Raw genomic sequence first — 57,671 nt, 5'->3', positions numbered from 1 at the left:
GTGTCGGTTTACATACCGGCAAGAAAGTCACCCTGACCTTACGCCCTGCGCCGGCCAACACCGGGGTCATCTATCGTCGCACCGACTTGAATCCACCGGTAGATTTCCCGGCCGATGCCAAATCTGTGCGTGATACCATGCTCTGTACGTGTCTGGTCAACGAGCATGATGTACGGATTTCAACTGTTGAGCACCTGAACGCAGCGCTCGCGGGCTTAGGCATCGATAACATTGTTATCGAAGTTAACGCGCCGGAAATCCCAATCATGGACGGCAGTGCCGCTCCGTTTGTTTACCTGCTGCTTGATGCTGGTATCGACGAGCTGAACTGCGCCAAGAAATTTGTTCGCATCAAAGAGACTGTTCGCGTCGAAGATGGCGATAAGTGGGCTGAATTTAAGCCGTACAATGGTTTTTCGCTGGACTTCACCATCGATTTCAACCATCCGGCAATCGATTCCAGCAATCAACGCTATGCGATGAACTTCTCTGCTGATGCGTTTATGCGCCAGATCAGCCGTGCGCGTACGTTTGGTTTCATGCGTGATATCGAATATCTGCAGTCCCGTGGCCTGTGCCTGGGCGGCAGCTTCGATTGTGCCATCGTTGTTGACGATTATCGCGTACTGAACGAAGACGGCCTGCGTTTTGAAGACGAGTTTGTGCGTCACAAAATGCTCGACGCGATCGGTGATTTGTTCATGTGTGGTCACAACATTATCGGCGCATTTACCGCTTATAAATCCGGTCATGCACTGAATAACAAACTGTTGCAGGCTGTCCTGGCGAAACAGGAAGCCTGGGAATATGTGACCTTCCAGGACGACGCAGAACTGCCGTTGGCCTTCAAAGCGCCTTCAGCCGTACTGGCATAACGACATCTATACTGTCGTATAAAATTCGACTGGCAAATCTGGCACTCTCTCCGGCCAGGTGACCCAGTCGTTTTTTTTTGAGTTTTTACAGCGTCGTAAGAAATCGGTGCGAACGCTGTTTTCTTAAGCACTTTTACGTGTTACTTATCTTGAATACTGCTGTGGACTTCTGGCTTTAATGATAAGATTTGTGCGCTAAAAACGTTGAATACGATCGGGATGGCAATAACGTGAGTGGAATACTGACGCGCTGGCGACAGTTAGGTAGACGCTACTTCTGGCCGCATCTCTTATTAGGGATGGTCGCGGCGAGTTTAGGTTTGCCTGCGCTCAGCAACACCGCCGAGCCAAACGCGCCCGCAAAAGCGACAACGCGCAATCACGAGCCTTCCGCCAAAGTTAACTTTAGTCAGTTGGCCTTGCTGGAAGCAAACACGCGCCGCCCGAACTCTAACTATTCCGTTGATTACTGGCATCAACATGCTATTCGCACGGTAATTCGCCATCTCTCCCTTGCAATGGCGCCGCAAACGCTGCCCGTTGCCGAGGAATCTTTACCGCTTCAGGCGCAACATCTTGCTTTACTGGATACGCTCAGCGCGCTGCTGACCCAGGAAGGCACGCGGTCTGAAAATGGTTATCGCATTGATTATGCGCATTTTACCCCTCAAGCAAACTTCAGCACGCCCGTCTGGATAAGCCAGGCGCAGGGCATCCGTGCTGGCCCTCAACGCCTCAGCTAACAACGAAAAACCTTTACTTCATTTTATTTACTCCGCAATGCGGGGTGTTTGAGATTTTATTATGCTAATCAAATTATTAACTAAAGTTTTCGGTAGTCGTAACGATCGTACCCTGCGCCGGATGCGCAAAGTCGTCAACATTATCAATGCCATGGAACCGGAGATTGAAAAACTCTCCGACGAAGAACTGAAAGGAAAAACGGCAGAGTTCCGCGCGCGTCTGGAAAAAGGCGAAGTGCTGGAAAACTTGATTCCGGAAGCCTTCGCTGTCGTGCGTGAAGCCAGTAAGCGTGTTTTTGGCATGCGCCACTTCGACGTACAGCTGCTCGGCGGTATGGTTCTTAATGAACGTTGCATCGCGGAAATGCGTACAGGTGAAGGTAAAACCCTGACCGCAACGCTGCCTGCTTACCTGAACGCATTAACCGGTAAAGGCGTGCACGTTGTTACCGTCAACGATTATCTGGCGCAACGTGATGCCGAAAACAACCGTCCGCTGTTTGAATTCCTTGGCCTGACCGTCGGTATCAACCTGCCGGGCATGCCAGCACCGGCGAAGCGTGAAGCTTACGCGGCTGACATTACTTACGGTACTAACAACGAATACGGCTTTGACTACCTGCGCGACAACATGGCGTTCAGCCCTGAAGAACGTGTACAGCGTAAACTGCACTATGCGCTGGTGGACGAAGTGGACTCCATCCTGATCGATGAAGCGCGTACACCGCTGATCATTTCCGGCCCGGCGGAAGACAGTTCGGAAATGTATAAGCGCGTAAACAAAATCATTCCGTACCTGATCCGTCAGGAAAAAGAAGACTCCGAAACCTTCCAGGGTGAAGGCCACTTCTCGGTGGATGAAAAATCTCGCCAGGTGAACCTGACCGAACGTGGTCTGGTGCTTATTGAAGAGCTGCTGGTGAAAGAAGGCATTATGGATGAAGGTGAGTCGCTGTACTCTCCGGCCAATATTATGCTGATGCACCACGTAACGGCGGCGCTGCGTGCTCACGCGCTGTTTACTCGCGATGTCGATTACATCGTTAAAGATGGTGAAGTTATCATCGTTGACGAACATACCGGTCGTACCATGCAGGGCCGTCGCTGGTCTGATGGTCTGCACCAGGCTGTGGAAGCGAAAGAAGGTGTACAGATCCAGAACGAAAACCAGACACTGGCTTCGATCACCTTCCAGAACTACTTCCGTCTGTATGAAAAACTGGCGGGGATGACCGGTACGGCTGATACCGAAGCCTTCGAATTCAGTTCCATCTACAAGCTGGATACTGTAGTCGTTCCGACCAACCGCCCGATGATTCGTAAAGATCTGCCGGATCTGGTCTACATGACCGAAGCGGAAAAAATTCAGGCGATCATTGAAGATATCAAAGAACGTACTGCGAAAGGCCAGCCAGTGCTGGTGGGTACTATTTCAATCGAGAAATCGGAACTGGTATCAAACGAGCTGACCAAAGCCGGTATCAAACATAACGTTCTGAACGCTAAATTCCACGCCAACGAAGCGGCAATCGTTGCTCAGGCGGGCTATCCGGCTGCGGTGACCATCGCGACCAACATGGCGGGTCGTGGTACTGACATCGTGCTTGGTGGTAGCTGGCAGGCAGAAGTTGCCGCGCTGGAAAACCCGACCGCAGAGCAAATTGAAAAAATTAAAGCCGACTGGCAGGTGCGTCACGACGCGGTACTGGAAGCAGGTGGCTTGCATATCATCGGTACTGAGCGTCACGAATCTCGTCGTATCGATAACCAGCTGCGTGGCCGTTCTGGTCGTCAGGGTGATGCCGGTTCTTCCCGTTTCTACCTGTCGATGGAAGATGCGCTGATGCGTATTTTTGCCTCTGACCGCGTATCAGGCATGATGCGTAAACTGGGTATGAAACCCGGCGAAGCCATTGAGCATCCGTGGGTAACTAAAGCAATTGCCAATGCTCAGCGTAAAGTTGAAAGCCGTAACTTCGACATTCGTAAACAGCTGCTGGAATACGATGACGTAGCTAACGATCAGCGTCGTGCCATTTACTCCCAGCGTAACGAACTGCTGGATGTCAGCGATGTGAGCGAAACCATCAACAGCATTCGTGAAGATGTGTTCAAAGCAACCATCGATGCCTACATTCCGCCACAGTCACTGGAAGAAATGTGGGACATTCCAGGTTTGCAAGAACGTCTGAAAAACGACTTCGACCTTGATTTGCCGATTGCCGAGTGGCTGGACAAAGAGCCAGAATTGCATGAAGAGACGCTGCGTGAGCGTATCCTGGAGCAGTCCATCGAAGTGTATCACCGTAAAGAAGAAGTGGTTGGCGCTGAGATGATGCGTCACTTCGAGAAAGGGGTGATGCTGCAAACGCTGGACTCCCTGTGGAAAGAGCACCTGGCAGCGATGGACTATCTGCGTCAGGGTATCCACCTGCGTGGCTATGCACAGAAAGATCCGAAGCAGGAATACAAACGTGAATCGTTCTCTATGTTTGCGGCGATGCTGGAATCGTTGAAATATGAAGTCATCAGCACGTTAAGCAAAGTACAAGTACGCATGCCGGAAGAAGTTGAAGAGCTGGAGCAGCAGCGTCGTATGGAAGCTGAGCGTTTAGCGCAAATGCAGCAGCTTAGCCATCAGGATGACGACTCTGCAGCTGCGGCTGCGCTGGCAGCGCAAACCGGCGATCGTAAAGTTGGACGTAACGATCCTTGCCCATGCGGTTCTGGTAAAAAATACAAGCAGTGCCATGGTCGCCTGCAATAAAAGCTAAGTGTTGAAATAAAAGGCGCAGGATTCTGCGCCTTTTTTATAGGCTTAAGACAATGAAAAAACTGCAAATCGCGGTAGGTATTATTCGCAACGAAAACAACGAAATCTTTATAACCCGTCGCGCCGCAGATGCGCACATGGCAAATAAGCTGGAGTTTCCGGGCGGTAAAATAGAAACGGGAGAAACGGCAGAACAAGCGATGGTACGGGAGCTTCAGGAAGAAGTCGGGGTTACCCCGCAATGTTTTTCGCTGTTTGAAAAGCTGGAATATCAGTTCTCTGACAGGCATATCACACTGTGGTTCTGGTTGGTCGAAAGCTGGGAAGGGGAACCGTGGGGGAAAGAGGGACAGCCCGGTGAGTGGATGGCGCTGGCCAGCCTCAATGCAGAAGATTTTCCGCCAGCCAATGAACCGGTAATTTCGAAGCTTAAGTGTCTGGAGGTCGGATAAGGCGTTTATGCCGCATCCGACATTTGCACAAGATGCCTGATGCGATGCTGGCGCGTCTTATCAGGCCTGCGAGGTTTATTAACTCGTTGATAAATTAGATTTTGTAGGTCGGATAAGGCGTTTGCGCCGCATCCGACATTTACACACGATGCCTGATGCGACGCTGGCGCGTCTTATCAGGCCTACGTGGTTTGTTAACTCGTTGATAAATCAGGTTTGTAGGTCGGATAAGGCGTTTACGCCGCATCCGACATTTGCACAAGATGCCTGATGCGACGCTGGCGCGTCTTATCAGGCCTACGTGGTTTATTAACTCGTTGATAAATTAGGTTTTGTAGGTCGGATAAGATGTTTGCGCCGCATCCGACATTTGCACAAGATGCCTGATGCGGCACTGACTGTGTCTTATCAGGCTTACGTGCGGCATCAGACAAATGTCACTGCTTTGGCTCTTCGCTCCAGTCATCGCTCTCAGAAAGATCGCCACTGCTGGGGATTCGTTTTTCTTCAGCAGCCCATTCTCCGAGGTCGATCAACTGGCAGCGTTTGGAACAAAATGGCCGAAATGGGCTGACTTCACCCCACACCACCGTTTTCCCGCAGGTGGGACAATTCACCGTAATAGTTTCTGACATTTTTACTCCTTAGCAACAAGCCAGTTCGAAATCCAGACGTTCCGGTACTTGTCCATTTTCACTGTCCAGCGGCATAAAGCGAATGGCAAAACGGCTCTTATGACCGGATATTTGCGGATAAAGCTGTGAATCGAGTGCCAGATTCAGCCGTAACAAATCGGCGTCTTCGCCGTTATCCTGATAAAAACCGTTCAGACTGGTCAGTTTGCGGAACGGTGCCGACTGACGAATCAAATCCAACACCATTGTAAGTGCCTGTGTCAGCGGGCTCAGGCTGGCAATCCAGGTTTCTACCTGACTGTCGCGCTGCGACTGGGGTAAATGCAACCAGATATGCAACGTAGGTAAATCAAAGCTGCAACAACCACCGGGAATGCTCAGACGCTGGCGCACCAGGGCAATCATCCTGTCTTCACGCAGAAATTGCCCGATACGCGGCGCGGAAATCAGCACGCTACCTGCGGCCTTCAACTGCTGAATTAATGCTTCAATACGGGTCTGGTCCACGCCAGGCACACCAATCCAGGTCTGGAGTTTACGCTGTTGACGTTCCAGCTCTTTCAGTAGTTCGGTACGAACTTCTCCACGCTCGAACACATCCAGCAATTCACTAACATTACGGAAGAAATGCAGAGCACCAGCGTAGTCAGCAATAGGCAAATTTACGGTGAGTTGTTGAATTAAAAACTCAATGCGCAGCCATGTACGCATTTTTTCATTTAGTGGATGTTCAAAAAGGACCTGGGTCTGCATTAAGTTTTTTCCTGTGAGACAAACTGCGACGCGAGCTGCAAATAGTGTGCGTGCAGGTGGGCAACATCTGATGCAATAGCATCCGGTGTGCCGTTATTATCAATGACGTCATCTGCCACCGCAAGACGGGCTTCGCGCGTAGCCTGGGCAGCAAGAATTTGTTCGACATGCTCGCGAGTAACATCATCGCGCTGCATGGTGCGCTTAAGCTGCGTTTCTGGGCTGACATCCACCACCAGCACTCGATTCGCTTTTTTATACAGTGAGTTTTCTACCAGCAATGGCACAACCCATAACACATAAGGTGAAGTTGCTTGCTGGATCTGGCGTTGCGTCTCCTGCTGAATCAGAGGATGCAGCAGGGCATTAAGCCAGTTTTTCTCTTCCGGATAGGCAAAGATCCGCTCGCGCAAGGCGCGACGTTGCAATGTTCCATCAGCAGCAATCATATCCGCGCCAAAGTGTTCAGCAATGGCACGCAGTGCAGGTGTACCTGGTTCAACCACCTGACGCGCGATAATATCGGCATCAATGACATTAATTCCGAGGTCAGCAAATGCATTTGCAACGGTACTCTTGCCACTGCCAATGCCGCCTGTTAAGGCAACTGTATACCTCATAATCTATATTCCTGGGAATTCATCATGATTATCAAAATGTTAATAAAGAGCGCGCGAAAGCGAAATTGATGAAACGTTCGCCCACTATTTACCAGGTAAATTTATGGGATTGTAGCGTAAAAAAAGACAATTTCGCAGTCTTGCGCCATATCGATTAGTGCGTATGATAGCGTCACTGGAGTTGCGCTCTTACCCTTATAGCCATTAACCCCAGGAATCTGCACATGCGTATCGAAGAAGATCTGAAGTTAGGTTTTAAAGACGTCCTCATCCGCCCTAAACGCTCTACTCTTAAAAGCCGTTCCGATGTTGAACTGGAACGTCAATTCACCTTCAAACATTCAGGTCAAAGCTGGTCCGGCGTGCCGATTATCGCCGCAAATATGGACACCGTAGGCACTTTTAGTATGGCTACGGCACTGGCTTCTTTCGATATTTTGACCGCTGTACATAAACATTACTCTGTTGAAGAGTGGCAAGCGTTTATCAACAATTCTTCTGCTGATGTGCTGAAACATGTGATGGTTTCTACCGGTACGTCGGATGCCGATTTCGAAAAAACTAAACAAATTCTCGACCTGAACCCGGCATTAAACTTTGTTTGTATTGACGTGGCGAATGGTTATTCCGAACACTTCGTGCAGTTTGTTGCGAAGGCGCGTGAAGCGTGGCCGACCAAAACTATTTGTGCAGGCAATGTGGTAACTGGCGAAATGTGTGAGGAGCTTATCCTCTCCGGTGCCGATATCGTTAAAGTTGGCATTGGTCCTGGCTCTGTTTGTACAACTCGCGTGAAAACGGGCGTCGGTTATCCGCAGCTTTCTGCGGTGATCGAATGCGCCGATGCCGCGCACGGTCTGGGCGGGATGATCGTCAGCGATGGCGGCTGTACCACACCGGGCGATGTCGCGAAAGCTTTTGGTGGCGGTGCCGATTTCGTAATGCTTGGCGGAATGCTGGCGGGTCACGAAGAGAGCGGCGGCCGTATTGTTGAAGAGAACGGCGAGAAATTTATGCTGTTCTACGGTATGAGCTCCGAGTCTGCGATGAAACGTCACGTTGGCGGCGTTGCGGAATATCGCGCTGCAGAAGGTAAAACCGTTAAGCTTCCTCTGCGCGGTCCGGTTGAAAATACCGCGCGTGATATTTTAGGCGGTCTGCGTTCAGCCTGCACTTACGTTGGGGCTTCACGCCTGAAAGAGCTGACCAAACGCACCACGTTTATCCGCGTACTGGAACAAGAAAACCGCATCTTCAATAATCTGTAATCTCCCAATGCTGGCGTGGAGCAACACGCCAGCATTATCCCACCCCACTCATCGCATCGCCCAGATGGAAAATTGGCAGATACATTGCCACCACCAACGTACCGATAATTCCTCCAGTAATGACCAGCAACGCCGGTTCCAGTAAGGCGGCAAGGTTATCTGCCAGCGCCAGCGTGTTATCCCGATGATGATGGGCAAGATTCTCCAGCATGATATCCAGCGACCCGGATGTCTCTCCTGTCCTCACTAACTGCAAACAGAGTGGGCTAAACTCCCCCGCATTTTTTAGCGCCAGCCAGATGGGGTGACCGTTACTGATATCATGCTGAATTTGTGTCAGAAGTTGCGCCCAGTACGGGCAGCGCATCGTCTCCCTGACGCTCTCCACTCCCTGCAAAAAAGTAATCCCTGCACTTTGTGTCAGCGCCAGAATCGTAAAGATCTGCGTGAGTTTTTGTCCCCGCATCAGGGCTCCCATTATCGGGATGCGTAATAACCATTTCTGCCGCGCAATAAGCCAGGTAGGGTGACGCATCAGCAGTTTGTTGGCTATCGCCAGCAGAAAGCCGAGCACTATCAGCAGCCAGCCCCATTTGCCACTAAAGTCTGCCAGCGTCATGATCCCCTGCGTTAGCGCCGGTAGTGGGGTGTTGAAGGTCTTATAGATAGCGGCAAACTCCGGCAGAACAAAATGCAGCATTGCCACAACCACCATGATTGCCATCGCTAAAATGATGATGGGATAACGTAACGCTGATTTCACTTTGTCGGCCAACTGGCGCTGGGCTTTTTGCTGACGCGCCAGTTCAAAGCAGCATTCATCCAGCTTACCGGTCACTTCCCCCGTACGGATCATCGACTGGTAAAGCGGCGGAAAAACCTCTGACCAGGGCGATAAGGCACTGGAAAAGGCCACGCCCTGTTCGAGATCGTGCGCCAGCGATTGCAACAATGCCTGCCATTGCTTACTTGGATGCTGTTCCGCCAGCAGTGCCAGCCCTTCAGAAAGCGTTAACCCGGCTTTAAGTAGCGTCGCCAGTTGATGAATGACTTCCGCGCTTTTATCTCCGCGCCACTGTGCAGAACTGATATTGATTCGCTTCAGGTGCAGTGGGGTAACCCTTTGCTGCTGTAGAGCCAAAAGTAGCAAAGCACGGCTCTCAGACCATTGCATCCCATCTTGCGCATTGCCGTCGCCGGTTATGCCATGCCATCGCCAGAGTTGCTTATTCGCCATGCGGCATCCCCAACACGCGGATTAACTCTTCAAAGGTGGTTAAGCCCTGTTCCACGGCCAGGCAGCCGTTTTCAAAAAGTGTGCGCATACCCGTCCGCCTGGCGTGCGTTTCCAGCGATTCAACTTCAGTATTAGAGGAAATAAGCTGGCGTATGGCTGGTGTAATGGGCAGGACTTCAAACAAGGCGGTACGACCATAAAAACCGTGGTAGCAATGTTCACAACCCGGTGCCTGCCAGCGGGACAGCGGAGATGACCATACATTGTCCGGAAGGCGGATCGGTTCCCCTTGCCGCTGGCGGCAATGCGGACAAAGTTTACGTACCAGGCGCTGGGCTATTACCAGAGTGAGGGCCGACGAGAGCATCCAGCGAGCAACGCCCATTTGCTGTAAACGCACCAGCGTTTCGCAGGTGGAGTTGGTGTGTAGCGTGGACAATACCAGATGACCCGTTTGCGCGGCTTTAATGGCAATTTCTGCCGTTTCGCCATCGCGGATCTCTCCGATCATGATGACGTCAGGATCCTGGCGCAATAACGCACGCAAAACGCCCTGAAAGGTGAGTCCGGCACGCGGATGGATTTGTGTCTGGTTTAGCCCAGCGATGGGGATCTCAACCGGATCTTCCACGCTGCAAATATTAATATCGGCGGTATTCAGCGTTTGCAGTGCGCTATACAGCGTGACTGTTTTGCCGCTGCCGGTAGGGCCAGTTACCAGCACCAGTCCCTGTGGTTGCTGCAAGGCGTGGGTAAAGTCCGTCAGTTGTGATGGTTGCATTCCCAGCGTGTTAACGTCCAGCGCCTGGTCCACCTGCTGTAACAACCGTAATACCACTTTTTCACCGCTGCGACATGGCAAGGTAGCAATACGAAATGAGACGGCGTTCCCTGCCAGTTCGACAGCGAATTGCCCGTCCTGCGGCAGGCGATGTTCCGCAATATCCAGGCTTCCCAGCACTTTTAACCTGGCGGTTAAAGCGACTCCGGCATCCAGTGAAACATCAGGTAAAGGATGCAGAACGCCGTCGATACGCAAGCGGATGTGATAGCTATTGTCCGCTGGTTCGATATGAATATCTGATGCGCGTTGTTCCAGTGCAGATTGCAACGTATGAGCCAGCAATTCTGCTTTAGGCTGATGTTTCTCCTGAACGGCGACGGGCAATGTCTGTTGTTTGCGACTGGCATGACCTTCCATCTGTTGGCGCGTCCAGCAGGTGATCTCAATACGTTTGGTGGTAGCGAAATGCAATGCGTCCAGCAACTCATGTGAGGGGGCATCGACCACCGCAACATGAACCACTTCTTCGCTGGCATCCAGTAAGACCCCCTGGTAACGCAAACACAGGGCGGTGAGCTGTGAAATATTCATCGCCGCTCCTTAGTTGGCGTCATCAAAGCGGAAGACATCTTCGCAGGCTTGCTGCAATGCGCTGTCACTTTGAATATTGCAGTTGCGCGTCCAGCCGGTGACACCGTTAGCGTTATCCCAACCGGGTGTCATAACGATGCTTAGCCCATTGAGACTCTCTTGCCCGGTCAGTGACACCACGCCCTTTGCCACACTCATGGCTGAAACATAGCGGGTGGTGGTAGGCGAGGGGATGCCATTGCTGCCGCCGTCGCAGGTGTCCAGTCCGCCATGTTCCAGCGCGCACAATTCTACGGCGGTACGGTAAGGCACAAAGGTTTGTAGCATGTCGGTAAGTGCGGCTTTGCGCAGGTAGTTTTGATAAGCGGGAATACCAATGGCGCTTAAAATGGCAATGATGCCAATAACCACCATCAGTTCGATAAGTGTAAAACCGCGTTGCTTGTCCATCTGTTTCGCTCCTTGATTTGGTTGGCGCTACTTTGGCAAACGCCATCAGCACAGGCGAGGGGCAAAAAACGAAACGGGAAGGCGGCTTCCGAGGTTTTTTATTACGTTGCAGCGAAAGACAAGATATTTGCGAGGCGCTACGAAGAAAGTTGGGGAAGGGGAGATTATCCGCCCGCGATGGAGCGGATAAATCTGTCAGCAATTAGCGAAAACGCATTGAAAGGTCGAGTGCCTGTACGTGTTTAGTTAGCGCACCGACGGAGATAAAGTCCACGCCCGTTTCAGCAAACTCGCGCAGCGTTTTGTCGGTGACGTTGCCAGACACTTCCAGCAGCGCCTTGCCGTTGGTGCGTTTAACGGCTTTGCGCATCTGTTCTGTGTCGAAGTTATCCAGCATGATGATATCGGCACCTGCTTTCAGTGCTTCATCAAGTTCTTCCAGATTCTCGACTTCAACTTCTACTGGCGCATCCGGGTGCAGCCAGGACGCTTTTTCGACCGCCTGGCGCACTGAGCCGGAGGCAATAATATGGTTTTCTTTGATCAGGAAGGCGTCAGAAAGCCCCAGACGATGGTTAGCCCCGCCGCCGCAAAGTACCGCGTATTTCAGGGCAGAACGCAGGCCGGGTAAGGTTTTTCGCGTATCCAGCAACTGCGTATCGGTGCCTTCCAGCAACTCAACATAGTGGCGAACCTTACTGGCTACGCCAGAAAGAGTTTGTACAAAATTAAGCGCAGTACGTTCGCCGGTTAACAGCACGCGAGATGGGCCTTCGAGTTCGAAAAGGAGTTGATTGGCGTTAATGACATCACCGTCATCCACATGCCAGGTAATGGTGACATCGTCGCCTGCCAGTTGAATAAACACTTCTTCAACCCAGCGTTTACCACAAAATACGCCCTCTTCGCGGGTGATCACCGTGGCATGAGAGCGTGAATTTTCCGGTAAAAGTTTTGCCGTAATGTCGTTGTTGGCATCGACTGTTCCGCCTAAATCTTCTCGCAGCGCCTGGGCCACCGCGCCGGGGATATCGAGATTAATGCGTTCCAGCAGCTCGTCACGTCGGGTGTCAGGGTTATAGCGGCGAGGCGGCATGTTAAAACTCCAGATAGCTAACGAATCATAAGGTAGAAACATGCTACTCTGAACCGGGTATTAGCACCACATATAAGGAGATCCTGCATGTTGTTAGAACAGGGGTGGCTGGTCGGCGCGCGCCGCGTTCCCTCACCACATTACGATTGTCGCCCGGATGACGAAACTCCCACCTTGCTGGTGGTGCACAATATTAGCCTGCCGCCAGGCGAGTTTGGCGGTCCGTGGATTGATGCATTATTCACCGGAACTATTGATCCGCAGGCACATCCCTTCTTTGCAGAGATTGCCCATTTGCGCGTCTCCGCTCACTGTTTGATTCGCCGTGATGGTGAAATTGTCCAGTATGTTCCTTTCGATAAACGCGCCTGGCATGCGGGTGTTTCCATGTATCAGGGGCGCGAACGCTGTAATGATTTCTCCATTGGGATTGAGCTGGAAGGCACTGATACGCTGGCGTATACCGATGCGCAGTATCAACAGCTTGCGGCGGTTACGCGGGCATTGATTCATCGCTATCCAGCCATTGCCAGTAATATGACGGGCCATTGTGATATTGCGCCGGAGCGTAAAACCGATCCCGGCCCTGCCTTTGATTGGGCACGGTTTCGCGCCCTGGTCAGCAAGGAGACAACATGACGCTGTTTACAACCTTACTGGTGTTAATTTTCGAGCGCCTGTTTAAGTTGGGCGAGCACTGGCAGCTTGATCACCGCCTCGAGGCGTTTTTCCGTCGGGTGAAACATTTCTCGCTGGGGCGCACATTAGGAATGACCATTATCGCGATGGGGGCGACCTTTTTACTGTTGCGCGCGTTGCATGGGCTATTGTTCAACGTCCCGACGCTGGTGGTGTGGCTGTTGATTGGTTTGTTGTGTATTGGCGCAGGAAAAGTTCGTCTCCATTATCATGCTTATCTGACCGCAGCTTCTCGTAACGACAGCCATGCCCGTTCCACGATGGCTGGCGATTTAACCATGATTCATGGCGTCCCCGCAGGCTGCGATGAGCGTGAGTTTTTGCGTGAACTGCAAAATGCCCTGCTGTGGATTAACTTTCGTTTTTACCTTGCGCCACTGTTCTGGCTAATTGTAGGCGGTATCTGGGGACCCGTTACCCTGATGGGCTATGCATTCTTGCGTGCATGGCAATACTGGCTGGCGCGCTACCAGACGCCGCATCATCGTTTACAGTCGGGGGTTGATGCCGTGCTTCACGTAGTGGATTGGGTGCCAGTTCGCCTTGCGGGCGTAGTTTATGCCTTGATTGGTCATGGTGAGAAAGCGTTACCAGCCTGGTTTGCTTCACTGACCGATTTCCATACATCGCAATACCAGGTATTAACGCGTCTGGCACAGTTCTCACTAGCGCGTGAACCGCATGTCGATAAGGTTGAGACACCGAAAGCAGCGGTTTCAATGGCGAAGAAAACCTCGTTCGTGGTTGTGGTGGTGATTGCGCTACTGACGATTTACGGGACATTGGTGTAAATATTGCTGCCCTCACCCAGAACGGGTGAGGGCGTAGAGAGATTAATGTGCTTTTACGGCTTTTGCGGTTTTCTCTTTGAACAGATAACCGATACCTAACACAACCAGCCATACCGGGATCAGGTAAACCGAAATCGCCATCCCCGGCGTCATCAGCATTATCACCAGTACCGCCGCCATAAACAGCAGACAGATCCAGTTACCCAGCGGATAGAGCAGGGCAGGGAAACGAGTTGCCACACCTTGTTCCTGCTTAGCGCGACGGAACTTCATATGTGCCAGGCTAATCATCGCCCAGTTAATAACCAGTGCAGAAACCACCAGCGCCATTAACAGTCCGAAAGCGGACTCTGGGGCAAGGTAGTTAATCAGTACGCACAATGCCGTAACCAGCGCAGATACCAGAATGGTATTTACTGGTACGCCGCGTTTATCGACGGAAGCGAGCATTTTCGGTGCGTTACCCTGTTGTGCCAGACCGAACAGCATACGGCTGTTGCAATATACACAGCTGTTGTACACGGAGAGCGCAGCCGTCAGTACCACGATGTTCAGCGCATTTGCCACAAAGGTATCGCCTAACTCGTGGAAGATCAGCACAAACGGGCTGGTGTCAGCGGTAACGCGTGTCCACGGCATCAGTGAGAGCAGAACGGCTAACGAACCAATGTAGAAAATCAGGATGCGGTAGATAACCTGATTAGTTGCTTTCGGGATGCTTTGCTCCGGGTTATCAGCTTCTGCTGCGGTGATCCCCACCAGTTCCAGACCACCGAACGAGAACATGATAATCGCCATCATCATCACCAGCCCGGTGAAGCCGTGCGGCAAGAAGCCACCCTGATCCCACAGGTTACTAACACTTGCCTGCGGGCCGCCGTTGCCGCTGAACAGCAGCCAGCCGCCGAAGATGATCATCGCTACCACCGCGATAACTTTGATAATGGCAAACCAGAACTCCATCTCACCAAACACTTTAACGTTAGTCAGGTTGATGGCGTTAATCACCACAAAGAATACGGCGGCAGAAGCCCAGGTGGGGATTTCCGGATACCAGAACTGAATGTATTTGCCGACAGCCGTAAGTTCTGCCATGGCAACTAAAACGTACAGTACCCAATAGTTCCAGCCAGAAGCGAATCCGGCAAAGCTGCCCCAGTATTTATAAGCAAAGTGGCTAAAGGAGCCTGCGACAGGTTCTTCGACCACCATTTCACCCAGCTGACGCATGATCAGAAAGGCGATAAAACCAGCAATGGCATAACCCAGGATAATCCCTGGCCCTGCGGACTGAATTACGGAGGCGCTACCCAGGAATAGCCCTGTCCCTATCGCGCCACCCAGCGCGATAAGCTGAATATGGCGGTTTTTAAGGCCGCGCTTTAGCTGCTCGCCGTGCTGTTGACCTTCCATCATGAAACCTCGTGCGGTGATTGTTTTTTTGATCTACGCAATGATGCGTGTGTAAGTTTGCAATTCCGTTTGTTGTATTAATTTGTTTACATCAAAGACGTTTGAATTGTTACAAAAAGACTTCCGTCAGATCAAGAATAATGGTATGCGGCGGCGAATGCACCCGCTTTATGCATGGTTGAAGATGAGTTGCTTAAAAAGGAATCGTTTGTAAAGATCAGCCTCAAATCCACTCAATATATAAAATGAATATAAATTCATTATTTTTGAATTAAAAACCGATAAATTGGTAAGTGAATCGGTTCAACTCGGATTTTTATAGTTTAATAATCGTTAAAAAATCCCTTTCTTACGTAAAGTCTACATTTGTGCATAGTTACAACTTTGAAACGTTATATATGTCAAGTTGTTAAAATGTGCACAGTTTCATGATTTCAATCAAAACCTGTATGGACATAAGGTGAATACTTTGTTACTTTAGCGTCACAGACATGAAATTGGTAAGACCAATTGACTTCGGCAAGTGGCTTAAGACAGGAACTCATGGCCTACAGCAAAATCCGCCAACCAAAACTCTCCGATGTGATTGAGCAGCAACTGGAGTTTTTGATCCTCGAAGGCACTCTCCGCCCGGGCGAAAAACTCCCACCGGAACGCGAACTGGCAAAACAGTTCGATGTATCCCGTCCCTCATTGCGTGAGGCGATTCAACGTCTCGAAGCGAAGGGCTTGTTGCTTCGTCGCCAGGGTGGCGGCACGTTTGTTCAGAGCAGCCTCTGGCAAAGCTTCAGCGATCCGCTGGTGGAGCTGCTCTCCGACCATCCTGAATCACAGTATGACTTGCTCGAAACACGACACGCCCTGGAAGGTATCGCCGCTTATTACGCCGCGCTGCGTAGTACCGATGAAGACAAGGAACGCATCCGTGAACTCCACCACGCCATAGAACTGGCGCAGCAGTCTGGCGATCTGGACGCGGAATCAAACGCCGTACTCCAGTATCAGATTGCCGTCACCGAAGCGGCCCACAATGTGGTTTTGCTTCATCTGCTAAGGTGTATGGAGCCGATGTTGGCCCAGAATGTCCGTCAGAACTTCGAATTGCTCTATTCGCGTCGCGAGATGCTGCCGCTGGTGAGTAGTCACCGCACCCGCATATTCGAAGCGATTATGGCCGGTAAGCCGGAAGAAGCGCGCGAAGCATCGCATCGCCATCTGGCCTTTATCGAAGAAATTTTGCTCGACAGAAGCCGTGAAGAGAGTCGCCGTGAGCGTTCTCTGCGCCGTCTGGAGCAACGAAAGAATTAGTGATTTTTCTGGTAAAAATTATCCAGAAGATGTTGTAAATCAAGCGCATATAAAAGCGCGGCAACTAAACGTAGAACCTGTCTTATTGAGCTTTCCGGCGAGAGTTCAATGGGACAGGTTCCAGAAAACTCAACGTTATTAGATAGATAAGGAATAACCCATGTCAGAACGTTTCCCAAATGACGTGGATCCGATCGAAACTCGCGACTGGCTCCAGGCGATCGAATCGGTCATCCGTGAAGAAGGTGTTGAGCGTGCTCAGTATCTGATCGACCAACTGCTTGCTGAAGCCCGCAAAGGCGGTGTCAACGTAGCCGCAGGCACCAGTATCAGCAACTACATCAACACCATCCCCGTTGAAGAACAACCGGAGTATCCGGGTAATCTGGAACTGGAACGCCGTATTCGTTCAGCTATCCGCTGGAACGCCATCATGACGGTTCTGCGTGCGTCGAAAAAAGACCTCGAACTGGGCGGCCACATGGCGTCCTTCCAGTCTTCCGCAACCATTTATGATGTGTGCTTTAACCACTTCTTCCGTGCACGCAACGAGCAGGATGGCGGCGACCTGGTTTACTTCCAGGGCCACATCTCCCCGGGCGTTTACGCACGTGCTTTCCTGGAAGGTCGTCTGACTCAGGAGCAGCTGGATAACTTCCGTCAGGAAGTTCACGGCAATGGCCTCTCTTCCTATCCGCACCCGAAACTGATGCCGGAATTCTGGCAGTTCCCGACCGTATCTATGGGTCTGGGTCCGATTGGTGCTATTTACCAGGCTAAATTCCTGAAATATCTGGAACACCGTGGCCTGAAAGATACCTCTAAACAGACCGTTTACGCGTTCCTCGGCGACGGTGAAATGGACGAACCGGAATCCAAAGGTGCGATCACCATAGCTACCCGTGAAAAACTGGATAACCTGGTCTTCGTTATCAACTGTAACCTGCAGCGTCTTGACGGCCCGGTCACCGGTAACGGCAAGATCATCAACGAACTGGAAGGTATCTTCGAAGGTGCTGGCTGGAACGTGATCAAAGTAATGTGGGGTAGCCGTTGGGATGAACTGCTGCGTAAAGATACCAGCGGTAAACTGATCCAGCTGATGAACGAAACCGTTGACGGCGACTACCAGACCTTCAAATCGAAAGATGGTGCATACGTTCGTGAACACTTCTTCGGTAAATATCCTGAAACCGCAGCACTGGTTGCAGACTGGACTGACGAGCAGATCTGGGCACTGAACCGTGGTGGTCACGATCCGAAGAAAATCTACGCTGCATTCAAGAAAGCGCAGGAAACCAAAGGCAAAGCGACAGTAATCCTTGCTCATACCATTAAAGGTTACGGCATGGGCGACGCGGCTGAAGGTAAAAACATCGCGCACCAGGTTAAGAAAATGAACATGGACGGCGTGCGTCACATCCGCGACCGTTTCAATGTGCCGGTGTCTGATGCAGATATCGAAAAACTGCCGTACATCACCTTCCCGGAAGGTTCTGAAGAGCATACCTATCTGCACGCTCAGCGTCAGAAACTGCACGGTTATCTGCCAAGCCGCCAGCCGAACTTCACCGAGAAGCTGGAGCTGCCGAGCCTGCAAGATTTCGGCGCGCTGCTGGAAGAGCAGAGCAAAGAGATCTCTACCACTATCGCTTTCGTTCGTGCTCTGAACGTGATGCTGAAGAACAAGTCGATCAAAGATCGTCTGGTACCGATCATCGCCGACGAAGCGCGTACTTTCGGTATGGAAGGTCTGTTCCGTCAGATTGGTATTTACAGCCCGAACGGTCAGCAGTACACCCCGCAGGACCGCGAGCAGGTTGCTTACTATAAAGAAGACGAGAAAGGTCAGATTCTGCAGGAAGGGATCAACGAGCTGGGCGCAGGTTGTTCCTGGCTGGCAGCGGCGACCTCTTACAGCACCAACAATCTGCCGATGATCCCGTTCTACATCTATTACTCGATGTTCGGTTTCCAGCGTATCGGCGATCTGTGCTGGGCGGCTGGCGACCAGCAAGCGCGTGGCTTCCTGATCGGCGGTACTTCCGGTCGTACCACCCTGAACGGCGAAGGTCTGCAGCACGAAGATGGTCACAGCCACATTCAGTCGCTGACTATCCCGAACTGTATCTCTTACGATCCGGCTTACGCTTACGAAGTTGCTGTCATCATGCATGACGGTCTGGAGCGTATGTACGGTGAAAAACAAGAGAACGTTTACTACTACATCACTACGCTGAACGAAAACTACCATATGCCGGCAATGCCGGAAGGTGCTGAGGAAGGTATCCGTAAAGGTATCTACAAACTCGAAACCATTGAAGGTAGCAAAGGTAAAGTTCAGTTGCTGGGCTCCGGTTCTATCCTGCGTCACGTCCGTGAAGCGGCGGAGATCCTGGCGAAAGATTACGGCGTAGGTTCTGACGTTTATAGCGTGACCTCCTTCACCGAACTGGCGCGTGATGGTCAGGATTGTGAACGCTGGAACATGCTGCACCCGCTGGAGACTCCGCGCGTTCCGTACATCGCACAGGTGATGAACGACGCTCCGGCAGTGGCATCTACCGACTATATGAAACTGTTCGCTGAGCAGGTCCGTACTTACGTACCGGCTGACGACTACCGCGTACTGGGTACTGATGGCTTCGGTCGTTCCGACAGCCGTGAGAACCTGCGTCACCACTTCGAAGTTGATGCTTCCTACGTGGTTGTAGCGGCGCTGGGCGAACTGGCTAAACGTGGCGAAATCGATAAGAAAGTGGTTGCTGACGCAATTGCCAAATTCAACATCGATGCAGAAAAAGTTAACCCGCGTCTGGCGTAAGAGGTAAAAGAATAATGGCTATCGAAATCAAAGTACCGGACATCGGGGCTGATGAAGTTGAAATCACCGAGATCCTGGTCAAAGTGGGCGACAAAGTTGAAGCCGAACAGTCGCTGATCACCGTAGAAGGCGACAAAGCCTCTATGGAAGTTCCGTCTCCGCAGGCGGGTATCGTTAAAGAGATCAAAGTCTCTGTTGGCGATAAAACCCAGACCGGCGCACTGATTATGATTTTCGATTCCGCCGACGGTGCAGCAGACGCTGCACCTGCTCAGGCAGAAGAGAAGAAAGAAGCAGCTCCGGCAGCAACACCCGCGGCTGCAGCGGCAAAAGACGTAAACGTTCCGGATATCGGCAGCGACGAAGTTGAAGTGACCGAAATCCTGGTGAAAGTGGGCGACAAAGTTGAAGCTGAACAGTCGCTGATCACCGTAGAAGGCGACAAGGCTTCTATGGAAGTTCCGGCTCCGTTTGCAGGCACCGTGAAAGAGATCAAAGTGAACGTGGGTGACAAAGTGTCTACCGGCTCGCTGATTATGGTCTTCGAAGTCGCGGGTGAAGCAGGCGCGGCAGCTCCGGCGGCTAAACAGGAAGCGGCTCCGGCAGCGGCCCCTGCACCTGCAGCTGGCGTGAAAGAAGTTAACGTTCCGGATATCGGCGGTGACGAAGTTGAAGTGACCGAAGTGATGGTGAAAGTGGGCGACAAAGTTGCCGCTGAACAGTCACTGATCACCGTAGAAGGCGATAAAGCTTCTATGGAAGTTCCGGCTCCGTTTGCAGGCGTCGTGAAGGAACTGAAAGTCAACGTTGGCGATAAAGTGAAAACTGGTTCGCTGATTATGATCTTCGAAGTTGAAGGCGCAGCGCCTGCGGCAGCTCCTGCGAAACAGGAAGCGGCAGCGCCGGCTCCGGCAGCAAAAGCTGAAGCCCCGGCAGCAGCACCGGCTGCGAAAGCGGAAGGCAAATCTGAATTTGCTGAAAACGACGCTTACGTTCACGCGACTCCGCTGATCCGCCGTCTGGCACGCGAGTTTGGTGTTAACCTGGCGAAAGTGAAGGGCACTGGCCGTAAAGGTCGTATCCTGCGCGAAGACGTTCAGGCTTACGTGAAAGAAGCTATCAAACGTGCAGAAGCGGCTCCGGCGGCGACTGGCGGCGGTATCCCGGGCATGTTGCCGTGGCCGAAGGTGGACTTCAGCAAGTTTGGTGAAATCGAAGAAGTGGAACTGGGCCGCATTCAGAAAATCTCTGGTGCTAACCTAAGCCGTAACTGGGTGATGATCCCGCACGTTACCCACTTCGACAAAACTGATATCACCGAGCTGGAAGCGTTCCGTAAACAGCAGAACGAAGAAGCGGCGAAACGTAAGCTGGATGTGAAGATAACCCCAGTTGTCTTCATCATGAAAGCCGTTGCTGCGGCGCTTGAGCAGATGCCTCGCTTCAACAGTTCGCTGTCGGAAGACGGTCAGCGTCTGACCCTGAAGAAATACATCAACATCGGTGTGGCGGTGGATACCCCGAACGGTCTGGTTGTTCCGGTATTCAAAGACGTCAACAAGAAAGGCATCATCGAGCTGTCTCGCGAGCTGATGACTATTTCTAAGAAAGCGCGTGACGGTAAGCTGACTGCGGGCGAAATGCAGGGCGGTTGCTTCACCATCTCCAGCATCGGCGGCCTGGGTACTACCCACTTCGCGCCGATTGTGAACGCGCCGGAAGTGGCTATCCTCGGTGTTTCCAAGTCCGCGATGGAGCCGGTGTGGAATGGTAAAGAGTTCGTGCCGCGTCTGATGCTGCCGATTTCTCTTTCCTTCGACCACCGTGTGATCGACGGTGCTGATGGTGCCCGTTTCATTACCATCATTAACAACACGCTGTCTGATATTCGCCGTCTGGTGATGTAAATAAAAGAGCCGGCCCAACGGCCGGCTTTTTTCTGGTAATCTCATGAATGTATTGAGATTATTAGCGAATAGACAAATCGGTTGCCGTTTGTTGTTTAAAAATTGTTAACAATTTTGTAAAATACCGACGGATAGAACGACCCGGTGGATAATGGGCGTCATAAAAAAAAACGTCAGACCCGCCGGAGATAAATATATAGAGGTCATGATGAGTACTGAAATCAAAACTCAGGTCGTGGTACTTGGGGCAGGCCCCGCAGGTTACTCCGCTGCCTTCCGTTGCGCTGATTTAGGTCTGGAAACCGTAATCGTAGAACGTTACAACACCCTTGGTGGTGTTTGCCTGAACGTCGGCTGTATCCCTTCTAAAGCACTGCTGCACGTAGCAAAAGTTATCGAAGAAGCCAAAGCGCTGGCTGAACACGGTATCGTCTTCGGCGAACCGAAAACTGATATCGACAAGATTCGTACCTGGAAAGAGAAAGTGATCAATCAGCTGACCGGTGGTCTGGCTGGTATGGCGAAAGGCCGCAAAGTCAAAGTGGTCAACGGTCTGGGTAAATTCACCGGGGCTAACACCCTGGAAGTTGAAGGTGAGAACGGCAAAACCGTGATCAACTTCGACAACGCGATCATTGCAGCGGGTTCTCGCCCGATTCAACTGCCGTTTATTCCGCATGAAGATCCGCGTATCTGGGACTCCACTGACGCGCTGGAACTGAAAGAAGTACCAGAACGCCTGCTGGTAATGGGTGGCGGTATCATCGGTCTGGAAATGGGTACCGTTTACCACGCGCTGGGTTCACAGATTGACGTGGTTGAAATGTTCGACCAGGTTATCCCGGCAGCTGACAAAGACATCGTTAAAGTCTTCACCAAGCGTATCAGCAAGAAATTCAACCTGATGCTGGAAACCAAAGTTACCGCCGTTGAAGCGAAAGAAGACGGTATTTATGTGACGATGGAAGGCAAAAAAGCACCCGCTGAACCGCAGCGTTACGACGCCGTGCTGGTAGCGATTGGTCGTGTGCCGAACGGTAAAAACCTCGACGCAGGCAAAGCTGGCGTGGAAGTGGACGACCGTGGTTTCATCCGCGTTGACAAACAGCTGCGCACTAACGTGCCGCACATCTTTGCTATCGGCGATATCGTCGGTCAGCCGATGCTGGCACACAAAGGTGTTCACGAAGGTCACGTTGCCGCTGAAGTTATCGCAGGTCAAAAACACTACTTCGATCCGAAAGTTATCCCGTCCATCGCCTATACCGAACCAGAAGTTGCATGGGTAGGTCTGACTGAGAAAGAAGCGAAAGAGAAAGGCATCAGCTACGAAACCGCCACCTTCCCGTGGGCTGCTTCTGGTCGTGCTATCGCTTCCGACTGCGCAGACGGTATGACCAAGCTGATTTTCGACAAAGAATCTCACCGTGTGATCGGTGGTGCGATTGTCGGTACCAACGGCGGCGAGCTGCTGGGCGAAATCGGTCTGGCGATCGAAATGGGTTGTGACGCTGAAGATATCGCGCTGACCATCCACGCGCACCCGACTCTGCACGAGTCTGTGGGCCTGGCAGCAGAAGTGTTCGAAGGTAGCATCACCGACCTGCCGAACCCGAAAGCGAAGAAGAAGTAATTTTCGTTTGCCGGAACATCCGGCAATTAAAAAAGCGGCTAACCACGCCGCTTTTTTTACGTCTGCAATTTACCTTTCCAGTCTCCTTGCTCCACGCTCAGACAACCGTTCGCGTACCGCTGACCGTTGCTCATTATTCAATCGGGCAGTATGGTTATTGTCGTTCAGACGTTGCGGGCGGCTCTCCTGAATTTTCTCCCGCGCAACCTGACGCTGCTCAGGCGAGGCAGACTGGATACGCTGACGTGCTGCATCTCTTTGCTGTTGATTCTGCGGGCTAGTCTGCATTTTCTCACGGGCCGCCTGGCGCTGCTCAGGAGAGGCAGACTGGATACGCTGACGCGCTGCCTCTCTTCGCTGCTGGTTCTGCGGGTTAGTCTGCATTTTCTCGCGAGCCGCCTGGCGCTGTTCAGGCGAGGCAGATTGATAACGCTGACGCGCCGCCTCTCTTCGCTGCTGGTTGTGTGAGTTAGTCTGCATTTTCTCGCGGGCCGCCTGGCGCTGCTCAGGCGAGGCAGACTGATAACGCTGGCGAGCGGCGTCCTTTTGCTGCTGGGTCAGTGGTTGGTGGCGGCTGAACTCGCGGAAGTCGTCATAATTGCCATAGTGTTCCGCATCATTAAACCGCTGTGCCGCAGCCTGACGCTGGGTATATCGCGTAGTGACTGGTGCTGCGTGTGTTCGTTGCTGAAACTGACTTGCTGCCGCCTGGCGCTGGCTGTCGCGCGTTGGGGCAGGTAACTGTGTGGCTCTCATGCCGCCTTTAACATCGGTTTGGTGAAACCGTTTTGCCATATCCTGATCATGATAAGGCACACCATCGCGGTAGTTTGGATTGTGCCGCCATGCCATATTCTTGTCAGTAAGATGCTCACCAGTAATGCGGTTGAAATTGTTGACGTCGATATTGATGTTGTCGCCGTTGTGTTGCCAGCCATTACCGTCACGATGACCGCCATCGTGGTGATTATAATCATCATCGTCATGATGATGATGGTCATGATCGTCGTCATCCCAGTCTATGCTGCTGAATAGTGCGTACGTGGTAGCAACGCCCATGCTGTAGCCAAATCCGCGCACGAAGCTGTCAACAAACGGTTCCCCGGCTGGCGGCGGCAGGTAAACCGGCGGGTAAGCGGTATTGGCCCAACTGCCGTAAACCACGGTTGGGTTGTAGTTGGGAATATAAACTACATCCGGATTGGCGGGCTCAATGGTTATTACGGTCGGTGCAGGTTCTGCGACGACGGGGCTGGACGTAGAAACGGTATTTGATTGTGTGACAGGGGCGCTGGCGGGCTGATTTGCCGGTACGACTTTTTTCGTTGTCGTGATGACCTTTTGTTCAGTTGATGACTTCAGTGACCCGGTTTGTTGCGCCAGTTGCCGCAAACGTTGTACCGAGTCCATCACATCCTGCGGCTGCGCCAGAAATGCGTCGCCAAGATTTTGCACCCATTGCGGGTTTTCCCCCATCAACGCCATCAATTGCGGAAAAGCCACCAGCGATTTAACGCTGGCATCCCACGGCTGGTCGGATACTGCCTGAATAGCGGCATCACCTTGCTTGAGCGGGTTGTCGTGCGACCACTGTACGGCCTGGGCGACATTTGCCGGATAGGTCGATGCCATCAGCACCTGCGAAAGCAGGGCGTCGGGATATAGCGCGACGGGCGCGACCCATTGATCGATTTGTGCAGTGCTGAATGTAGATTTGACGACGGCAGGCGTTACGGGGGGCGCGGAAACCGTTGCAGGAAGCGTAACTGCAGTGATGTCAGGCGCAGTCTGTTGTGTCGATTGCGCTTCCACAGGCGCTTCCACTGTGCGGCTTTTTATATATAGCCCGGCAGAGGCGGCACAAAGCCCGGCACTGCAAATTAGCGCCAGCACATGGGGTTTAAACGGCAAAGTCATTTTCATAATTCGGATCTCAAGGAAATCGCAATGGTCGGCGAACTGCCACCCGCAGGTGCTGTGAATCCGAGTATAAAGAGGCGGTAGTTTAAATTTTGACTAATCTTGGGATTCGTTGAGAAAGGTGATTATCACTATGCGAATTAACGAAGTTTTTACGGAGGGAAACAATCTCTAGACCATCCTTAACGATTCAGCCACTTTTTTATGTTGCTTTTTTGTAAACAGATTAACACATCGTCAAAATCCTGCTATTCTGCCCGTTGCGGTACTGGGCATTTACCCTACAAACTGCTGTCTCACAGGAGCGTGAAGAGAATCGCCTGCCGCACTATGACAATGAGAGCGAGGAGAACCGTCGTGCTAGAAGAATACCGTAAGCACGTAGCTGAGCGTGCCGCTGAGGGGATTGCGCCCAAACCCCTGGATGCAAACCAAATGGCCGCGCTTGTAGAGCTGCTGAAAAACCCGCCCGCGGGCGAAGAAGAATTCCTGTTAGATCTGTTAACCAACCGTGTTCCCCCTGGCGTCGATGAAGCCGCCTATGTTAAAGCAGGTTTCCTGGCTGCTGTCGCCAAAGGCGAAGCCAAATCCCCACTGCTGACTCCAGAAAAAGCCATTGAACTGCTGGGCACTATGCAGGGTGGTTATAACATTCATCCGCTGATCGACGCGCTGGATGATGCCAAACTGGCACCGATCGCTGCCAAAGCACTGTCTCACACGCTGCTGATGTTCGATAACTTCTATGACGTAGAAGAGAAAGCCAAAGCAGGCAACAAATATGCGAAGCAGGTAATGCAGTCCTGGGCGGATGCTGAATGGTTCCTGAATCGCCCGGCGCTGGCTGAAAAACTGACCGTTACCGTCTTCAAAGTCACTGGCGAAACCAACACCGATGACCTCTCTCCGGCACCGGATGCGTGGTCACGCCCGGATATCCCACTGCACGCGCTGGCGATGCTGAAAAACGCCCGTGAAGGCATCGAGCCAGACCAGCCAGGTGTTGTTGGTCCGATCAAGCAAATCGAAGCTCTGCAACAGAAAGGTTTCCCGCTGGCATATGTCGGTGACGTTGTGGGTACGGGGTCTTCGCGTAAATCCGCCACCAACTCCGTTCTGTGGTTTATGGGCGATGATATTCCACATGTGCCGAACAAACGCGGCGGTGGTTTGTGCCTCGGCGGTAAAATTGCACCCATCTTCTTTAACACGATGGAAGATGCGGGTGCACTGCCAATTGAAGTGGACGTCTCTAACCTGAACATGGGCGACGTAATTGACGTTTATCCGTACAAAGGCGAAGTGCGTAACCACGAAACAGGCGAACTGCTGGCAACCTTCGAACTGAAAACCGACGTGCTGATTGATGAAGTGCGTGCGGGTGGCCGTATTCCGCTGATTATCGGTCGTGGCCTGACCACCAAAGCGCGTGAAGCACTTGGTCTGCCGCAGAGCGATGTGTTCCGTCAGGCGAAAGATGTGGCGGAAAGCGACCGTGGCTTCTCGCTGGCGCAGAAAATGGTGGGCCGTGCCTGTGGCGTGAAAGGCATTCGTCCGGGCGCGTACTGCGAACCGAAAATGACTTCTGTAGGCTCTCAGGACACCACCGGCCCGATGACCCGTGATGAACTGAAAGACCTGGCGTGCCTGGGCTTCTCGGCTGACCTGGTGATGCAGTCTTTCTGCCACACCGCGGCGTATCCGAAGCCGGTAGACGTTAACACTCACCACACGCTGCCGGACTTCATCATGAACCGTGGCGGTGTGTCGCTGCGTCCGGGTGACGGCGTAATCCACTCCTGGCTGAACCGTATGCTGCTGCCGGATACCGTCGGTACTGGCGGTGACTCCCATACCCGTTTCCCGATCGGTATCTCTTTCCCTGCGGGCTCTGGTCTGGTGGCATTTGCTGCCGCAACTGGCGTAATGCCGCTGGATATGCCGGAATCCGTTCTGGTGCGCTTCAAAGGCAAAATGCAGCCGGGTATTACCCTGCGCGATCTGGTACACGCGATCCCGCTGTATGCGATCAAACAAGGTCTGCTGACCGTTGAGAAGAAAGGCAAGAAAAACATCTTCTCTGGCCGCATCCTGGAAATTGAAGGTCTGCCGGATCTGAAAGTTGAGCAGGCCTTTGAGCTTACCGATGCGTCCGCCGAGCGTTCTGCCGCTGGTTGTACCATCAAGCTGAACAAAGAGCCGATCATCGAATACCTGAACTCCAACATCGTCCTGCTGAAGTGGATGATCGCGGAAGGTTATGGCGATCGTCGTACTCTCGAACGTCGTATTCAGGGCATGGAAAAATGGCTGGCGAATCCTGAGCTGCTGGAAGCCGATGCAGATGCGGAATACGCGGCAGTGATCGACATCGATCTGGCTGATATCAAAGAGCCAATCCTCTGTGCACCGAACGATCCGGACGACGCGCGTCCGCTGTCTGCGGTACAGGGCGAGAAGATCGATGAAGTGTTTATCGGTTCTTGCATGACTAACATCGGTCACTTCCGTGCTGCGGGTAAACTGCTGGATGCGCACAAAGGTCAGTTGCCGACCCGCCTGTGGGTGGCACCGCCAACGCGTATGGACGCTGCGCAGTTGACCGAAGAAGGCTACTACAGCGTCTTCGGTAAGAGTGGCGCGCGTATCGAGATCCCGGGCTGTTCCCTGTGTATGGGTAACCAGGCGCGTGTGGCAGACGGTGCGACGGTGGTTTCCACCTCTACCCGTAACTTCCCGAACCGTCTGGGTACTGGCGCGAACGTCTTCCTGGCTTCTGCGGAACTGGCTGCTGTTGCGGCGCTGATTGGCAAACTGCCGACGCCGGAAGAGTACCAGACCTACGTTGCGCAGGTGGATAAAACTGCCGTTGATACTTACCGTTATCTGAACTTCAACCAGCTTTCTCAGTACACCGAAAAAGCCGATGGGGTGATTTTCCAGACTGCGGTTTAATAAGTAAGCGCACGCGCTGCGCATAAACGACACAATGCCCGGTGAATGAGATCCCCGGGCATTTTTTATTTCTAAACCACCGCCGTTCCGCTGTTTTTCTCCGGTAAGGCTGCGATAATTACATCAATGGCGCAATGCGATTTCGGCGCATTGCCGGGAGCAGAGGAACACACTATGGATTACGAATTTCTGCGCGATATTACCGGAGTGGTAAAGGTGCGCATGTCCATGGGGCATGAAGTGGTCGGGCACTGGTTTAATGAAGAGGTGAAAGAAAACCTGGCTTTGCTTGATGAAGTGGAAGATGTCGCGCGCACGCTCAAAGGCAGCGAACGTTCCTGGCAGCGGGCAGGGCATGAATACACCCTGTGGATGGACGGTGAAGAGGTGATGGTTCGCGCCAATCAACTGGAATTCGCTGGCGATGAAATGGAAGAGGGGATGAACTACTACGACGAAGAGAGCTTGTCGCTGTGCGGCGTTGAGGATTTTCTTCAGGTGGCGGCGGCGTACCGTAATTTCGTGCAGCAGAAGTAAGTAAATCAGGCGGAGCCTCCGTGCTCCGCCAGAGCCGTTAAACAGCTGGCATATTGCGCCCGTAATAAATCTCGCGCATTTCTTTCCACAGCGCAGCGGTAATTTCCTGGCGCTCGCTGTCGGTTAAATCTTCCGGTTTGGTGTGGAACATGTAGTGCTTAAGGTCGAACTCTTTAAGCAACATCTTGGTATGGAAGATATTTTCCTGATAGACGTTTACATCCACCATGTCATACAGCGCCTTCATATCGTCAGACATAAAGTTCTGAATCGAATTAATCTCATGGTCGATAAAGTGCTTCATACCGTTAATGTCGCGGGTAAAACCGCGCACGCGATAATCAATGGTCACGATATCGGACTCAAGCTGGTGGATCAGGTAATTCAGCGCCTTCTGCGGAGAAATCACGCCGCATGTAGAGACTTCAATATCGGCGCGGAAGGTGCATAAACCGCCTTCAGGATGGCTTTCCGGGTAGGTATGTACGCAAATGTGGCTTTTATCGAGATGGGCAACGACCGTTTCTGGCAGTGGGCCGGGGTGTTCTGTTTTGCCGATAAGTCTCGGGTCGACCGGTTCTTCACTCACCAGAATAGTGACGCTGGCTCCCTGTGGTTCGTAATCCTGGCGGGTGATGTTAAGAATATTGGCCCCGATAATGGAACAGGTTTCTGACAGGATTTCGGTCAGACGGTTGGCATTATAGAGTTCATCGATATAAGCAATATAACCGTCGCGCTAAAAGAGCGCAGCATAATAGCTAACAATGACCGTGGTTGCACGGTCAATGTTTCTACAAAAAGGAGCAGGGATTATTTAACGTAGGCAAGCAGGCTTAAGGAATCGCGGGCCAGGGCTTTGCACTTTTTCGCGACGGGAATGCCGATACCGCTGAGATCGCGGTAGCTGTCTTCACCGAGGGATTTCATGTCGAAGGTGTCGTAGTTGCTGAGATCCCACTGGTTTTGCTGGGCGAAAAAGACCAGTGCGCGACGAATTTGCCCATTAGGTAAGTTCTGGTAACCACAATCGTTCTTCAGAAAAACAAAAACTGCCGTTAAATCGGCCATATCTTCGGCTTCAGACTCGCTGAGCGCGTAACTGTTTGCGCAAACGGCCATCAGGCTGCCGAATAACACTGTTCTGAAAAACGTCTTCATTGCTTCTACCAGGACTTAAAGAAGATAAACGTTAGCACACTGTGAGCGAGGCGACGACCATTATTGTCGATTAAATTGTGTCTGCGGCTTGACCTTCCCGTAAGGGTAAGGACTATGCTCAACGTTTGATTTTGTTTCGCTTGCTTGAGAATAAGGAAATAACTATGCAACGCCGTGATTTCTTAAAATATTCCGTCGCGCTGGGCGTGGCTTCGGCTTTGCCGCTGTGGAGTCGAACAGTTTTTGCCGCCGAACGTCCAACACTGCCGATCCCCGAACTCCTCACTTCTGATGTTCGTGGCCGCATAAAATTATCGATAATGCCAGGTCAGTCCACCTTTGCCGGGAAAACGGCGACCACCTGGGGCTATAACGGTAATCTGTTAGGGCCTGCGGTGAAGTTACAGCGTGGCAAAGCGGTAACGGTTGATATCTATAACCAACTGACGGAAGAGACGACGTTGCACTGGCACGGACTGGAAGTACCGGGTGAAGTGGACGGCGGCCCGCAGGGGATTATTCCGCCTGGCGGTCAACGCACGGTGACGCTGAACGTCGATCAACCTGCCGCTACCTGCTGGTTCCATCCGCATCAGCACGGCAAAACCGGGCGTCAGGTGGCGATGGGACTGGCAGGTCTGGTGGTGATTGAAGATGACGAAATCCTGAAATTAATGCTGCCAAAACAGTGGGGTATCGATGATGTTCCGGTGATCGTTCAGGATAAAAAATTTAACGCCGACGGACAGATTGATTATCAACTGGATGTGATGACCGCCGCCGTGGGCTGGTTTGGTGATACGTTGCTGACCAACGGTGCAATCTACCCGCAACACGCCGCCCCGCGCGGCTGGCTGCGCCTGCGTTTACTCAATGGCTGTAACGCCCGCTCGCTCAATTTCGCTACCAGCGACAATCGCCCGCTGTATGTGATTGCCAGCGATGGTGGTCTGCTGCCTGAACCGGTGAAGGTGAGCGAGCTTCCCGTGCTGATGGGCGAGCGTTTCGAAGTGCTGGTGGAGGTTAACGACAACAAACCGTTTGACCTGGTGACGCTGCCAGTCAGCCAGATGGGGATGGCGATCGCGCCGTTTGATAAGCCGCATCCGGTAATGCGGATTCAGCCGATTGCTATTAGTGCCTCCGGTGCTTTGCCAGACACATTAAGTAGCTTGCCTGCGTTACCTTCGCTGGAGGGGCTGACGGTACGCAAGCTGCAACTTTCTATGGACCCGATGCTCGATATGATGGGGATGCAGATGCTGATGGAGAAATATGGCGATCAGGCGATGGCCGGGATGGACCACAGCCAGATGATGGGCCATATGGGGCATGGCAATATGAATCATATGAACCACGGCGGGAAGTTCGATTTCCACCATGCCAATAAAATCAACGGTCAGGCGTTTGATATGAACAAGCCGATGTTTGCGGCGGCGAAAGGGCAGTACGAACGTTGGGTTATCTCTGGCGTGGGCGACATGATGCTGCATCCGTTCCATATTCACGGCACGCAGTTCCGTATCTTGTCAGAAAATGGCAAACCGCCAGCGACGTATCGCGCGGGCTGGAAAGATACCGTTAAGGTAGAAGGTAATGTCAGTGAAGTGCTGGTGAAGTTTAATCACGATGCACCGAAAGAACATGCTTATATGGCGCACTGCCATTTGCTGGAGCATGAAGATACGGGGATGATGTTAGGGTTTACGGTATAAAAAGACCGTATTCGGAAATATGCCCGGATCTCTCCGGGCATTAAACTGATGACAAACGCAAATCTGCCTGTTGCGCTACGCTTATCGGGTCTACGTGAACTCTGCAATCTACTGAATTTGCAGGATTTTGTAGGCTGGATAAGGCGTTCACGCCGCATCCGGCATGAACAACGCGCACGCAATCTGAGCGAATCTTACTTCATATCATCCGGCAACGCATAAGCCACAATATAGTCGCCCATCTTCGTACCAAATGAACCGTGACCGCCTGCGGAGATCACCACATACTGCTTGCCATTCACTTCATAGGTCATCGGTGTTGCCTGACCACCCGCCGGTAAACGGCCCTGCCACAATTTTTCACCGTTGCTCATGTTGTAAGCGCGCAGGTAGTTATCTGCCGTAGCGGCGATAAACAGCACGTTACCCGCCGTGGAGATTGGCCCGCCCAGCATCGGCATACCCATATTGAACGGCACCGGAACAGGCATCGGGAACGGCATGCTGTCCTGCGGCGTACCAATACGTTTCTTCCACACGACTTCGTTGGTTTTCAGATCCAGCGCCGAGATATAGCCCCATGCTGGCTGTTTACACGGCAGACCAAACGGTGAGAGGAACGGGTTGAGCGTGACGCCATACGGTACACCGTACTGCGGCTGAATGCCGGATTCCGTACCCGTGCCTTTGGCATCTTTCGGCTGCTCCATCGGGTTGCCAGGACCGCGCGGGATCAGTTTCGAAACAAACGGCAGTGCCATTGGGTTGGCAATCGCCACTTCACGATTCGGATCAACGGAAATCCCGCCCCATTCGAACATCCCCAGGTTACCCGGGAAGACCAGCGTACCCTGTTCAGATGGCGGGGTGAAAATGCCTTCATAGCGCATCTGGTGGAACATCACGCGGCACACCAGCTGGTCAAACATGGTGGCGCCCCACATATCCGCACCGCTCAAATCTTTCGTCGGACGGAAGCTCAGTTCAGAGAACGGTTGAGTAGGGGTAACGTAATCGCCTTTCGCTGCACCTTGGGGAACCGGTTTTTCCGGGGCCGGAACCACCAGTTCACCATTACGACGATCGAGCACAAAAATGTTGCCGGTTTTCGCCGGAGTGTAAATAACCGGCACTTTCTGACCATTAACGGTGATATCCGCCAGCGTCGGCTGTGCCGGAAGATCCATATCCCACAGGTCGTGGTGAACGGTCTGGTAGCTCCACGCCAGTTTCCCGGTAGTGGCATTCAGCGCCAGAATCGAGCTGGCATAACGTTCCTGTTCCGGTGTGCGGTTACCACCCCAGATATCCGGCGTGGTCACGCCCATCGGCAGATAGACCAGATCCAGCTTCGCGTCATAGGCCGCAGGTGCCCACGAGTTTGGCGAGTTAAAGGTAAAGGTGTGTTCGTCAGACGGGATCGCGTTCGGATCTTTTGCGCCCGGATCAAAAGCCCACAGCAGCTCACCAGTGTTGACATCAAAACCACGGATCACGCCAGACGTTTCGCGGGTTGAGAAGTTGTCGGTGACTGAACCGGCCATTACGATGGTTTTATCGGTGATAATCGGCGGCGAAGTTGGCTCATACAGACCCGGTTTGGTGTCCGGCATATTGCTTTGCAGATTGAGCACGCCTTTATTGGCGAAGGTTTCGCACAGTTTGCCGTTTTCAGCGTTAATCGCAATCAGGCGACCATCATTCACCGGAAGAATGATACGACGCGGGCAATCCGCCATCACTTCCGGCGAAGCCGTTTCAGCTTTGGCTTCATGATAAGAGACGCCACGACAGGTTACATGCTGGAAGGACTCGTTGGTTTTCAGCTCAGGATCGTAATGCCATTTCTCTTTGCCGCTGGCGGCATCGAGCGCAAACAGACGCTGGTGAGCGGTACACAGGTAAAGGGTGTCGCCCACTTTAATTGGCGTCACTTCATTGGTGATTTCGCCCGGATCGTTCGGCTGTTTCACATCTCCTGTACGGAACACCCAGGCTTCTTTCAGGTTGTGGACGTTATCGGCGTTAATTTGTTTCAGTGGTGAAAAGCGTTGACCTTCCTGATTGCGGCCATAGGCAGGCCAGTCCTGATCGGCAACGGGTGAGATAGCTTCGGCAGGTGTGGCATCGGCGCTTAAAGTGCCATTGATTTCCTGCGGATCGTGAAATCCGGCCCAGGTCAGGATACCGCCACTAATCAGCAGTGCCACCACCAGTGCGGCAACTGCGCCGCCGGAAGGAATGACCAGGCGACGCCAGACAAACGGCAGGATCAGCCAGATGCCGAAGAACACCAGAATGTCGCTGCGCGGAGTCAGCGCCCAGAAGTCGAAACCAACTTCCCAGACGCCCCAAATCATGGTGCCGAGCAGCAGGGCGGCGTACAGCCAAAGCGCGGCACGTTTACTGCGCCACAGCATCCAGGCGACGCCGAGCATCACAAGGCCAGCGATAGGGTAATACCAGGAGCCGCCAATCGCGACCAGCCAGCCTCCGCCAATAAGTAGATACAGCCCGCAAAGCGCTGCAAATAGGGCTGTTAGCGTGACGAGTAATCGTCGCGAGCCTGTATTGTTAATTGCCATAAAGAAACACCATTTCAATTCATTAATATTTTAGTAGCAATTAATTATAGGTTTTAACATGTGTGATCGTCATCACAATTTGAGCTTTATTAACAGATTCCGCCAATGAATAGTTTTACTGGTATACTGCATGTCTTGCGCTTTGTTGCGGTGCTGAATCCCGCCCGTGCGAAGTGATTTGTTTTTAAATCATATGGTTAGAGATATGAAACATACTGTAGAAGTAATGATCCCCGAAGCGGAGATTAAAGCGCGTATCGCCGAACTGGGTCGTCAGATTACTGAGCGTTACAAAGACAGCGGCAGCGATATGGTGCTGGTAGGTCTGCTGCGTGGCTCATTTATGTTTATGGCGGACCTGTGCCGTGAAGTTCAGGTATCTCATGAAGTCGATTTTATGACCGCCTCCAGCTACGGTAGCGGCATGTCCACCACCCGTGATGTGAAAATCCTCAAAGATCTGGATGAAGATATCCGTGGCAAGGACGTGCTGATTGTTGAAGATATCATCGACTCGGGGAATACACTGTCGAAAGTGCGTGAGATCTTAAGCCTGCGCGAACCGAAGTCGCTGGCGATTTGTACGCTGCTCGATAAACCGTCCCGTCGTGAAGTGAACGTCCCGGTAGAATTTATCGGTTTCTCGATCCCGGATGAGTTTGTGGTGGGTTACGGCATTGATTACGCACAGCGTTACCGTCATCTGCCATATATCGGCAAAGTGATTCTGCTGGACGAGTAAGTGTAAAGTTGCCGGATGTGTTGCATCCGGCATGGCATATTTATTTGTGGTTGGCGTGTTTCAGCTTGAGGTTGGAAATCCCGTGACGGTAACGTTGCTCAAGGGTTTCGCGGTTGGTGGCGGTAACATCCAGATCACGCAGCAAGCCGTCGTGAATGCCGTAGGCCCAGCCGTGAATGGTCACTTTCTGCCCGCGTTTCCACGCTGATTGCATAATGGTGGAGTGGCCCAGGTTATATACCTGTTCCATTACGTTCAGTTCACACAAGGTATCCAGACGGCGCTCTGGCGGCATTTCGCCGAGCAATGAGCTATGTTTGAACCAGATATCGCGGATGTGCAGCAGCCAGTTGTTGATAAGCCCCAGTTCCGGGTTTTCAACTGCGGCTTGTACGCCGCCGCAACCGTAGTGGCCACAGATAATAATGTGTTCAACTTCGAGAACATCCACTGCATACTGAACCACGGAAAGGCAGTTCAGGTCGGTGTGAATGACCAGGTTAGCAACATTACGGTGAACAAAGAGTTCGCCCGGCTCAAGACCGGTTAAACGTTCTGCAGGAACGCGACTGTCGGAACATCCAATCCATAGAAAGCGCGGTTTTTGCGCTTGTGCCAGTTTCTCAAAAAACCCGGGATCCTCTTCCACCAGCATTTTTGACCATAGTGCATTATTGCTGATGAGTGTATCTATGTCTTTCATGGAGGTTAACGACCTGTAACCAAATAATTACGTTTGGCTAATATAGGGCAACTCCGGGACGATTTAAACCACAGATAAAGTGTAAGAACGTAAGGTAAGTAAAAATTTATGACCATTGCACTGGAACTTCAACAGCTTAAAAAAACCTATCCAGGCGGCGTTCAGGCGCTTCGTGGAATAGATTTGCAAGTCGAAGCGGGTGATTTTTATGCGCTTCTCGGGCCGAACGGGGCCGGAAAATCAACCACCATCGGTATTATCAGCTCTCTGGTAAATAAAACCTCCGGGCGGGTCAGCGTATTTGGTTACGATCTTGAAAAAGATGTCGTCAACGCTAAACGTCAGTTGGGACTGGTGCCACAGGAATTTAACTTCAACCCGTTTGAAACCGTGCAGCAAATTGTGGTGAATCAGGCGGGGTACTACGGTGTAGAGCGCAAAGAAGCGTACATCCGCAGCGAAAAGTATCTTAAGCAACTCGATTTGTGGGGAAAACGCAACGAACGTGCGCGCATGTTATCGGGCGGGATGAAACGTCGTTTAATGATTGCCCGCGCGCTGATGCACGAACCTAAACTGCTGATTCTTGATGAACCGACCGCAGGCGTGGATATCGAACTTCGCCGTTCAATGTGGGGCTTTTTGAAGGATTTAAACGACAAAGGCACCACCATCATTCTTACCACGCATTACCTGGAAGAAGCAGAAATGCTGTGCCGCAATATCGGCATTATTCAACACGGTGAGCTGGTGGAAAATACCTCGATGAAGGCACTGCTGGCGAAGCTGAAATCAGAAACCTTTATTCTCGATCTCGCACCGAAAAGCCCGTTACCGAAACTCGATGGCTATCAGTATCGACTGGTGGATACCGCCACGCTGGAAGTTGAAGTGCTGCGTGAGCAGGGGATCAACAGCGTATTTACGCAGCTAAGTGAGCAGGGCATTCAGGTATTAAGTATGCGTAACAAAGCTAACCGTCTGGAAGAGTTGTTTGTTTCACTGGTTAATGAAAAACAAGGAGATCGCGCATGATGCATCTTTACTGGGTGGCGTTAAAAAGCATCTGGGCGAAAGAGATCCATCGCTTTATGCGTATCTGGATACAGACGCTGGTGCCACCGGTTATCACCATGACCCTTTACTTTATCATCTTCGGTAACCTGATTGGTTCGCGTATTGGCGATATGCATGGCTTCAGCTATATGCAGTTCATTGTTCCGGGGCTGATCATGATGTCGGTAATCACCAATGCCTACGCCAACGTCGCTTCATCATTTTTTGGCGCCAAGTTCCAGCGTAATATTGAAGAACTGCTGGTCGCTCCGGTTCCGACTCACGTCATCATTGCCGGATATGTCGGCGGTGGCGTAGCGCGCGGACTGCTTGTTGGTATGCTGGTGACAGCAATTTCGCTGTTCTTTGTACCGTTTCAGGTGCATTCGTGGGTATTTGTCGCTTTAACGCTGGTGCTCACGGCGGTGTTGTTCTCTCTTGCCGGATTGCTTAATGGTGTGTTTGCCAAAACGTTTGATGACATCAGCCTGGTACCAACCTTTGTGTTAACGCCACTCACGTATTTGGGCGGGGTGTTTTACTCACTGACCTTGTTGCCACCGTTCTGGCAGGGGCTGTCGCATCTCAACCCAATCGTTTATATGATCAGTGGATTCCGCTACGGCTTCCTCGGCATTAATGATGTGCCGCTGGTTACTACTTTTGGTGTGCTGGTTATTTTTATTATTGCGTTTTATCTGATCTGCTGGTCGCTGATCCAGCGTGGGCGCGGCTTGCGTAGCTAAGTCGATTTCCTCTCCTCTGGATTCGGGGGAGAGGAGTTTTGACGACTATCACCCTTTATCAACAATGGTCAGGGTAGACTGATTTTCAGCTAAGGAGGAAGGTGATGTTAGGTTGGGTAATTACCTGTCACGACGACCGGGCGCAAGAGATGTTGGATGCGCTGGAAAAAAAACATGGCGCACTTATCCAGTGCCGGGCGGTGAATTTCTGGCGCGGATTAAGTTCCAATATGCTCAGCCGCATGATGTGCGATGCTCTGCATGAAACAGATTCTGGCGATGGGGTTATCTTTTTAACCGATATTGCAGGTGCTGCGCCTTATCGTGTTGCATCGTTATTAAGCCACAAACATTCCCGTTGCGAAGTGATTTCTGGTGTCACGTTACCGTTAATTGAGCAGATGCTGGCCTACCGTGAAACGTTATTCAGTGCGGAGTTTCGCGAGCGAATTGTCGAACTGGGTGGGCCTGAAGTCAGTAGTCTCTGGCACCAACAACAAAAAAATCCCCCCTTTGTCCTCAAGCATAATTGGTTCGAGTATTAAATCGCATTCCGATTTTGCTACACTAACGGCGCTGTTTCTCGCCTGGTAGTTTTCTCATGATTAAAAAGATTATTTTTTTACTGCTGCTGGTTTCATCTGGTGTCGGCGCAGCGCTTCCCGCGCGTTATATGCAAACCACTCAGGATGCAGCTATCTGGGGAAAAATTGGCGACAAAACGGTAACCGTCGGCAACATTCGCGCCGGGCAGATTATTTCGGTCATCCCAACCGCTGCCGATTATTATGAATTCAATTTTGGTTTTGCTACGGGGTATATTGATAAAGGGCATCTGGAACCTGTACAAGGGCGGCAAAAAGTTGAAGATGGTCTGGGGGATCTGAATAAGCCACTGAGTAACCAAAATCTTATTACATGGAAAGATACTCCGATATACAACGCGCCTGATGCGGGTAGTGCGCCATTTGGCGTGTTGGCCGATAATTTGCGTTATCCCATTATTAATAAATTAAAAGATCGCCTGAATCAAACCTGGTATCAAATTCGTATTGGCGAACGACTGGCCTATATCAGTGCACTGGATGCGCAGCAGGATAACGGTATTCCTGTGTTGACCTACCATCATATTTTACGCGATGAAGAGAACACCCGTTTTCGTCATACTTCGACCACGACGTCGGTGCGAGCTTTCAATAACCAGATGACCTGGTTACGCGATCGTGGATATACCACGTTAACCTTGTATCAACTGGAAGGGTATCTGCGTAATTCGATGAATCTTCCGGCTCGCGCGGTGGTGCTGACATTTGATGATGGCTTGAAATCAGTGAGTCGCTATGCATATCCCATTCTGAAACAATACGGTATGAAGGCGACGGCGTTTATTATTACCTCTCGCATCAAACGTCATCCACAGAAATGGAATCCGCAGTCATTACAGTTTATGAGTGTTTCTGAACTGCTTGATGTCAGCGATGTTTTTGATTTCCAGTCACATACTCATTTTTTGCATAGGGTAGATGGATATCGCCGACCCATATTACTCAGCCGCAGTGAGCATAATATTCTGTTTGATTTCGAACGCTCTCGTCGGGCGCTAAACCAATTTAATCCTCGAGTCTTGTATCTTTCGTATCCATTTGGTGGATTTAATGACAAAGCGGTAAAGGCGGCAAATGATGCCGGATTTCATCTGGCGGTGACGACCATGAAAGGTAAAGTAAAACCGGGGGATAATCCGTATTTATTAAAGCGGCTGTATATTTTAAGAACAGATTCGCTGGAGACGATGTCGCGGCTGGTGAGTAACCAGCCGCAGGGGTGATTATCAGGCAACCTGCACCGGAATCGCTTTCGCGGTACGTTTCATTTCATTGTCGCCTTCAAAGTAGGCAACGTTGGGGCGCCAGGTACGGGCTTCTGCATCTGGCATAGTGACGAAGCTGGCGATGATGACAATATCGCCGACGCTGGCACAGTGGGCCGCTGCACCGTTGACAGAAATAATTCTCGAACCACGTTCTGCCGCGATGGCATAGGTGGAGAAACGCTTGCCGTTGGTAACATTCCAGATATCAATGGCTTCGTTTTCGAGAATACCGGCTGCGTCAAGAAAATCCTGGTCAATGGCGCAAGAACCTTCATAGTGCAGGTCCGCATGAGTCACTTTCACGCGGTGGAGTTTGCCCTGCAGCATCGTGCGAATCATAACTTCTACCTTTCTACCCTGTCGTTAACGAAGCAGGCGATGCCTGCTTTGAGGAAATTCTCACGCAGTATTGCCCGATTTTTGATAAGTGTCTACTGATCTGATGGCTTTTGCACCAGCAGTTTGCGTACCGCGCCGAAGCGTGCCATGTAACGCCTGTAACCAATTGAAATTTCTCTGAACGCTGCTCGGTAAACAACAAAGAGGTGGCTGACGACGGCACGCCTTGACTGGATACTGCCTTCACACAGGGCCACACGGAAGGCAGGGAAGATGGACGCACCGAGTACCACACCGCATGACGCGGTATTTAAACAATTTTTAATGCATGCGGAGACGGCTCGCGACTTCCTGGATATCCATTTGCCAGTGGAACTACGCGAACTTTGTGACCTCAACACGCTTCATTTAGAGTCGGGGAGTTTCATTGAAGAGAGCCTGAAAGGACACAGCACGGACGTGCTCTATTCCGTACAGATGCAGGGTAGTACGGGTTATCTGCATGTTGTGATTGAACACCAAAGCAAGCCGGATAAGAAAATGGCCTTTCGCATGATGCGTTATTCTATTGCTGCCATGCACCGGCATCTGGAGGCGGATCACGATAAGCTACCGCTGGTGGTGCCGATTCTGTTTTATCAGGGCGAGGCCACACCTTATCCGCTCTCAATGTGCTGGTTTGATATGTTTTACTCGCCGGAGCTGGCGCGACGCGTTTATAACAGTCCATTCCCGCTGGTGGACATCACCATTACGCCGGATGACGAAATCATGCAACATCGGCGGATTGCGATTCTCGAACTGCTGCAAAAACATATTCGCCAACGCGACTTAATGTTATTGCTGGAGCAACTGGTCACGCTGATTGACGAAGGGTACACTAGCGGAAGTCAGTTAGTTGCCATGCAAAACTATATGCTGCAACGTGGTCATACTGAACAAGCGGATTTGTTTTACGGTGTATTGAGGGACAGGGAAACGGGAGGGGAGTCTATGATGACGCTGGCGCAGTGGTTTGAAGAGAGGGGAAGACAGGAGGAAAGGCAGGAATTCGCCCTTCGTCTTCTGAATAAAGGAATGTCTCGGGAAGACGTTGCAGAGATGGCAAATTTACCTCTTGCTGAGGTTGATAAGTTGATTAACTAAGTTGTCTGTATTATCAGTTATAGCCAGATAATTGTTATTGTTAACTGGTCACATAATTAAGGGAACATATGGAAATAAAGACACGGAGAGAAACCAGGCAGACGTTGGCGCAGTGGTTTGAAGAGAAGGGATTTCAGAAGGCATATCAGGAAGCGTATCAAGAGGCGTATCAGGAAGTAAGACAGGAAGTAAGACAGGAAGTAAGACAGGAATGCGCCCAACGTCTTCTGAGGAAAGGAATACTTCGTGAGGATGTTGCAGAGTTGGCAAATTTATCTCTTGCAGAGGTAGATAAGCTAATTAACCTTAATTAAGTTACCTGTGTTATGACAGATGACGTGGGGCAATAAATAACTGGCGCCATCAGCCGTAGCGCCAGTTAAGTATTACGCCAGCTCGACGATTTTGTTGTCGATCAGGCGAGCATCGCCAAGCCAGGCGGCTACCAGAATCACGGCCCGTTTGCTGTTTTCAGAGACTTCCAGCAGCGTATCGGCATCACGAATCTGAATATCATCGGCGCGGAAGCCTTTTTCATTCAGTTCTTGCCCTGCAATGGCAATAATCTCATCGAGATCCCGCTCTCCAGCCTGCAATTTGTCGGCAATCGAACTTAAAACTTTGTACAGACCTGGCGCAATTTTGCGTTGTTCCGCCGTCAGATAACCGTTACGGGAACTCAGCGCCAGACCGTCTTTCGCACGCATAATCGGTACGCCGACAATCTCAATATCGAAGCCCATATCAGCAACCATTTTGCGGATCAGCGCCAGTTGCTGAAAGTCCTTTTCGCCGAAGCAGGCGATGTCCGGCTGGACCAGGTTAAACAGCTTGCTGACGATGGTCGACACGCCGCGAAAATGTCCCGGACGGCTGGCACCTTCCAGCATGGTCGAAAGGCCAGGAACATCAACATAGGTGTGGGTTTCGGTACCGTTCGGGTAGATCTCTTTTACCGAGGGCGCGAAAACTAAATCCACTTTACGTTTGTTTAGCTTTTCGCAGTCCTCTTGCAAGGTCCGTGGATAACGTGCCAGATCTTCCGGGCGGTCGAACTGCATCGGGTTAACGAAAATACTGACCACCACCACATCGGCGCGGGCTTTGGCTTCGTCGACCAGTTTCATATGGCCATCGTGCAGGTTACCCATGGTTGGCACCAGCGCCACGCGCTTACCTTCCATACGCAGGCGGCGAATTTGCTGACGCAGCAGCGGCAGGGTTTCGATAATTAACACAACGTGACTCCTTAATGGAAACTGTGTTCTTCGCCCGGATAAACGCCGGACTCCACTTCAGCCATATACTGCCGCACAGCCGCGCGGATGTCGCCCGTTTCGGCGAGGAAATTTTTAGCGAATTTAGGAATGTGACCGCCGGTAATACCAAAGGCGTCGTGCATCACCAGGATCTGCCCATCGGTGACGTTACCCGCACCAATACCGATAACCGGGATCGCCAGCGCTTCGGTAATGCGTTTTGCCAGCTCAACCGGCACGCATTCCAGCACCAGCAATTGTGCACCAGCGGCTTCTAAGGCTAATGCATCGCTGAGCAGTCGATCGCCCGCTTCATCGCCGCGCCCCTGGACTTTGTAGCCGCCGAAAATATTCACTGACTGTGGCGTTAAACCTAAGTGACCACATACAGGAACCGCGCGCTCGGTCAGCATTTGTACGGTTTCTACCAACCACGCACCGCCTTCGATTTTGACCATATTGGCACCGGCACGCATAACCGTTGCGGCATTTTCAAAGGCTTGTTCCGGCGTGGCATATGCCATAAACGGCAGGTCAGCCAGCAGCAGGCAGTTTGGTGCACCGCGACGTACGGCGGCAGTGTGGTAGACGATATCGGCAACGGTTACTGGCAGAGTGGAGTCGTGGCCCTGAACGGTCATGCCCAGTGAATCACCCACCAGCATCACGTTAAGCCCTTCATCGGCAAACAGTTTAGCGAAGCTGTAGTCGTAAGCGGTGATGGTCGCGAAACGCTTTTTATCCTGCTTACATTTCTGAAGTGAAGCAATGGTGGTTGGTTTCATAACGTATCCTGATAAATGATGTCGTGTTGCCTGGCATTTTATCAGTCACATTGGTGGGGGCAATGATTTATCCGTAGCAGCACTGCCAGAAGCTGGCAGTGCTGCTACGTTATCAGGGATAGGTTACCTGGAAAGTACTGGTAGCTTTAAATTCCCCAGGTTCGATAGTAATATTCCCGTCTTGCTTTAATGTAGCCTGGAAATGAAGAGGCTGTGATGTGCCCTTACCTTGATTAGGGTAAACCCCATCGGATGTGTCATCTTCGGTTTCATAATCTTTATAAACAGAGGTCGTATCATTAGGTTTTAATGTCATTAGCGGATTTTTACTGGTTGCTAAACCTTCAATGAGTACGCCAACACCTTTGGCTGCAGTGCTTCCAGTAAGCGTATTGCCAAGCAGTAGTGTATTTTCAGTACCTACTTTTCCAGTGACAAGTTTTGTTTCAATATTACGCACACGAATACAATTCTGAAGCGAGATATCAAAGGGAACAGGTGATGCACCATTTTTAATTGCCCCAGAACTATATTCTCCCATTCTAACCGTTGAGCCATTGACTGATGGTCCGGTAAGCATGGATATAAAACATGTTGGTAAGGTTAATTTCACATTATTCAGTGTGAAATTGACATAAATGTGGTTGCTATGAGGTTTGATTTTAGTACCAGGATTGAAGGCCTTAAACGAATAAAGATAATTTGATGAGCTGGATAACTGGACTTGTTGATTAGATGTAGGGTCGAAATTAACATCTGTATAAAATTCAACAGTTATGTTGTGTAAAATACCACCAATAGCCCAAAATTTATTGTCGCTGTTTGCTCTGTTGCAACCCTTGGTTTGTAGATCGTTGTCTGTTACGGAAAAGAAAAATTCTTGGTTTGAAGGATCTCCGATATATATTCCTGGTGATTGAATATCAGTTATTGTATTGTATGCAGACCAGACATTTGATATTAACAAAGTGTAATACAGGCCAGGAACTGATGTCTTAAATAGTTTATGCCCGCCATAATCTTTACCTGAATAGACCATGGCATTTTCAATGGTTATTGGCCCAGCAATCGCTCCGCCAGATGTATTGCAGTAAAGAATACCACCACCGATACCTGTGTCCAGATATGACCAGTACAGTTTTACCCCTGTCGGGCCGAACTGCGTGGGTTTATAAAAAACCAAGTTGCTTGATGTTGATGTGTAATTAAAGGTCATCTGTGCGGCAGTGGAGGGGCCTTTAAAATTATCAACGCCTGATTTATCTCCCACAATAAAACTTGTAGTTGCGCTAACTGTATAACAACAAAAATATAGTGCCAGAAAAAGAAAATATTTGAAGAGTGTTTTCATTTTTACTCCATTGTTGCGTTTTTATTAGAGTTTGTGCTATTTTTATTAGTTATTCGTAGTAAATATCAACTAACACATGGCTCATAAGTTGACCAGATGTAACACTCAATGCAGGATCGATTTTTTGCATTCGAGTGCTAAATTTCCAGGATGAACCATTCATGTCATCCGACATCACTGGATAAATGGAACGTGAGCTGCCTGAAGCATTAAGAACATTGAATGTATTCGCCGGATCCTGGATAGAAAATATAACCACTCCTACATTACTCGCCCCTGACGAAACTTCATTGGAAAATATTTGTCGGGAACCATTAGCCATTGCACCACTTTGTGCTCTAAAGTCTATGTGTAGTTGATTTAATACATTTCCTGTTCCCTGAAATGCACAGTCTGAGACAGTGACAGTGAACTCTTTTCCACCTGGTTGATAACTTTCAGGAGTAACATTACCTGAAAAATATCCCACACCAACGACGCCAAGATCAATATTACCCTGGTTACTGATTCCGCTTTTGCAAGTGCTGTTTTTTACATTGGCAACAAGGTCGATATCCTGTCCAGCGATGGCTGGACAGGTAATGGGAAACAGTAATGACAGAAACAGAATTATTCTATTCATCAGCTTACGTTGAGTGGGATGCATATATAGTTCCTGAATCTGTCAGTCTGTTAGTTATAGGTGATAGTAAATGTTGCAGGGGCGAAAAAATCACCTGCCGTAACATTATTGACAGTTTTATCCTTATCTACCACAAGGACTGCACTCATATCAAAGTTCACAACATTAGTACCTGTTGCACCCACAATACTCTTTTCTTTCGCTTGAGGAGTAGCGCAGCTAAATTGTTTATTTTTATCTGCTCGATCTGGTGTTATGGCACCCCAGACTTCAACCACAACCGCATTTGCTTTTTCTGTGGATGTAGATGCATTGGCAAATCCATCACCATTATTGGCATTTCCTTCACATGTGCCAACTTTGGTTAATGTTATATATGCTTTCTTTCCTGGAATCCCTGCACAATCTTTAAACTGTAGTTTGAATGTTTTAATTTTGGTTTTAGCATTTATTTCAGATATATATACATCACCAAAATTAACCGTGGAGATTTTATTATTACCATCCATAAGTGTTGCTGTGCAGGTACCCATTTCCACAGTGGTAATAACAGTCAGTCCAATGCTGTCTGTTGCAGCATAAGACGGGACACTGAATAATGAGGCTACCAGAACCAGACTGCTGGATAATCCATAACGTAAATTTTTAAATGTCATCTTAATTATCCTTATTATTGATAGATGAAATTAAACGTCGCCAGAGCGCGGAAATTCCCCGGCACACCAGCGCCTTGAGATGTTTCACGTAGCGCAACAGTCATTTCAAGACCTTTGTCGGACGGTATTTCGTTTGTGTCCCAGCGTATCTTTTCCGCACTGTTGGGTTTAAGAAAAGTGGCATCATCAGCACCCCGTCTCTTGAAACCCATACCGATATAACTTGTCGTAGAATTTGTATCACCAGACAGCGGTATAATAAGCTTGGGTGAACTTGATGAGGCGTTTCCGGTCAGAGTGGTATCGATCCAGCTAATGCCACTGCTGCACCCACTGGCAACCAGTTTAAAATCAGCCTGAGATTCTGCAGTTTTGTTCGCGATCTTATCCAGCCCCATTTTGGGGATTTTCAATGTGTAGTTATTATTGCCATCATTCGTGACATTATTACCAGTAAGAGTGATATTACAGGTTGTCGCTTTGACAGTAGCTGTAAACTCTACATTAATATCCGTTGCTAATACTGAGGGGGATAATAATATTCCCATCAGTGTCGCTATTTTATATGGCGTTATTTTTATCATTTGACGTCCCTTGTAGTTACTGAATCTGACACCGAATTCCATTCAGAATAATAGATTGCGCTATTTTTTCTGCTTCTGAACTTTGTTGATAATGCGCAAGGCAACTAACGGGTTTACTTTCTTCTATCCACTTAATGCTGATATTTCCCTGCTGTTCAATACCACGAACAAAAGCCTGTCCACCTTGTCCAACATTACCAATGACATTTCCTTGCTCATCATAAATATCTGCAGCAAATGGAATATTTTTACCATCACTTCGTGTGATGTTCATAATGGCTGATTGCCCTTGCACGGTTTCAAAATCAGCAAAGACGACTGACCCCTGACGCGGAACAGCTACTGCACTGGTACTTTTTAATTCAACATCGTTCTCGAGATCGTTGATATCCAGCGCGATACGGTTTTCATGATAAGGAGAAAGTGCACTGGTGACACCATACCCCCATCGATCGATAGTACTGTTGCCATAATTTATTCGCGCTCCTTGAGCACCTGGAGCCTGAACTATCGCCAGTGTATCGGAGTCGCTAAAACTGTCATTGCTGAAGGTCAGGCCGCCGCTATGCAATACAAAGCCACCGTCGGTGCTGAGAGAAACTTGACGGTTGTTATCGCTATTTGCAGAAACTGAACCTGCCAGGGTTCCCCACGGTGACTCATAGCTGGCATAACCCCCAACATAACTCAAATCTTTGCTGGCTTTATTCATCGTATAGCCAGTATTCACGCTATAACTGACGCGAGCGTTATCGCTATAGCCACTGCTACTGACGTTGAGTTGGTTATTACCCTTAAAGTCACTGCTCATCTGAGTATCAATACTCTGGAAACCTGAATTACGTTGTTCAGTGCCGAGTAGTTTTTCAATAGGAATAGTGAAACTGAGATAAATGCTATCTTCAGTGTCACCGTCTTCATTCCATGAACGCTGTGCACTGACACTGTAGCTGCCCCAGGATGCACTGTTACTGTAGCCAATAGAATAATTGCTACGATTTTGCCCTGAAGCCCAGTAATCGGACCAACTTCCGGAAAGATAAAATGAACCGTAATCTTTTTTCTCAAATTTCAACGGTTGGTTAATACTGACCGTAACCTGATTTTTCATGCGCGAGTAATTACGCATGGATTTCGGTTCAAGATCTTGTTCGGGATGTTTCACTTCATCAATTAGAGTTAGTGCATCATTAAGACCAAGATAATTCTGTGTCGAATAGCGATAGGCCGCGATATTCAGTGAAGTACTTGTTTCTTCGAATAACTTGTTCCAGGAAACACGATAACTTTGCCCCTGATATGTTTTATCATCCGGGATACGAACATTGGAGTGAGTCACATCTAAAGAAAATGCACCGACTGAGGTATTCAGGCCAAGACCTAACAAACCGGCGGTATAGTTATTATCGGTAATCTGAATACCGGTATAACCCGTCAGATAGTTATTCAGACCGTAGTAGTAGCTGGCCTGAAATAAATTAGGCTCATCCTGAATATCATCTTTTAAGACCTGACCGCCGCTAATGTCCCAGCGTCCAACGCCAGGGCGTAACATTTGAACAACCGATGAGAAAGGTTGCGAGAATGTCCGCTTTGAGCCATCGGATTCTTCGACAGTAACAATAAGATCGCTGCCGTACCCTGACGGACTCAGATCATCAATGACGAAAGCGCCTGGCGGCACAGTCGTTTCATAAATCTTATAGCCACCTTGCGTAATAGTGACTTTGGCGTTGGTATTGGCAACACCATGAATGATAGGCGCAAAACTGGCTAATGTCGGAGGCAACATGCGGCTGTCACTGTATAAGCGAATGCCTCGGATACTGACGGAATCAAAGGTTTCGCCCGTAGTATAAGACTCACCAATAATGAGTTGAGATCGCAGCGAGGCGATATCACGTTGAACATACCGATTCTTAAAATCATAATTACTGCCAGAATCGGTCATCCAGTTGTAGTTGCCTGAGGCACGCAGTCGCCATGCACCTAAATTCATCCCACCGTTAAAAGCAGCATAAATGCTGTCATTTCTTCGACCAGGGGTTTCACTATGATATCCATTGAGGTTGTATGACAACATGGCCGCATTAATGCCGTTTTCCCATAACGATGGATCAACATAGTTTTGGTAATTTTTCATTACCCAGGCTTGAGGAACGTCTATATCCAGACGTTGATCGTTAACATCATAACGAACGGAAGCCTGAGGGATAATTTCCGTCAAATTGAGGCAATTGCCGAGAGCTTCATCCCGGGCAAGCAGAACGGCTTTTTCGCTGTTTATATCGGGAGAATTAATATGAAACTGCAATAAATTTTTAAGTGTGATACAGGCTTGTGCGTTCTTTTTTCCTTCAATCTCAACAAATGTAATGCTTTGGTTAATAATAGGTTGATCGTTGACATAAACACTGACGTCGTAAACACCCGGTATAGCAGGGTTACCTTCACTATACCGGCTGAGATCAATATTTGAGGCATTCTGCCCCATCAGGAAGGTATGGTCATATTCAACGAGTTCAGCACTGAAAGCACTATTGCAATACAGCAGCGCGCAAAACGTGGCGATACGGGTCAGATGATTATGATAATTTTTAGTTGGTTTTATAGTCACGTTATGCTTCCTGCGGAATTATATCCTTGCCTGATTACAGACTGGCATTACCTTCAATGGCTCCACCAAAGTCATTAATGGCGTAAAAATGCACTTTTGCAGAATTTGCTTTGCCATTAAGGCCAGTGACTTTCATGACTTCATCACTGAATGGTGCAATCATTTTCACATCAATCGGATAGCGTTTACCGCTGGCTTCTAAATCACCACTGCTAAAAGAGACGTAGTAAGGGGTTGGATTGGCCACTCGTAATGCTGCTTTACCCTCGGAACCTGACCAGGACCATTTCAGGGCTAATGGTGCTTCAGAGGGATTTCCCTTCAATGCTTCCGGGCGATAGAACAGTTTTATACGTGTGCGAAATGCCAGTTGCAGCAGGCTTTGATTTGCTACCTTTTCGGCATCTGGTTTTGGAGGAACTTCCAGTACGTTAAACCAGAACACGCTCTCTCTGTCTTTAGGCAGCGAGGTACTGGCGGTATACACCAATTTAATTGTTTGCCCACGTTTAGCATCAATACGCGATACTGGCGGCGTGGCGGTAAAGGGGACTTTAATACTGCCAGGTTCTGCGTTGTCATCGCCAGTATCTAACCAGCTCTGAACAAGCAATGGGTTATTCCCTTTATTTTCCAGACGTACGTTGACGCTTTTTTGATCGCCTTTGTATATTACGCGAGTACCAGAAATGACGATATCCGCAATAGTCGATGAGCTAAAAGCCATACAGGTTACGAAGCATAAAGCTGCTGTATGTTTGGTGTTAAAAAACATAAACCATCCCTGACAGAGTTAATTAAGACAGGGAATAATATAAAAATAGTAATTATTAATACTATTCCCTGTATATTCATTCAATCAATTTAATTGGTGAATACTTACTGATAAGTAATGGTGTATGCAGTGTTAGTTTTTACATAACCAGCAGTTGCTGTCTGACTTGCTTCAGCACGAACGTAAGACGCTTTAAAATCATAAACTGCAGATTTTGTCGTCGCATCCATGGTTTTAGTGTACACATCGCCAGGATTGTTAATTTGAACTTGTTTGATAGTGGAACCATCAATATTGTGCAGAGCGATATTTACGCCATCAGACGGGTTGTTAATAGACATGTCGTTGTTCAGCGTTCCTTTGCTATTACCAAAGAAAACAGAACCGAAGGTCATTTTAGCTGTGCTACCTGGATTCGGGTTCGCTTTGCTACAGTCAACGGTGATGCTGAAAGGTTTAGCTTTAGCACCAACGGTATCATTCAGTACGCCGTCAGTGATTTCACCAACAGTTGCAGTTTGCAGCAGGATTAGACCATCTTTGTTACCACCGTCTACACGGGTTTCACAGGTGTTATCAACAACCAGACCGCTGATATTTAACTGACCACCGTCCATATCTGCAGAAGCAGTACCTGCAACCATTGTCAGCATAAGACCAGACAGGGCAAAACCTAATTTTTTAGACATAAAAATCCTTGAATTATATTCCATGAGTTTAACTTCAATCGGGAGTCCGCACATGGGGAGGCCCGATAGACTAGGAAGATTGGTTTGTTAATGATGAGGACTTGAATTTACCGAATGTTACATCTGCTCATCATTAGGGGGGATATTGTGCATAATAAAAATTATATATCCACTTAATTCATCTTTAAGTAAAACTAAATATCTAAAGTTGAAAAAATAGTGTATGGGGTGGGAAGGTTAAGAGGGGGGATATATTGATTAATTGTGGTTGTAACTTAAAAATGCATTGATTGCAATTGTTGGGGAGTATTTTTCAGAATTTATTTATATTCAAGTGGCTATTGAATTACCACTTGTCTAATTCATCGTATTTATTTATTTGTAATAAGTTGTCTAATGTTGTTCCATCAGGAAAAACCAGCTCCGGCGCAATCTCAAACAGCGGCCACAGCATAAATCCACGATTCTTTATATCGTAGTGCGGAACGGTGAGTCGTTCGGTATTAATTGTTTCATTACCAAATAACATAATGTCGAGGTCCAGCGTGCGTGGTCCCCAGCGTTCAGCTTTGCGGATGCGACCTTGCTGCAACTCAATACGCTGTGTGTGATTGAGTAACTCTTCAGGGGCAAGAGCGGTTTCCAGCGCCACGGCTGCATTTAAGTAATCGGGTTGATCTTGCGGCCCCAGCGGCGGGGTACGGTAATACGAAGAAACAGCAAGAATGCGGCTTTCCGGAATGTCGCCTAATGCTTTCACGGCAGCATTGACCTGCTCCAGCGGAGAGGCCAGATTGCTGCCTATGGCAATATACGCCACCGTCATGCGGTACCCTCGCGACGCGGCGCGCGTTTGCGCGGACGGCGAGTACGACGGCGCGGTGTTGGATCTTCATCCAGCTCGTTGAGCATCCCTTTTTGGTCTGGTGGCGCAGAAACCTGGAACTCACCCCACCATTTCGCCAGACGTTGCAGCTCGGCGTTGCGTTCCACTTCAGCACGCAGAGCCAGCAGGTCGTAGGCGGCGCGGAATTTCGGATGCTCCAGCAGTTTCCATGCACGTTTGCCCTGACGACGGGACATACGCAGCTGCAACTGCCAGATATCGCGAGTTAGCGTAGTCAGACGTTTCGGGATTGCCAGTGAACGGCAGGCTTCGTCCAGCACGTCGTTCATCGCCAGCGCGAAAGCGTCGTGATAGGTCAGGCCGCTTTCCTGAGCAATTTTCTGCGCTGTTTCCAGCAGTGGATACCAGAACATGGCGGCAAACAAAAACGCCGGGTTAACGCGCATATCGTTATGAATACGCGTATCGGTATTCTTCAGTACCTGCTCAATGATCCGCTCCATTGGGCTGTCGCCATTTTCCGTGAAGTAACGGGTAATGGTCGGGAACAGCGGCTGGAACAGATTATATTCACACAACAGTTTATAGGTTTCGTAACCGTAGCCCGCTTGCAACAGTTTAAGAGACTCTTCAAACAGGCGTGCTGGCGGAATATCGTTGAGCAGAGTAGCAAGGCGTGGGATCGGCTCGGCAGTTTCTGGGCTGATGCGCATCCCCAGTTTCGCGGCAAAACGTACTGCGCGCAGCATACGTACCGGATCTTCACGGTAGCGCGTTTCCGGGTTCCCAATCAGGCGGATAACACCGTCTTTCAGATCCTGCATGCCACCAACGTAATCACGGACGGTAAAATCCGCGACGCTGTAATACAGACTATTAATAGTGAAATCGCGGCGCTGGGCGTCTTCTTCGATGGAACCGAAAATGTTGTCGCGTAGCAACATGCCGTTTTGCCCGCGCTGAGAAGTCGTGCGGTCGCTGACATTGCCTTCGTGGTGACCACGGAAGGTGGCGACTTCGATAATTTCCGGGCCAAACATCACATGAGCCAGACGGAAACGGCGACCTACCAGGCGGCAATTACGGAACAGTTTGCGCACCTGCTCAGGCGTGGCGTTGGTGGTCACGTCAAAATCTTTCGGCTTTTTGCCAAGTAACAGGTCGCGTACGCCGCCGCCAACCAGCCAGGCTTCGTATCCCGCTTTATTGAGCCTGTACATTACCTTCAGGGCATTTTCACTGATATCTTTGCGGGAAATAGCATGCTGCTCGCGCGGGATCACCGTCACCTGTGGACGGGCGACTGCCTGTTCAGCTTCGCTCTCCTCGCGGCTCAACACCTTGCGGCAAAAATTAGCGACTCGGGTAAAAATAATACACCTCGGTAGTGTCAAACATCATTCAGGACAAAAAAATAGCGGCTAATCATAGCTCAGCATGACGCATTTGAGAATGTTGAATTTACAATTGCCGACTCTGGCACGGCGGTCAGCGTCCAGTTTTTGACGGCTGACTGAAGGATTTGCTCTACGCTGTAATCCTGCCAGTGCGCTTCTGCCTGCTGACCCAGAAAATGAAGTGCCGCGATTAACACCGGGCGCGGATCGCCTTTCGGTAACGCAGGCGCATGATTCTGCTTGGAAAGTTTAGCGCCTTGTTCGTTTAGCGCCAGCGGTAAATGAATGTAATCTGGCACCTGCCAGCCAAAAAGCTGGTACAGCGAGATTTGCCGCACTGTCGGTTCAATTAAATCTGCCCCACGAACAATTTCTGTGACGCCCTGGAAGTGATCATCGACCACCACCGCCAGGTTATAGGCAAACAAACCATCACGACGATGAATAATAAAATCTTCTCGCGCCAGTTTTTCGTCGGCGAAAATAATTCCGCGTAGTTGATCAGTAAACTGTGTGACCGGATGCAACTGCCGAATACGCACAGCCGCGTTGTCTGGTCCATGATGCAATGCCCGGCAATGACCGTCGTAAATACCGCCAATGCTTTGAATACGCGCACGCGTGCAGGTGCAGTAATAACTTAGCTCTTGCTCATGTAACCAGGCGAGTGCTTCGCGATAGGCGTCGTGACGTTGCGATTGCCAGAGAACGCCGCCGTCCCAGTGCAGGCCGTAATGTTCCAGCTGGCGCAGGATAGTTTCTGCGGCACCGGGAACTTCACGAGGCGGGTCGATATCTTCAATGCGTACCAGCCAGCGACCTTGCCGGGCGCGAGCCTGCAAATAGCTGCCAAGCGCGGCAATCAGAGAACCAAAATGAAGCTCGCCGGAAGGAGAGGGGGCGAAGCGACCAATATACTGTGTGTCTGTCATCTCTTTGAACAAAAATAAGGCGGGAGTATTTCCCGCCTGTGGTAAACGTGATGGAACGGCTGTAATTAGCCAGCCATCTGTTTTTCGCGAATTTCAGCCAGCGTTTTGCAGTCGATGCACAGATCGGCTGTCGGGCGCGCTTCCAGACGACGAATACCAATTTCAACACCGCAAGATTCGCAGTAGCCGAAATCTTCGTCTTCCACTTTTTTCAGCGTCTTCTCGATCTTTTTGATCAGCTTACGCTCGCGATCGCGGTTACGCAGTTCGAGGCTGAACTCTTCTTCCTGGGCTGCACGGTCTACCGGGTCCGGGAAGTTGGCTGCTTCATCCTGCATATGTGTAACGGTGCGATCGACTTCATCCCTGAGTTGATTACGCCATGCTTCCAGAATACGACGGAAGTGCGCCAGCTGGGCTTCGTTCATATACTCTTCGCCCGGCTTCTCCTGATATGGCTCCACCCCAGCGATGGCGAGAATACTCAGGGACGATGTTTTACGGTTTTGCCCTTCTTGCATGTTGCTTCTCCTTAACACGCACTATCGATCCCCATGTTCGGGGGAAAAATGAGGCCGCTATAAATAGCAGATGCTTTTCCGGATAGCAATTATCTAAACGTAACACTTGACAACTGTGTGAGGAAAAGCGTATTTGCGCACGCGACCAGAATGTAAATTAACCAGTTACTTACACTACTACAATGTAACAGGCAGTGATTTTTTAAGAGCCATACCTTCAGCAGAAAGTTCCGCTTTATAAGCCAGAATTTCTACTCCCCTCTGTTGTGCTTCTGACAATAGTTGCGCGTATTTCTCATCGATGTGGCGCGCGGGTGAAAACCGTGTAATGGCTGAATGCAGTACAGCGAAAAAAATCACCGCACGTTGGCCTTCAGCCGCTACGCTCATCAACTCCCGAAGATGTTTCTGCCCACGTTGGGTAACAGCATCGGGAAAGTAACCTTGCTCATTTTCCGCTAACGTAACCGATTTCACTTCAATATAGCAGTCAGGTCGAAACCTCGCCTGTAACATGAGGTCAATACGACTGCGCTCGGCACCGTATTTTACTTCGCTTTTCAGCGAGCTATAGCCTGATAGCTCCGAAATTTCCCCATTAAGGATAGCCTCTTTCGTCAATCTATTCGCCCAAAGCGTATTAACGCAAATAAATGCGCCGCTTTGGCTTTGGGTTAATTCCCAGGTGTGCGGGTATTTCCGTTTTGTATTGTCGGAAGTCGAATACCAGACGGTATCGCCAGGCGTTGCACAACCGGTCATCGCGCCAGTGTTGGGGCAGTGTAGCGTCAATTCACGGCCATCAGGTGTGATCACATCGGCTAAAAAGCGTTTATAACGCTGAATTAGCGTGGCGCGCTGTAAAGGAGGAGAAAATTCCATTATGACAATCCTTGTTATTGCGTCAGCGTCCAGCGTTTGAGCGGTGTGTAACGTGTACGCCCACGGGCAAACGAGGAAGCATAAAGAGTGAACTCCTTCACCTCATATGACCAGTTAAAACCAGGCGGTGGGATTGTTACCGCCTCGCTGGCGTCGCGCAATAAGGTGATATGCGGATGAAACGGTCGATTGCTTTGAAAACAACCACTGCGTGCTGCCTGAGAACGAAGCATATTCGCCAGTTGGATTAAGCCGCGCGGTGGCTGGCGCATACCCAACCATACCACGCGTGAACGCAGCCACTGACCTGCGTCATCAAGCGTGAGTGTAAAACCGGGTTGACGAATTCGCCCGGCCAGCAGTGAGAGCGCCTTCTCTTTGTCTGCGCTTACTTCGCCTAAAAACGCCAACGTCAGATGCAAATTCTCAGCAGCAACCGGGCGGCCTGCTTCAGGTGGAAACTGTGCGGCGCGCCAGTGAATAATCTGTTCGCGGATTTCAGCAGGTAGGTCAATGGCAAAGAACAGCCGTTGCGGTTCAGACATGTCAGGCACTCGGTTATGAATTACCGCGATGCTACAATGTGGCGCGAAGAATGTTAACCCTCTGGAGCGTTTTGTGTCGTCGTTACCCGTTGCAGCCGTCTTACCTGAATTACTTGCCGCCCTCGATTATGCGCCGCAGGTGTTATTAAGTGCGCCGACCGGAGCCGGAAAATCGACCTGGCTACCGCTGCAACTTCTGGCGCATTCAGGGATTCACGGGAAAATCATCCTGTTGGAGCCACGTCGACTGGCGGCGCGTAACGTTGCGCAACGCCTGGCGGAGCTGCTGAACGAAAAGCCTGGCGACACAGTTGGCTACCGGATGCGTGCGCAAAACTGCGTCGGGCCGAATACTCGTCTGGAAGTGGTCACCGAAGGCGTGTTGACGCGCATGATCCAGCGCGACCCGGAACTGAACGGCGTGGGGCTGGTGATCCTCGATGAATTTCATGAACGCAGTTTGCAGGCGGATTTGGCGCTGGCGTTGTTACTCGATGTGCAACAAGGTCTGCGCGATGACTTAAAGCTGCTAATTATGTCGGCTACGCTGGATAACGATCGCTTGCAGCAGATGCTGCCAGAAGCGCCCGTTGTTGTTTCCGAAGGGCGCTCGTATCCGGTGGAGCGCCGCTATTTGCCGTTGCCTGCACACCAACGCTTTGACGAAGCAGTAGCTGCCGCTACCGCCGAATTGCTGCGCCAGGAAACTGGGTCATTACTGTTATTTTTACCTGGTGTCGGAGAAATTCAGCGCGTGCAGGAACAACTGGCGTCACGCATCGGCAGTGATGTGTTGCTCTGCCCACTGTATGGGGCGTTGTCGCTGAACGATCAGCGAAAAGCTATCCTCCCTGCGCCGCAAGGAATGCGCAAAGTGGTGCTGGCGACCAACATCGCTGAAACCAGTCTAACCATCGAAGGTATCCGTCTGGTGGTGGATTGCGCCCAGGAAAGGGTAGCGCGCTTTGATCCGCGTACGGGTCTTACTCGGTTGATCACTCAGCGCGTTAGTCAGGCGTCGATGACGCAACGTGCCGGGCGCGCCGGGCGTCTGGAGCCAGGTATTTGCCTGCATTTAATCGCTAAAGAGCAGGCGGAACGCGCCGCAGCGCAAAGTGAACCGGAGATCTTACAAAGCGATCTCTCCGGTTTGTTGATGGAGTTACTGCAATGGGGATGTAGCGATCCGGCACAGATGAACTGGCTGGATCACCCGCCAGCGGTGAATCTACAGGCGGCGAAACGCCTGTTACAAATGCTGGGGGCGCTGGACGGTGAACGGCTTAGTGCGCAAGGGCAAAAAATGGCGGCGCTGGGTAACGATCCGCGTTTAGCGGCAATGCTGGTGAGCGCGAAGAGTGACGATGAAGCGGCTACCGCCGCAAAAATTGCCGCTATTCTCGAAGAACCGCCACGGATGGGTAATGGCGATCTTGGCGTGGCGTTCTCGCGCAATCAACCTGCCTGGCAGCAACGTAGTCAGCAACTGTTGAAACGCTTAAACGTACGCGGCGGTGAGGAGGACAGTTCGCTTATTGCGCCGCTACTTGCCGGGGCGTTTGCCGATCGTATTGCTCGTCGGCGTGGGCAAGATGGTCGCTATCAACTGGCGAACGGCATGGGGGCGATGCTGGATGCCGACGACGCGTTAAACCGCCACGAATGGCTGATCGCACCGTTATTATTGCAGGGCAGCGCCTCGCCGGATGCGCGGATTTTGCTGGCGCTGCCGGTCGATATTAATACGTTAGTAGAACGTTGCCCGCAACTGGTGCAACAGTCTGACACTGTGGAGTGGGACGATGCTCAAGGCACGCTGAAAGCCTGGCGTCGGCTGCAAATTGGCCAGCTCACGGTAAAAGTGCAGCCACTAGCGAAACCTTCGGAAGAAGAATTACATCAGGCGATGCTTAACGGTATACGCGATAAAGGATTAAACGTCCTCAACTGGACGCCAGAAGCGGAACAGCTACGCCTGCGTTTACTGTGCGCTGCGAAGTGGTTACCAGAGTATGACTGGCCAGCGGTCGATGACGCGAGTTTATTGGCGACGCTTGAAACGTGGTTGTTGCCGCATATGAGCGGTGTACATTCGCTACGTGGTCTGAAATCAGTCGATATTTACCAGGCGCTGCATGGATTACTCGATTGGGGAATGCAGCAACGTCTGGTGAGTTCCCTGCCTGCGCATTACACTGTGCCGACGGGAAGTCGGATCGCCATTCGTTATCATGAAGATAACCCACCTGCGCTGGCAGTAAGAATGCAGGAGATGTTTGGCGAAGCCACCAATCCGACAATCGCCCAGGGGCGTGTGCCGCTGGTGCTGGAGTTACTTTCACCCGCCCAAAGGCCGCTGCAAATCACGCGTGATTTGGGGGCCTTCTGGAAAGGGGCGTATCGTGAGGTGCAAAAGGAGATGAAAGGGCGTTATCCCAAACACGTCTGGCCGGACGACCCGGCGAATACCGCACCAACGCGGCGGACGAAAAAGTATTCGTAAGGTTGGTAAACGGGCATAGGGGCAATGTGCGCGCTGATGCCCTCACCCCGGCCCTCTCCCACAGGGAGAGGGTGAAAAGCATTTTGAGAGATATCTTCTTCTGTATTGCAACAGAAGAACAGAAAATCGGGCTTTTGCGCCTGAATATTGCGGAGAAAAAGCATGGCCGGGAATGACCGCGAGCCAATTGGACGCAAAGGGAAACCGACGCGTCCAGTCAAACAAAAGGTAAGCCGTCGTCGTTACGAAGACGACGATGATTACGACGATTATGATGACTATGAGGACGAAGAACCGATGCCGCGCAAAGGAAAGGGCAAAGGAAAAGGGCGTAAGCCTCGTGGCAAACGCGGCTGGTTATGGTTGCTGCTAAAAC

Annotated in this window: 50 protein-coding genes and 2 pseudogenes (2 of these 52 cut by a window edge); 23 read left to right on the top strand and 29 right to left on the bottom strand. The window is 50.6% G+C overall.

Going from position 1 to position 57,671, the window contains the following annotated elements; all coding sequences use genetic code 11:
- The 4 genes from lpxC to mutT all read left to right on the top strand — a co-directional run.
- On the top strand, positions 1-875 hold the 3' portion of the coding sequence (gene lpxC / locus AACU94_RS17455; protein ID WP_000595482.1) for a UDP-3-O-acyl-N-acetylglucosamine deacetylase. It extends 43 nt beyond the left edge of the window; only the last 875 of its 918 coding nucleotides appear in the window; its start codon lies beyond the left edge, outside the window; it ends in the stop codon at positions 873-875.
- Positions 876-1,105: 230 nt separating this feature from the next.
- Positions 1,106-1,618, top strand: coding sequence for a secA translation cis-regulator SecM (secM, locus tag AACU94_RS17450; protein ID WP_135489896.1), 513 nt, complete (start codon positions 1,106-1,108; stop codon positions 1,616-1,618).
- Positions 1,619-1,679: 61 nt separating this feature from the next.
- Positions 1,680-4,385 carry a preprotein translocase subunit SecA gene (gene secA / locus AACU94_RS17445; RefSeq protein WP_130204928.1) on the top strand — a complete coding sequence of 902 codons (2,706 nt, stop codon included), beginning with the start codon at positions 1,680-1,682 and terminating at the stop codon, positions 4,383-4,385.
- Positions 4,386-4,444: 59 nt separating this feature from the next.
- Positions 4,445-4,843 carry an 8-oxo-dGTP diphosphatase MutT gene (gene mutT, locus AACU94_RS17440; protein WP_135489895.1) on the top strand — a complete coding sequence of 133 codons (399 nt, stop codon included), beginning with the start codon at positions 4,445-4,447 and terminating at the stop codon, positions 4,841-4,843.
- Positions 4,844-5,280: 437 nt separating this feature from the next.
- Here mutT and yacG read toward each other — a convergent pair whose 3' ends face one another.
- From yacG to coaE, 3 genes are read right to left on the bottom strand one after another with little or no spacing between them, the layout of a single operon-like run.
- Positions 5,281-5,478, bottom strand: a complete 198-nt coding sequence (gene yacG / locus AACU94_RS17435; protein WP_000005046.1) for a DNA gyrase inhibitor YacG — start codon at positions 5,476-5,478, stop codon at positions 5,281-5,283.
- A gap of 9 nt (positions 5,479-5,487) precedes the next feature.
- A complete protein-coding gene (zapD, locus tag AACU94_RS17430) occupies positions 5,488-6,231 on the bottom strand; it encodes a cell division protein ZapD (protein WP_130217398.1) in 744 nt (247 codons plus the stop codon).
- Positions 6,231-6,851, bottom strand: a complete 621-nt coding sequence (gene coaE, locus AACU94_RS17425) for a dephospho-CoA kinase (RefSeq protein ID WP_130217396.1) — start codon at positions 6,849-6,851, stop codon at positions 6,231-6,233. Before coaE ends, zapD begins: the two co-directional genes overlap by 1 nt.
- A gap of 224 nt (positions 6,852-7,075) precedes the next feature.
- Here coaE and guaC point away from each other — a divergent pair, with 224 nt between their 5' ends.
- Positions 7,076-8,119 carry a GMP reductase gene (gene guaC, locus AACU94_RS17420; protein ID WP_130204936.1) on the top strand — a complete coding sequence of 348 codons (1,044 nt, stop codon included), beginning with the start codon at positions 7,076-7,078 and terminating at the stop codon, positions 8,117-8,119.
- A gap of 34 nt (positions 8,120-8,153) precedes the next feature.
- Here guaC and hofC read toward each other — a convergent pair whose 3' ends face one another.
- The 4 genes from hofC to nadC all read right to left on the bottom strand — a co-directional run bounded on the left by hofC (position 8,154) and on the right by nadC (position 12,277).
- Entirely contained in the window at positions 8,154-9,356 is a 1,203-nt protein-coding gene (hofC, locus tag AACU94_RS17415; protein WP_135489893.1) for a protein transport protein HofC, read from the bottom strand.
- Positions 9,346-10,731 carry a type II secretion system protein GspE gene (gspE, locus tag AACU94_RS17410; protein ID WP_135489892.1) on the bottom strand — a complete coding sequence of 462 codons (1,386 nt, stop codon included), beginning with the start codon at positions 10,729-10,731 and terminating at the stop codon, positions 9,346-9,348. The genes hofC and gspE overlap by 11 nt, the downstream gene beginning before the upstream one ends.
- Positions 10,732-10,740: 9 nt before the next feature.
- Entirely contained in the window at positions 10,741-11,181 is a 441-nt protein-coding gene (gene ppdD, locus AACU94_RS17405) for a prepilin peptidase-dependent pilin (RefSeq protein ID WP_130204940.1), read from the bottom strand.
- A gap of 202 nt (positions 11,182-11,383) precedes the next feature.
- Positions 11,384-12,277: a carboxylating nicotinate-nucleotide diphosphorylase gene (gene nadC / locus AACU94_RS17400; RefSeq protein WP_130204942.1), complete on the bottom strand. Its 894-nt coding sequence runs from the start codon at positions 12,275-12,277 to the stop codon at positions 11,384-11,386.
- Between the two features lie 87 nt (positions 12,278-12,364).
- On the opposite strand from nadC, the gene ampD reads away from it, so the two are divergent.
- Both ampD and ampE read left to right on the top strand, forming a co-directional pair.
- The gene (gene ampD / locus AACU94_RS17395; protein ID WP_130221625.1) at positions 12,365-12,916 is read left to right on the top strand and encodes a 1,6-anhydro-N-acetylmuramyl-L-alanine amidase AmpD; all 552 of its coding nucleotides are present in this window, start codon (positions 12,365-12,367) and stop codon (positions 12,914-12,916) included.
- On the top strand, positions 12,913-13,767 hold the full coding sequence (gene ampE, locus AACU94_RS17390; protein WP_135489891.1) for a beta-lactamase regulator AmpE: 855 nt from the start codon (positions 12,913-12,915) through the stop codon (positions 13,765-13,767). Before ampD ends, ampE begins: the two co-directional genes overlap by 4 nt.
- Positions 13,768-13,809: 42 nt before the next feature.
- On the opposite strand, the gene aroP is transcribed toward ampE, so the two are convergent.
- A complete protein-coding gene (aroP, locus tag AACU94_RS17385) occupies positions 13,810-15,183 on the bottom strand; it encodes an aromatic amino acid transporter AroP (protein WP_165383443.1) in 1,374 nt (457 codons plus the stop codon).
- 540 nt (positions 15,184-15,723) lie between these two features.
- Between aroP and pdhR the strand changes: the two genes are divergently transcribed.
- The 4 genes from pdhR (at position 15,724) to lpdA (ending at position 22,852) form a co-directional block, all read left to right on the top strand.
- Positions 15,724-16,488 carry a pyruvate dehydrogenase complex transcriptional repressor PdhR gene (gene pdhR / locus AACU94_RS17380; protein WP_000331776.1) on the top strand — a complete coding sequence of 255 codons (765 nt, stop codon included), beginning with the start codon at positions 15,724-15,726 and terminating at the stop codon, positions 16,486-16,488.
- Between the two features lie 160 nt (positions 16,489-16,648).
- Complete coding sequence (gene aceE / locus AACU94_RS17375) at positions 16,649-19,312, top strand: pyruvate dehydrogenase (acetyl-transferring), homodimeric type (RefSeq protein WP_135489890.1); 2,664 nt, start codon at positions 16,649-16,651, stop codon at positions 19,310-19,312.
- 14 nt (positions 19,313-19,326) lie between these two features.
- The gene (gene aceF / locus AACU94_RS17370) at positions 19,327-21,219 is read left to right on the top strand and encodes a pyruvate dehydrogenase complex dihydrolipoyllysine-residue acetyltransferase (protein ID WP_135489889.1); all 1,893 of its coding nucleotides are present in this window, start codon (positions 19,327-19,329) and stop codon (positions 21,217-21,219) included.
- Positions 21,220-21,427: 208 nt separating this feature from the next.
- Positions 21,428-22,852 carry a dihydrolipoyl dehydrogenase gene (gene lpdA / locus AACU94_RS17365; protein ID WP_130205068.1) on the top strand — a complete coding sequence of 475 codons (1,425 nt, stop codon included), beginning with the start codon at positions 21,428-21,430 and terminating at the stop codon, positions 22,850-22,852.
- A gap of 69 nt (positions 22,853-22,921) precedes the next feature.
- Here lpdA and AACU94_RS17360 read toward each other — a convergent pair whose 3' ends face one another.
- Complete coding sequence (locus tag AACU94_RS17360; protein WP_135489888.1) at positions 22,922-24,775, bottom strand: DUF3300 domain-containing protein; 1,854 nt, start codon at positions 24,773-24,775, stop codon at positions 22,922-22,924.
- A 354-nt stretch (positions 24,776-25,129) separates the two neighbouring features.
- On the opposite strand from AACU94_RS17360, the gene acnB reads away from it, so the two are divergent.
- Both acnB and yacL read left to right on the top strand, forming a co-directional pair.
- The gene (acnB, locus tag AACU94_RS17355; RefSeq protein WP_135489887.1) at positions 25,130-27,727 is read left to right on the top strand and encodes a bifunctional aconitate hydratase 2/2-methylisocitrate dehydratase; all 2,598 of its coding nucleotides are present in this window, start codon (positions 25,130-25,132) and stop codon (positions 27,725-27,727) included.
- A gap of 174 nt (positions 27,728-27,901) precedes the next feature.
- Positions 27,902-28,264, top strand: coding sequence for a protein YacL (gene yacL, locus AACU94_RS17350; RefSeq protein WP_135489886.1), 363 nt, complete (start codon positions 27,902-27,904; stop codon positions 28,262-28,264).
- 37 nt (positions 28,265-28,301) lie between these two features.
- On the opposite strand, the pseudogene speD reads toward yacL, so the two are convergent.
- Positions 28,302-29,003: pseudogene (speD, locus tag AACU94_RS17345) on the bottom strand (adenosylmethionine decarboxylase); the annotation flags it as partial.
- A 74-nt stretch (positions 29,004-29,077) separates the two neighbouring features.
- Positions 29,078-29,425 (bottom strand): YacC family pilotin-like protein, encoded by a 348-nt coding sequence (locus AACU94_RS17340; protein ID WP_000846617.1) that lies wholly within the window; start codon positions 29,423-29,425, stop codon positions 29,078-29,080.
- Between the two features lie 164 nt (positions 29,426-29,589).
- Here AACU94_RS17340 and cueO point away from each other — a divergent pair, with 164 nt between their 5' ends.
- Positions 29,590-31,140, top strand: coding sequence for a multicopper oxidase CueO (cueO, locus tag AACU94_RS17335; RefSeq protein ID WP_135489885.1), 1,551 nt, complete (start codon positions 29,590-29,592; stop codon positions 31,138-31,140).
- 194 nt (positions 31,141-31,334) lie between these two features.
- Here the strand turns inward: cueO and gcd are convergent, their stop codons facing one another.
- Positions 31,335-33,725: a quinoprotein glucose dehydrogenase gene (gcd, locus tag AACU94_RS17330; protein WP_135489884.1), complete on the bottom strand. Its 2,391-nt coding sequence runs from the start codon at positions 33,723-33,725 to the stop codon at positions 31,335-31,337.
- A 205-nt stretch (positions 33,726-33,930) separates the two neighbouring features.
- On the opposite strand from gcd, the gene hpt reads away from it, so the two are divergent.
- Positions 33,931-34,467 (top strand): hypoxanthine phosphoribosyltransferase, encoded by a 537-nt coding sequence (gene hpt / locus AACU94_RS17325; RefSeq protein WP_000683335.1) that lies wholly within the window; start codon positions 33,931-33,933, stop codon positions 34,465-34,467.
- A 40-nt stretch (positions 34,468-34,507) separates the two neighbouring features.
- Here hpt and can read toward each other — a convergent pair whose 3' ends face one another.
- Complete coding sequence (gene can / locus AACU94_RS17320; RefSeq protein WP_130204959.1) at positions 34,508-35,170, bottom strand: carbonate dehydratase; 663 nt, start codon at positions 35,168-35,170, stop codon at positions 34,508-34,510.
- A 108-nt stretch (positions 35,171-35,278) separates the two neighbouring features.
- On the opposite strand from can, the gene AACU94_RS17315 reads away from it, so the two are divergent.
- From AACU94_RS17315 to AACU94_RS17300, 4 genes are all read left to right on the top strand, one after another.
- Positions 35,279-36,205: an ABC transporter ATP-binding protein gene (locus AACU94_RS17315; protein ID WP_000150637.1), complete on the top strand. Its 927-nt coding sequence runs from the start codon at positions 35,279-35,281 to the stop codon at positions 36,203-36,205.
- Positions 36,202-36,972, top strand: a complete 771-nt coding sequence (locus AACU94_RS17310) for an ABC transporter permease (RefSeq protein WP_064525104.1) — start codon at positions 36,202-36,204, stop codon at positions 36,970-36,972. The genes AACU94_RS17315 and AACU94_RS17310 overlap by 4 nt, the downstream gene beginning before the upstream one ends.
- A gap of 104 nt (positions 36,973-37,076) precedes the next feature.
- Positions 37,077-37,517, top strand: coding sequence for a PTS sugar transporter subunit IIA (locus AACU94_RS17305; protein WP_135489882.1), 441 nt, complete (start codon positions 37,077-37,079; stop codon positions 37,515-37,517).
- 56 nt (positions 37,518-37,573) lie between these two features.
- Positions 37,574-38,800, top strand: a complete 1,227-nt coding sequence (locus tag AACU94_RS17300) for a polysaccharide deacetylase family protein (protein ID WP_130217374.1) — start codon at positions 37,574-37,576, stop codon at positions 38,798-38,800.
- A gap of 3 nt (positions 38,801-38,803) precedes the next feature.
- Here the strand turns inward: AACU94_RS17300 and panD are convergent, their stop codons facing one another.
- Entirely contained in the window at positions 38,804-39,184 is a 381-nt protein-coding gene (gene panD, locus AACU94_RS17295; RefSeq protein WP_000621508.1) for an aspartate 1-decarboxylase, read from the bottom strand.
- 273 nt (positions 39,185-39,457) lie between these two features.
- Between panD and AACU94_RS17290 the strand changes: the two genes are divergently transcribed.
- Positions 39,458-40,330, top strand: a complete 873-nt coding sequence (locus AACU94_RS17290) for an Rpn family recombination-promoting nuclease/putative transposase (RefSeq protein WP_130221616.1) — start codon at positions 39,458-39,460, stop codon at positions 40,328-40,330.
- 68 nt (positions 40,331-40,398) lie between these two features.
- A complete protein-coding gene (locus tag AACU94_RS17285) occupies positions 40,399-40,644 on the top strand; it encodes a hypothetical protein (protein WP_135489881.1) in 246 nt (81 codons plus the stop codon).
- Positions 40,645-40,716: 72 nt separating this feature from the next.
- Here the strand turns inward: AACU94_RS17285 and panC are convergent, their stop codons facing one another.
- The 15 genes and pseudogenes from panC to thpR form a co-directional block, all read right to left on the bottom strand.
- Positions 40,717-41,568, bottom strand: a complete 852-nt coding sequence (gene panC, locus AACU94_RS17280) for a pantoate--beta-alanine ligase (protein ID WP_000905368.1) — start codon at positions 41,566-41,568, stop codon at positions 40,717-40,719.
- An 11-nt stretch (positions 41,569-41,579) separates the two neighbouring features.
- A complete protein-coding gene (gene panB, locus AACU94_RS17275) occupies positions 41,580-42,374 on the bottom strand; it encodes a 3-methyl-2-oxobutanoate hydroxymethyltransferase (RefSeq protein WP_130221614.1) in 795 nt (264 codons plus the stop codon).
- A 112-nt stretch (positions 42,375-42,486) separates the two neighbouring features.
- A pseudogene (locus tag AACU94_RS17270) lies at positions 42,487-43,728 on the bottom strand (fimbrial-like adhesin); the annotation flags it as partial.
- 46 nt (positions 43,729-43,774) lie between these two features.
- Positions 43,775-44,371 carry a fimbrial-like protein gene (locus tag AACU94_RS17265; protein ID WP_130217362.1) on the bottom strand — a complete coding sequence of 199 codons (597 nt, stop codon included), beginning with the start codon at positions 44,369-44,371 and terminating at the stop codon, positions 43,775-43,777.
- Positions 44,372-44,397: 26 nt separating this feature from the next.
- Positions 44,398-45,003 carry a fimbrial-like protein YadL gene (gene yadL, locus AACU94_RS17260; protein ID WP_130217360.1) on the bottom strand — a complete coding sequence of 202 codons (606 nt, stop codon included), beginning with the start codon at positions 45,001-45,003 and terminating at the stop codon, positions 44,398-44,400.
- Between the two features lie 14 nt (positions 45,004-45,017).
- Positions 45,018-45,587 carry a fimbrial protein gene (locus AACU94_RS17255; protein ID WP_130217358.1) on the bottom strand — a complete coding sequence of 190 codons (570 nt, stop codon included), beginning with the start codon at positions 45,585-45,587 and terminating at the stop codon, positions 45,018-45,020.
- 16 nt (positions 45,588-45,603) lie between these two features.
- Complete coding sequence (gene htrE, locus AACU94_RS17250; RefSeq protein ID WP_130221612.1) at positions 45,604-48,204, bottom strand: Yad fimbria usher protein HtrE; 2,601 nt, start codon at positions 48,202-48,204, stop codon at positions 45,604-45,606.
- Positions 48,205-48,238: 34 nt separating this feature from the next.
- Positions 48,239-48,979 (bottom strand): fimbrial chaperone, encoded by a 741-nt coding sequence (locus AACU94_RS17245; RefSeq protein WP_130217354.1) that lies wholly within the window; start codon positions 48,977-48,979, stop codon positions 48,239-48,241.
- A gap of 104 nt (positions 48,980-49,083) precedes the next feature.
- Complete coding sequence (locus AACU94_RS17240) at positions 49,084-49,668, bottom strand: fimbrial protein (protein WP_130217352.1); 585 nt, start codon at positions 49,666-49,668, stop codon at positions 49,084-49,086.
- Positions 49,669-50,014: 346 nt separating this feature from the next.
- Positions 50,015-50,494, bottom strand: a complete 480-nt coding sequence (gene folK / locus AACU94_RS17235) for a 2-amino-4-hydroxy-6-hydroxymethyldihydropteridine diphosphokinase (protein ID WP_135489879.1) — start codon at positions 50,492-50,494, stop codon at positions 50,015-50,017.
- On the bottom strand, positions 50,491-51,888 hold the full coding sequence (gene pcnB, locus AACU94_RS17230; RefSeq protein ID WP_205712856.1) for a polynucleotide adenylyltransferase PcnB: 1,398 nt from the start codon (positions 51,886-51,888) through the stop codon (positions 50,491-50,493). The genes folK and pcnB overlap by 4 nt, the downstream gene beginning before the upstream one ends.
- A gap of 59 nt (positions 51,889-51,947) precedes the next feature.
- Positions 51,948-52,844 carry a tRNA glutamyl-Q(34) synthetase GluQRS gene (gluQRS, locus tag AACU94_RS17225; RefSeq protein ID WP_135489877.1) on the bottom strand — a complete coding sequence of 299 codons (897 nt, stop codon included), beginning with the start codon at positions 52,842-52,844 and terminating at the stop codon, positions 51,948-51,950.
- Between the two features lie 65 nt (positions 52,845-52,909).
- Positions 52,910-53,365, bottom strand: coding sequence for an RNA polymerase-binding protein DksA (dksA, locus tag AACU94_RS17220; protein WP_001155227.1), 456 nt, complete (start codon positions 53,363-53,365; stop codon positions 52,910-52,912).
- A gap of 177 nt (positions 53,366-53,542) precedes the next feature.
- Positions 53,543-54,247 (bottom strand): DNA/RNA nuclease SfsA, encoded by a 705-nt coding sequence (sfsA, locus tag AACU94_RS17215; RefSeq protein WP_130204989.1) that lies wholly within the window; start codon positions 54,245-54,247, stop codon positions 53,543-53,545.
- Between the two features lie 14 nt (positions 54,248-54,261).
- Positions 54,262-54,792, bottom strand: coding sequence for an RNA 2',3'-cyclic phosphodiesterase (gene thpR / locus AACU94_RS17210; RefSeq protein ID WP_130204991.1), 531 nt, complete (start codon positions 54,790-54,792; stop codon positions 54,262-54,264).
- A gap of 73 nt (positions 54,793-54,865) precedes the next feature.
- Between thpR and hrpB the strand changes: the two genes are divergently transcribed.
- Positions 54,866-57,295 (top strand): ATP-dependent helicase HrpB, encoded by a 2,430-nt coding sequence (hrpB, locus tag AACU94_RS17205; protein WP_135489875.1) that lies wholly within the window; start codon positions 54,866-54,868, stop codon positions 57,293-57,295.
- Positions 57,296-57,457: 162 nt separating this feature from the next.
- Positions 57,458-57,671, top strand: partial view of a bifunctional glycosyl transferase/transpeptidase gene (gene mrcB / locus AACU94_RS17200; RefSeq protein ID WP_130217344.1) — the 5' portion only. It continues 2,309 nt past the right edge of the window; the window shows 214 of its 2,523 coding nt (coding positions 1-214); it begins with the start codon at positions 57,458-57,460; its stop codon lies beyond the right edge, outside the window.

The organism is Escherichia sp. E4702 (assembly GCF_963883545.1).
Taxonomy (GTDB): Bacteria; Pseudomonadota; Gammaproteobacteria; order Enterobacterales; family Enterobacteriaceae; genus Escherichia.
The sequence above is the reverse complement of the archived record's forward strand: the minus strand, read 5'-3'. Positions and strand labels throughout refer to the sequence as shown.

Coding starts and splice junctions, on each gene's coding strand:
- secA (WP_130204928.1), top strand. CDS start 1,680: ATGCTAATCAAATTATTAACTAAAGTTTTCGGTAGTCGTAACGATCGT.
- mutT (WP_135489895.1), top strand. CDS start 4,445: ATGAAAAAACTGCAAATCGCGGTAGGTATTATTCGCAACGAAAACAAC.
- yacG (WP_000005046.1), bottom strand. CDS start 5,478: ATGTCAGAAACTATTACGGTGAATTGTCCCACCTGCGGGAAAACGGTG.
- zapD (WP_130217398.1), bottom strand. CDS start 6,231: ATGCAGACCCAGGTCCTTTTTGAACATCCACTAAATGAAAAAATGCGT.
- coaE (WP_130217396.1), bottom strand. CDS start 6,851: ATGAGGTATACAGTTGCCTTAACAGGCGGCATTGGCAGTGGCAAGAGT.
- guaC (WP_130204936.1), top strand. CDS start 7,076: ATGCGTATCGAAGAAGATCTGAAGTTAGGTTTTAAAGACGTCCTCATC.
- hofC (WP_135489893.1), bottom strand. CDS start 9,356: ATGGCGAATAAGCAACTCTGGCGATGGCATGGCATAACCGGCGACGGC.
- gspE (WP_135489892.1), bottom strand. CDS start 10,731: ATGAATATTTCACAGCTCACCGCCCTGTGTTTGCGTTACCAGGGGGTC.
- ppdD (WP_130204940.1), bottom strand. CDS start 11,181: ATGGACAAGCAACGCGGTTTTACACTTATCGAACTGATGGTGGTTATT.
- nadC (WP_130204942.1), bottom strand. CDS start 12,277: ATGCCGCCTCGCCGCTATAACCCTGACACCCGACGTGACGAGCTGCTG.
- ampD (WP_130221625.1), top strand. CDS start 12,365: ATGTTGTTAGAACAGGGGTGGCTGGTCGGCGCGCGCCGCGTTCCCTCA.
- ampE (WP_135489891.1), top strand. CDS start 12,913: ATGACGCTGTTTACAACCTTACTGGTGTTAATTTTCGAGCGCCTGTTT.
- aroP (WP_165383443.1), bottom strand. CDS start 15,183: ATGATGGAAGGTCAACAGCACGGCGAGCAGCTAAAGCGCGGCCTTAAA.
- pdhR (WP_000331776.1), top strand. CDS start 15,724: ATGGCCTACAGCAAAATCCGCCAACCAAAACTCTCCGATGTGATTGAG.
- aceE (WP_135489890.1), top strand. CDS start 16,649: ATGTCAGAACGTTTCCCAAATGACGTGGATCCGATCGAAACTCGCGAC.
- aceF (WP_135489889.1), top strand. CDS start 19,327: ATGGCTATCGAAATCAAAGTACCGGACATCGGGGCTGATGAAGTTGAA.
- lpdA (WP_130205068.1), top strand. CDS start 21,428: ATGAGTACTGAAATCAAAACTCAGGTCGTGGTACTTGGGGCAGGCCCC.
- AACU94_RS17360 (WP_135489888.1), bottom strand. CDS start 24,775: ATGAAAATGACTTTGCCGTTTAAACCCCATGTGCTGGCGCTAATTTGC.
- yacL (WP_135489886.1), top strand. CDS start 27,902: ATGGATTACGAATTTCTGCGCGATATTACCGGAGTGGTAAAGGTGCGC.
- AACU94_RS17340 (WP_000846617.1), bottom strand. CDS start 29,425: ATGAAGACGTTTTTCAGAACAGTGTTATTCGGCAGCCTGATGGCCGTT.
- cueO (WP_135489885.1), top strand. CDS start 29,590: ATGCAACGCCGTGATTTCTTAAAATATTCCGTCGCGCTGGGCGTGGCT.
- gcd (WP_135489884.1), bottom strand. CDS start 33,725: ATGGCAATTAACAATACAGGCTCGCGACGATTACTCGTCACGCTAACA.
- hpt (WP_000683335.1), top strand. CDS start 33,931: ATGAAACATACTGTAGAAGTAATGATCCCCGAAGCGGAGATTAAAGCG.
- can (WP_130204959.1), bottom strand. CDS start 35,170: ATGAAAGACATAGATACACTCATCAGCAATAATGCACTATGGTCAAAA.
- AACU94_RS17315 (WP_000150637.1), top strand. CDS start 35,279: ATGACCATTGCACTGGAACTTCAACAGCTTAAAAAAACCTATCCAGGC.
- AACU94_RS17310 (WP_064525104.1), top strand. CDS start 36,202: ATGATGCATCTTTACTGGGTGGCGTTAAAAAGCATCTGGGCGAAAGAG.
- AACU94_RS17305 (WP_135489882.1), top strand. CDS start 37,077: ATGTTAGGTTGGGTAATTACCTGTCACGACGACCGGGCGCAAGAGATG.
- AACU94_RS17300 (WP_130217374.1), top strand. CDS start 37,574: ATGATTAAAAAGATTATTTTTTTACTGCTGCTGGTTTCATCTGGTGTC.
- panD (WP_000621508.1), bottom strand. CDS start 39,184: ATGATTCGCACGATGCTGCAGGGCAAACTCCACCGCGTGAAAGTGACT.
- AACU94_RS17290 (WP_130221616.1), top strand. CDS start 39,458: ATGGACGCACCGAGTACCACACCGCATGACGCGGTATTTAAACAATTT.
- AACU94_RS17285 (WP_135489881.1), top strand. CDS start 40,399: ATGGAAATAAAGACACGGAGAGAAACCAGGCAGACGTTGGCGCAGTGG.
- panB (WP_130221614.1), bottom strand. CDS start 42,374: ATGAAACCAACCACCATTGCTTCACTTCAGAAATGTAAGCAGGATAAA.
- AACU94_RS17265 (WP_130217362.1), bottom strand. CDS start 44,371: ATGCATCCCACTCAACGTAAGCTGATGAATAGAATAATTCTGTTTCTG.
- yadL (WP_130217360.1), bottom strand. CDS start 45,003: ATGACATTTAAAAATTTACGTTATGGATTATCCAGCAGTCTGGTTCTG.
- AACU94_RS17255 (WP_130217358.1), bottom strand. CDS start 45,587: ATGATAAAAATAACGCCATATAAAATAGCGACACTGATGGGAATATTA.
- AACU94_RS17245 (WP_130217354.1), bottom strand. CDS start 48,979: ATGTTTTTTAACACCAAACATACAGCAGCTTTATGCTTCGTAACCTGT.
- AACU94_RS17240 (WP_130217352.1), bottom strand. CDS start 49,668: ATGTCTAAAAAATTAGGTTTTGCCCTGTCTGGTCTTATGCTGACAATG.
- folK (WP_135489879.1), bottom strand. CDS start 50,494: ATGACGGTGGCGTATATTGCCATAGGCAGCAATCTGGCCTCTCCGCTG.
- gluQRS (WP_135489877.1), bottom strand. CDS start 52,844: ATGACAGACACACAGTATATTGGTCGCTTCGCCCCCTCTCCTTCCGGC.
- dksA (WP_001155227.1), bottom strand. CDS start 53,365: ATGCAAGAAGGGCAAAACCGTAAAACATCGTCCCTGAGTATTCTCGCC.
- sfsA (WP_130204989.1), bottom strand. CDS start 54,247: ATGGAATTTTCTCCTCCTTTACAGCGCGCCACGCTAATTCAGCGTTAT.
- thpR (WP_130204991.1), bottom strand. CDS start 54,792: ATGTCTGAACCGCAACGGCTGTTCTTTGCCATTGACCTACCTGCTGAA.